Below are 57,671 nucleotides of genomic sequence, written 5' to 3' on the forward strand. Positions count from 1 at the left end.
CTCAGATGGAAGTCGACGTTCGACAGCAGCACGATCGGCCCCGCGCAATACCAGTTCCCCGTTGGCACGACGACACGCCCGCCGCCGGCCGCGCTGCACGCCGCGATGGCCGCGAGAAAGGCGGGCCGCGAATCGAAGGAGCCGGGCGCGTGCGTCTGGTCCGCGCCGGTGCTGAGCGGCGACTTCGATGGATCGGTGTACGGATTCGCCGCCGCGACGACCGCGCAGGGCTTCGCGCCGTAATCGGTGACGAGGAACTGGCGGCCCGGCACCATCGACGTCGACACCTTTTTCAACGCGTTGACGATCTGCGTCGCGGAACCGGACGGGCCCCAGATGGGATCGGCGGCGGTCGCCGGGGTGCCGGAATCGTCGTGGCCGCCGCAGCCGGCGAGGACACCCAGGCTGCCGAGTCCGCCGATCAACGGCGCGCTCGCCGATACACCGGCAAACTTCAGGATGCTGCGGCGTCGGGGCGAGGTGAGAGTGCGATTGCGGTCCTTCATGCGTGTCTCCATTCCGGTTTGGCCGGATATATCGTGAGGATTTAGCTGACGTCGTACAACCATGCGCCGCGTTTCGGCGATGAGTTAGGAAACCGTTTACCTACAAGGACGATACCGGGCGGTTCCCGCAAGCGTCAAGGCTCGGCCGACATGCTTCGGCTCAGGACTTACCCCTAAGCCACTTATACGATGTCAGCCGTCGATAGGGCGCAGGACGGCGCACGTTTGAACGACCATCGACCTAGAATGAACGGTCTCGTGTGTCTGAACGGAGCCGCCATGCTCGAATTCGACCGCCGCGCCGAAACGCCGACGCTGGACATCGCCTATGCCGACGCCGGCCCCGCCGATGGGCCGGCTGTCATCCTGCTGCACGGCTGGCCCGACGCGGCGCGGGCGTGGACGGCGGTCGCGGCGCGATTGAACGCCGAGGGCTTTCGCACCGTCGTGCCCGAGTTGCGCGGCGCGGGCGGCACGCGGTTTCTGCGCGATGCTGCCGTGCGCGACGGCTCCGGCGTGGCGCTCGCCAACGACGCCGTCGAACTGGCGGACGCGCTCGGCATCGGGCGATTCGATATCGTCGGCCACGACTGGGGGGCGCGTGCCGCGTACACGGTCGCCGCGCTGTTTCCCGAACGCGTGCGGCGCATGGCCGCGATTGCGCTCGCGTTCCAGCCGCGCGGCGAGTTCGCGCTGCCGCCGGACTTCGGGCAGGCGCGGCGCTTCTGGTATCAGTGGTTCATGTCGCTCGATGACGCACCGGCCGCCGTCGCCGCCGATCCCAAGGGCTTCGCGCGTATCCAGTGGGACACGTGGTCGCCGCCCGGCTGGTTCGACAAAGCCGAGTTCGCCGCCACCGCCCGCTCATTCGACAACCCCGACTGGGTGGCGGTCACGCTCAACGCCTATCGGCGGCGCTGGCGCAGCGATCAGCCCTCGGATGCGTCGCTCGCGCCGCTTTACGAGCGCCTGCGCGGGATCGAGCAGATCGGCGTGCCCGCGCTGATGATCCAGGGCGGCGCCGATACCTGCGACGATCCGTCGATGTCCGAGGGCAAGGAGGCGTGCTTCACGGCCGGTTACCGGCGCGTAGTCATCGCCGGCGCGGGGCATTTTCCGCCGCGCGAAGCGCCCGATGCGGTGGCAGACGCCCTCATCGCGCACCTCCGCTGACGCCGACCGGGCGAGCTACTTGCAAAGGCACAAGCGCACACTTCTGGCGCGTCTGGCGACACATACTGTATAGGTGTACAGTACTGTTCGCTGCGGCAGGCGCGCGCTGCCGAACACTTGTGCGCGCCGCCCACGGCTGTCGACCGACGCGCGAGAGCCGTCCATCACCTTGAACCGGTTGAAAAATTGGCATCGAACAACGCAATCCGCATTCGCGGCGCCCGTCAACATAACCTCAAGAATCTCGACCTCGACCTGCACACCGGCCAGATGACCGTCGTGACGGGTCCGTCCGGGTCGGGCAAATCGAGCCTCGTCTTCGATACGCTCTACGCCGAAGGCCAGCGCCGCTACGTCGAAACGTTCAGCGCGTACGCGCGCCAGTTTCTCGACCGCATGGACCGCCCGCAGGTGGATCGCGTGGACGGCGTGCCGCCCGCCATCGCCATCGACCAGACGAATCCGGTGCGTAGCTCGCGCTCGACCGTCGGCACGATGACCGAACTGAACGATCACCTGAAGCTTTTCTACGCACGCGCCGCCGAACTGTTCGACAAAAAGACCGCGCATCTCGTACGGCACGACACGCCCGAGACGATCTATGCCGAGCTGCTCGAACGCACGCGCGCCGGCGATCCGCGTCTCGCGATCACCTTTCCCGTCGAATTGCCCGACGCCACGAGCGACGACGAAATCGCGCAATGGCTCTCCGCGAGCGGCTACACGCGCGTGCAGGCGAAACGCCACGTAGAGACGGACGCGGGCGCGCGGCAGGTACTCGATGTCGTCGCGGACCGGTTCCGTTTGCAGAACACCGAGCGCTCGCGTGCGCTGGAAGCCATCGAAGGCGCGCTGTTGCGCGGCACCGGGCGCGTGAACGTCTACGTGCTGAACGAAGAGGGCGAGCCGGACATCTGGCGCTTCTCGACCGGCCTGCATAGCCCCGAAAGCGACGTGCGTTATGCCGATCCCCAACCGGCGCTGTTCTCGTTCAACTCGGCGTATGGCGCGTGCGAGACGTGCCGTGGTTTCGGGCGCGTGATCGGCGTCGATTACGGCCTTGTGATTCCGGACGAGAAGAAGACGCTGCGCGAAGGCGCGGTCAAGACGCTGCAAACGCCGGCGTGGAAAGAGAATCAGGACGACCTCGTGAAATACAGCGCGAAGGCGGGCATCCGCCTCGGCGTGCCGTGGAACGAGTTGACGCAGAAAGAACGCGACTGGGTCATCAAAGGTTCGCCCGACTGGACCGGCAAGTGGCAAAGCCAGTGGTACGGCGTGCAGCGCTTCTTCGACTATCTTGAGTCGAAGGCGTACAAGATGCATATTCGCGTGCTGCTGTCTAAGTACCGCAGCTATACGACGTGCCCCGCGTGCGCGGGTGCCCGTCTCAAGACCGAATCGCTGTTGTGGCGTCTCGGCACGAAGGAACAGGCCGATGCCGTCCTCGCCCCCGCCGATCGTTTCCTGCCGAACGGCGTCGACTGGACGCGCGATCAGCTCGAAGCACTGCCGGGCCTGACCGTGCACGATCTGATGCTGATGCCGATCGAGCGCATCCGCCGCTTCTTCGACTCACTGACGCTGCCTTCTACCTTGCTCGACGAAGCGCTGAAGCTGCTGCACGCCGAAGTGCGGACGCGCCTCAAGTATCTGTGCGACGTGGGCCTCGGCTATCTGACGCTCGATCGCCAGAGCCGCACGCTGTCGGGCGGCGAAGTGCAGCGCATCAACCTGACGACGGCGCTCGGCACGTCGCTCGTGAATACGCTGTTCGTGCTTGATGAGCCGAGCATCGGGCTGCATCCGCGCGACCTGAACCGCATCGTCGAAGCGATGCATCGTCTGCGCGATGCGGGCAATACGCTCGTCGTCGTCGAGCACGATCCTTCCGTGATGCTCGCCGCCGATCGTCTCATCGACATGGGGCCGGGGCCGGGCGAGCGCGGCGGGGAGATCGTCTACGACGGCACGCCCGACGACATTCAAGCCAGCGACACGCTCACCGGCGCGTATCTGGGCGGCCGCAAGCAGGTCGCGCACGCGGCGAACTGGACGCGCCGCGTGGTCGATGCGAACACGCCGCGCCTTGTGCTCGAAGGCGCGAGCGATCACAACTTGCAGGACGTGACGGTCGAGATTCCGTTGCAGCGTCTCGTCTGCGTGACGGGCGTATCGGGTTCGGGCAAGTCGACGCTGATTCAGGACGTGCTCGCGCCCGCGCTGATGCGCCACTTCGGCAAGGCGACGGAAACGCCCGGCGCGTTCCGTGCGCTGAAAGGCGCGGAGCAACTGGACGACGTGGTGTTCGTCGATCAATCGCCGATCGGCCGCACGGCGCGCTCGAATCCGGCGAGCTACGTCGGCGCGTTCGATGAAATCCGCAAGCTTTTCGCGAAGGCGCCGCTCGCCGCGCAGCGCGGTTACGGCGCGAGCATGTTCAGCTTCAATTCGGGCGATGGCCGTTGCCCGACCTGCGGCGGCTCGGGCTTCGAGCACGTCGAAATGCAGTTCCTGAGCGATGTCTATCTCCGCTGCCCCGATTGCGACGGCCGGCGTTATCGCGCGGAAATTCTCGATGTGAAGATCGAGCGCGGCGGCCGTGAACTGAGCATCGCGGACGTGCTGGAGCTGACCGTCAGCGAGGCGGTGTCGCTGTTTGCTTCGGATAGCGAAGTATTGCGCGTGTTGCAGCCTATCGTCGACGTGGGCCTCGAATACGTGAAGCTCGGTCAGCCGGTGCCGACGCTGTCGGGCGGCGAAGCGCAGCGCCTCAAGCTCGCAGGCTTTCTGGCGGAGACCGCATCGCCGAACCAGAAAGACCGGCTCTTCATGTTCGACGAGCCGACGACGGGCCTTCACTTCGACGACATCGCCAAGCTGATGCAGGCGCTGCGCCGCCTGCTGGAACGCGGTCATTCGCTGATCGTCATCGAGCACAATCTCGACGTGATTCGCGCGGCGGACTGGATCATCGATCTCGGTCCCGAGGGCGGCGACGGCGGCGGGCAAGTGGTGTGCGTCGGCACGCCCGACGATGTGGCCGCCTGCGAAGCGTCGCACACGGGCCGCGCGTTGCTCGACTACGAAGAAGCGATGCAGCCGGGCGCGGCGGAAAAGCGCGCGGGCGTGCCGCTGCAACTCGCGGCGGAAGTGGCGAGCGCACGGCGCGCGCTGCAGGGCGAGGGCGTCGTGCGGATCGTCAATGCGCGCGAGCACAACCTCAAATCGCTCGATGTCGATATTCCGCACAACAAGTTCAACGTGGTGACGGGCGTGTCCGGTTCGGGAAAGTCGACGCTCGCGTTCGACATCCTCTTTCACGAAGGCCAGCGCCGTTATCTGGAATCGCTGAACGCGTATGCACGTTCCATCGTGCAGCCGGCGGGGCGGCCCGAAGTCGATGCCGTCTACGGCATTCCGCCGACCGTCGCGATCGAGCAGCGCCTGTCGCGCGGCGGGCGCAAGAGCACGGTCGCGACGACATCGGAAGTCTGGCACTTCCTGCGTCTGCTGTACGTGAAGCTCGGCATCCAGCACTGCGTCAACGACGGCACGCCGGTGCAGGCGCAAAGCGCGGAGTCCATCGCGGCGCAGATTCTTCGCGATTTCAAGGGACAGCATGTCGGGCTGCTCGCGCCGCTCGTCGTGAATCGGAAGGGCGTCTATACCGATCTCGCGAAGTGGGCGAAGGCGCGCGGCAATACGCATCTGCGGGTGGATGGCGAGTTTCACCCGGTCGATCCGTGGCCGAAGCTGGATCGTTTCCGCGAACATACGATCGAACTGCCGGTGGCGGACCTCGTCGTATCGGCGGATAACGAGGCGCAACTGCGGCGCATGCTCGAAGACGCGCTCGAAGTCGGCAAGGGCGTGATGCACCTGTGCGCGCCGCTTCACGAACTGCACGGCGCGTTGTCGAATGGCAAACGGCGCGGCAGCGAAGAAACGATCGTATTCTCGACGAAGCGCGCCTGTCCCACGTGCGGCACGAGCTATCCCGAACTTGACCCGCGCATGTTCTCGTACAACAGCAAGCATGGCTGGTGCAACACGTGCGTCGGCACCGGCGTCAAGCTCACGCGCGAGCAGCGCGCCGCGTTCGACGACACCGTCTTCGCGCAGGACGATCGGGGCCGCGAGCAGAGCATCGGCTCGGTGGATCAGGAGCCGGACGATATCGTCGATCAGCCGTGCGCCGAATGCGAAGGCACGCGCCTGAACGATGTCGCGCGGGCCGTGACGTTCGGCAATTATCCGATCACCGAAGTGGGGCGCTGGACGGTCACGGACACGCGCGAATGGATTGCGGGCCTCAAGCTGACGGGCCGCGATGCGGATATCTCGCGCGACGTCGTCAGCGAAATCGAAGGGCGCTTGCAGTTTCTGGAAGAAGTCGGGCTCGGCTACCTGAGTCTCGATCGCGCGGCGCCTACGCTCTCGGGCGGCGAAGCGCAGCGCATCCGGCTGGCCGCGCAGCTGGGCAGCAATCTGCAGGGCGTGTGCTACGTGCTCGATGAACCGACCATCGGTCTGCATCCGCGCGACAACCTGATCCTGCTGTCCGCGTTGAAAAAGCTGAACGACAAGGGCAATACGCTCGTCGTCGTCGAGCATGACGAGGACACTATTCGCCGCGCGGACCACATCATCGACATCGGTCCGGGCGCGGGCAAGCGCGGCGGCACGGTCGTCGCGCAGGGCAGCGTGACGGACCTCGCGGCGCACAAGGCGTCGCTGACCGGGCAGATGCTGGCGAACCCGATCGTGCATCCGCTGCAGCCGCGCCGGGAAGTGCGCGCCGGGTCGGGCAAGCGTGCCGCCGTGCCGGAACAGTGGCTCACGGTCGAGAACGCGACGCTGCACAACCTGCGCAACGTGACGGCGAGCGTGCCGCTCAACCGGCTCGTCGCGATCACGGGCGTGTCGGGGTCGGGCAAGTCGACGCTCGCCCGCGACGTGCTGATGACCAATCTGCTGGATGCCGTCGGCCGTTCGGCGCTGTCGTCGCCGGCCGAGCGCCGCGCGCGCAAAACGGCGCAGGCGGCGCAGGGCAAGCCCGCCGCGAAGTCGCGCTCGAGCGTGCTCGCGCGGGAAGCGCCGCGTCCGAAGTTCGATGTCGTCCATACATGGCACGGCTGCTCGGGCGTCACCGGTTTCGAGGCGATCGACCGCGTGCTCGAAGTCGATCAGACGCCGATCGGCAAGACGCCGCGTTCGTGCCCGGCGACGTACATCGGCATGTGGGACACCATCCGCAAGCTGTTCGCCGATACGCTCGAAGCCCGCGCGCGGGGCTACAAGCCGTCGCGTTTCTCGTTCAACACGGGCGATGGCCGTTGCCCCGCCTGCGAAGGCCAGGGCGTGCGCACGATCGCGATGAACTTCCTGCCGGACGTCAAGGTGCCGTGCGACGTCTGTCACGGCCAGCGCTTCAATCCCGAAACGCTCGCGGTGACGTGGCGCGGCAAGAACATCGGCGAAGTGCTGACGATGGAGATCGACGAAGCCGTGAAGTTTTTCTCGTCGATGCCGAGCATCGGGCATCCGCTGCAGCTGATGAAGGACGTGGGCCTCGGCTATCTGACGCTCGGCCAGCCGTCGCCGACGCTGTCGGGCGGCGAGGCGCAGCGCATCAAGCTCGTCACCGAGTTGTCGAAGGTGCGCGACGACATCACGCGGCGCGGCCAGAAGCCGCCGCACACGCTGTACGTGCTCGACGAACCGACGGTCGGCCTGCACATGGCGGACGTCGCGAAGCTGATTCGCGTGCTGCACCGGCTGGTGGACGGCGGGCATAGCGTGATCGTCATCGAGCACGATCTCGACGTGATCGCCGAAGCCGACTGGGTGCTCGACCTCGGGCCGGAAGGCGGCGTGAACGGCGGGACGATCGTCGCGGCGGCGGACCCGGAGACGCTCGCGAGCCATCCGCGCAGTCACACGGGCACGGCGTTGCGGCCGGTGCTCGGGCGCACGCAGCGCGCGGAAGACGCGGCGTGAAGGACGGCGCCGCGTTCGTCGCGTCGATCCGCGCTGTTGGCGTTGCAGCGGCGGCATTGATATGCTGGCGCCCTTTCCACCACTCGCGATGACGACTCGATGGACACGCAGGATAAAGCCGTAGCCCTGAAACGAATGAAGTGGTTCGCCGCCGGCTTGCTGGTCGCGGCGGGCGCGCTGTTCGCGCTTGCCAAGAGCCAGCACGATGCGGGCGCGTGGGCGTGGGTATCGGCGTTCGCGGAAGCCGCGATGGTCGGCGCGCTCGCGGACTGGTTCGCCGTCGTCGCGCTGTTTCGGCATCCGCTCGGCGTGCCGGTTCCGCACACGGCCATCCTGCCCGCCAACAAGGCGCGCGTGGCGGACAACCTCGCCGTTTTCGTGCGCGACCGCTTCCTCGGCACCGATGCGCTCGTCGAGCGCGTCAACGCCTTCGATCCGGCGAGCCGTCTGTCCGCGTGGCTCGCGGAGCCGAAGAACGCCGACCTGCTCGGCAGAAAAGCAGTGACGGCGGTCGGCCAGTTGCTGTCTTTCGTCGACGACGAGCGCGTCAGGGCCACGCTTCACGAAGCCATCCGCCGCCGGGCCGAGGCCTTCGATTTGTCCGCCGCGGCGGGCAATCTACTGTCCACGCTGACCGCCGACCGCCGTCATCAATTGCTGCTGGACGAGGGTCTCAAGCAGATGGCCGCGTGGCTCGACAAGCCCGAGGTGCAGGAGATGCTGGCGGCGCGCATCGTCGCGGTCGCGGGGGAGGAGTATCCGAAGCTCGTCGGCATGCTCGGTTTCGTCGGGCTGGACGCCGCCGACCTCGGCAACAAGTTCGCGGCGGGCCTCGTGCGCGGCGCGAATCAATGGCTGCACGACGTGACGAGCGACCCGGAGCACGAGCGCCGGAAGGCCTTCGACGCCGCTGTGGAACGCTTCGTCGAACGCCTGAAGTCGGACCCGGCGTTCAAGGAGCGCATCGACCTGCACAAGCGCGAGTGGCTCGACAAGCCCGAGTTGCGCGGCTATGTCGATGGCCTGTGGGACGAATTCACCGCATGGCTCGGGGCCGACCTGCAGCGCGCCGATTCCGCGCTGCATGTGAAAGTGGTTCAGGTGGCGTCCGGCTTCGCCCAATCGCTGGGCGGCGATCCCGCGCTGCGCGAGTCGATCAACGAGCATATGCGCGATGCGTTGAAGGCGCTCGCGCCCGAGTTGCGCGAAGGCATCGCGAAGCACATCGCCGCGACCGTCAAGCAATGGGACGACGCGACGCTCGTGCGTGATGTCGAACTGAACATCGGCCGCGATCTACAGTTCATCCGCGTGAACGGCACGCTGGTGGGCGGCGCGGTCGGCTTGCTCATTCACGCGGTGACGCTTTTAAGCATCTGATCAGCATCTGATCAGCAGATCAGCGTGCGGTCACGGCCACTCGACCATTACGCTTCCCGCGCCATACGGCATGTTCTCGGCGCTGCTGCCGTGGACCGTGACGGTCATTCCCGACGTCAGCGCGGCGGTCAGCAGTTCGCCGCGCGCCGGTTCGGTGTGCGCGAGCGGCGGCACGCACCACTCGTTGCCGTCGGGCGTCTGTAGCACATAGACGGCGCCCGCGCCGAGCAGGTCGGAGTCGATCACTCTGATGATGTTCCCCATTTCGCTCGTCGCGAAGCGCGTTGCGCCGCAATGGAACGTCGGGCTGCCCGCACGCGGCAGGCCGATCGCGACGCCGGTGATCGTCGAAGCGTCGTCGGCGCAAATGCTGACCGGCAGACTTTTCGCCAGCGCGGACATCAGTATCTGGTGCCGGCTCGGGTGATCCACGGTGTTCATCTGCGCGCAGTAGTGAGCGCCATCGGGGGTACGCAGCACGTAGCGGATATTCTCGAGCGAATCGGAATCGATGATGCGCACGAGCATGCCGCTGCGTGTCTCCGTCAGCTTGGCCCCGAAGAGCACGAGCGACGGCGCGGCGGGCGCACTCAGCGCGCCGACCGCGATGCCGGTGACGTAGTGCTCCTTATCCCCGTTGACCGTAACCGGCAAGCCCGTCTTGAGTCCGAGCAACAGGAGGTTGTTCCGGTTCGCGTGCTCCTGCCGGTCGATCTGCGCGTGATAGCGCGTGCCGTCCGGCGTTTTGACGATGACGATCAGCGTGTTGGACACTTCCTTGTCCGTGATCTCGTCGATGACGCCGGAGCGCGGCGTGCTCGAGATGAAGGCGGGCGCGGCGCTCAGGTGCGGCCCGAACGCCTTCGATCCGACCGATAGCGCCGTGAGGTAATAGTCGGCGTCGCCGGCCACGGTGACAGGAAGGCTTGCCCTGAATGCCGCCATCAGCAACGCGTTGCGATAGCCGTGCTCGCGCGGACGAATCTGCGCGCAATGGTGCGAGCCGTCCGTGCTGCGCACGATGTACGCCATGCTCGCGAGCGTATCGGCATCTTCGATCTGGGCGATGCCTCCCGTCCTGACGTCCTCCAGGAGGTGCCAGGTGGCGTCAATGGAAGGAAGTCGCGGAGCGCCGGGCAGTGCAGCGGAAATGTCGGTGATACTGTGGCCCGCGTCTCCGGTCATCGTGACAGAAAACCCGAATTCGAATGCCATCAGCAGAACCGAATTACGATCGGGGTATTCCCGATAATCCAGTCGCGCGCAATATAGCGATTCATTTTCGGTTTTAAGTACGTAAATAACATTATCCGGCGATACCGACTGAATGACGCGAATAATGACGCCGGTTCGGGTGTCATTCAGGAAATAATCCGCGGACGCCTGAGATGGCGTACTCATTGTGGGCTTGATTCTCATCGCGCTCTACTTCTGTGCTGCAGCGGTTCGTGATCGGCGTCGGTGCCAGGTCGACGCGGTATGGCGGCGCGGCCGGATTCATTCATCCAGCGGTGCGGCCACCGGATTATATTTAAATGGCTATCTTTAGGATATCGGTTAGAAAACATTATGCGCCGTTGATCCCGGTTGAATTGTCATTTTTTGATTAAGAACAATCTCAGATAAAAATAAGAAACATCCTATTCGTAGAATAATGACCCTTGGCTTTTAAATGACGCACGCGGTTTTTATCTACTTCGGCATTTCGTGATTCGCATCAGGGAATCCGCGGTCATGCAGACAGGCCGCAGTCGCGCGAGAATGCGACTTCGTGCACGCCGCCGCCGCCAACACGCACAATCGATCCGCCATGCCGAATACGAACATCGAACTCATCGAGCGTTTCTACCGCGCTTTCGGAAACGTCGACGCCGACGCGATGGCCGCCTGCTACGCACCCGACGTCCGCTTCGAAGACCCTGCCTTCGGCGTGCTGTTCGGCCGTGAAGCGGGCGACATGTGGCGCATGCTGCTGCATCGCGCGCGCGACTTCGCATTGAGCGTCGACGGCATCGAGGCGCTCGGGCAAACCGCGAACGCGACTGCCGTCGTCCGCTACACGTACTCCGCGACGGGCCGGCCCGTCGTCAACGAGATACGCACGCGCTTCACGATCCGCGACGGACTCATCTTCGAACAGACGGACGCCTTCGATCTCTGGCGCTGGAGCCGTCAGGCGCTCGGTCCCGCCGGCTGGTGCTTGGGCTGGACGCCGCGCATGCAGCAGGCCATCCGCCGCAAAGCGCGCCGCGCGCTCGCCGACTATCGCAAGGAGGTGTCGGCATGACGGCGCTCGACCCGGCGCGCTTCGAAGACGAATGGCTCGAAGCGGACGCGCATGGCGGCTTTGCATCGGGGACGGTGGGGACCGCGCGCACGCGTCGCTATCACTCGCTCCTGCTTACGGCGACGCAGCCGCCCGCCGGGCGCGTCGTGCTCGTCAACGGCGTGGAGGCCTGGCTAGATGTCGACGGCGCACGCGTTCCGCTTACGATGCAGCGTTACGCGCCGGACGTGCTGTATCCGGACGCATCGGCGTATCTCGATTCCTTCGATACATCGCCGTGGCCGACGTGGCGGTATCGCATCGGCGAGAGCGCGATGGCCTTGGCGGAGGTGTTCGTCGCGAAGGAGAGCGGCGAGACCGTGTTGCGCTGGCGTCTCGAAGGACCAGCGACCCGAGCGGCGCTGCACGTGCGCCCACTGTTGTCCGGGCGCGATTATCACGCGCTGCATCGCGAGAACGCGTCCTTCAGCTTCGATGCGACCGTCGATGGCGAGCGCGTGCACTGGCGACCCTATGGCGACCTGCCTGCCATCGGCGCGACGAGCAATGGCGCATACGAACACGCGCCGGACTGGTATCGCAACTTTCTGTATGTGCGCGAACGGGAGCGCGGGCTCGACGACATCGAAGACCTTGCGACGCCCGGCGTCTTTCACTTCGATCTCGCGGGCGGCGAAGCGGTGCTGATCCTGCACGCCAGTGCCGCCGACGATCCGCCGCGCGAACGCGATGCGCTCGCGCTTGCATCGCAACTCGACGCGCGGGAGCGCGAGCGCCGCGCCGCATTTGGCTCGCGGCTCGCGCGCTCGGCCGATGCCTATGTCGTTGCGCGCAAGCACGGGCGCACGATCATCGCGGGCTTTCCGTGGTTCACCGACTGGGGCCGCGACACGTTCATCTCGATGCGCGGCCTGCTGCTCGCTTCGGGACGTCATCAGGATGCCGAATCGATTTTGCTCGAATGGACCGACACGCTCTCCGAAGGCATGCTGCCTAACCGTTTCCCCGATAGCGGCGGCCTGCCCGAATACAACTCCGTCGATGCGTCGCTGTGGTTCGTGATCGCGGTCCACGACTATCTCGCGACCGGCCATGCGCCCGCCGCGACCACGACGCGCCTGCAACGCACCGTCGATGCAATCCTGGAAGGCTATATGCGCGGCACGCGCTTCAACATCGCCGCGGACGACGACGGCCTCTTGCGCGCAGGCGTTCCCGGCGTGCAACTCACGTGGATGGACGCGAAGGCGGGCGACTGGGTCGTGACGCCGCGCATCGGCAAGCCGGTCGAAGTGCAGGCGCTGTGGATCAACGCGCTGTCGATCGCGTCGGCGTGGAACGCGCGCTGGCAGCCGATGCGCGATGGCGCGCAGCAGGCGTTCCAGGCGCGCTTCGTCGACCCGCAGACGCACGCGCTCTACGATGTCGTCGATGCCGGTCACGAGCCGGGCAAACTCGATCGCTCGATCCGTCCGAATCAGATCTTCGCGGTCGGCGGTTTGCCGTATGTCATCGTCGATGACGAGATCGCGCGTGCGGTTATCGCTCAGGTCGAAGCGCACTTGCTGACGCCGCTCGGGCTGCGCACGCTCGCGCCATCGGACCCGGCGTATCGTTCGCGTTATGCAGGCGGCTTGCTGGATCGCGATGGCGCTTATCACCAGGGCACCGCGTGGCCGTGGCTCATGGGCCCGTTCGTCGAAGCGTGGCTGCGCGTGCATGGCGCAGCCGGCGTGCGCGAGCGCTTTCTCGCGCCGCTTCACGCGCATCTCGAACATTACGGCATCGGCCATATCAGCGAAGTCGCGGACGGCGAAGCGCCGCATATGCCCGGCGGCGCGCCGTTTCAGGCGTGGTCGCTCGCGGAGCTGATGCGCGTCGAGAAGCTGATCGGTGGCGCATGATGCATCGTTTGTGCGGGCGCTCGTCGAATCGCGTTAAATTGGGCGTCTTTGACAATCACCCATAGCCGCACCGAGGAACTCCCATGCCGAAGCCGCGCACCGTCAACCAGATCCATACCGTCGAAGGCTCGCGGCTGCATGGCGGCGACTGCCCGCGCTGGCAACGCTGGGGCCCGTACTTGAGCGAGCGCCAGTGGGGCACGGTGCGCGAGGACTACAGCGAATTCGGCACCGCATGGGAGTACTTCCCGCACGATCATGCGCGGAGCCGCGCGTATCGCTGGGGCGAGGACGGCATCGCCGGCTTCGGCGACGACAAGCTCAACTGGTGCGTCTCGCTCGCGCTCTGGAACGGACGCGATCCGATCCTGAAGGAGCGGCTTTTCGGCCTCACGAATCAGGAGGGCAATCACGGCGAGGACGTGAAGGAGCTGTATTTCTACGTCGACGGCACGCCGACGCATTCCTACATGCGCATGCTGTACAAGTACCCGCACGCGGCGTTTCCGTACGCCGATCTCGTCGATGAAAACGCGCGTCGCGGCGCGGACATGCCCGAGTACGAAGTCCTCGATACCGGCGCCTTCGACGACGAACGCTACTTCGACGTGCACGTGGAATACGCGAAGCACACCGAGGACGATATCGTGATGCGTGTGAGCATCGAAAATCGCGCGAACGAGGCCGCGGTCATCGACGCATTGCCGCAAATCTGGGCGCGCAACACGTGGTCGTGGAAGCCGACGTCGACGAAGCCATCGCTCACGCTCGAATCGGTGCAGGGCACGACGTACGTGGCGGCGCGGCACCTGGGCCATGAACCGATGGTGGTCACCGCATGGTCGCCGGATGTGCAGGGCGTCGAATGGATGTTCTGCGAGAACGAGACCAACGTGAAGCGCCTGTTCCACATGGACGGCGCGGGGCCCTTCAAGGACGGCTTCAACGACTACGTGCTGCATGCCGATGAAGGCGCGATCCGCCGCGACACCGGCACACGCGCGGCGGCCCGCTTCCATCTTGAGCTTGCGGCGCATGGGAAGGCGACGGTGTACCTGCGCTGGCGTCCCGAATCCGCGCCTGATGGCGTTCCGCTCGACGCCGATGCTTTATTCGCGCGACGCATCGCGGAAGCGGACGAGTTCTACGGCGCGCTTCAGCACGAGATCGCGGACGCCGACCAGCGGCTCGTGCAGCGGCAGGCGCTCGCGGGCATGCTGTGGTCGAAGCAGTACTATCAGTTCGATGTCACCCGCTGGCTCGACGGCGATCCGTTGCAGCCGAAACCGCCGAAGCAGCGGCGCTTCGGGCGCAACTACGACTGGCGGCATCTGTGCAACGCGGACATCGTGTCGATGCCGGACAAGTGGGAGTATCCGTGGTACGCGTCGTGGGACCTCGCGTTCCATGCGGCGGCGTTTGCGCTCATCGACCCCGAGTTCGCCAAGCGGCAATTGCTGCTGCTGGTGAAGGACCGCTATCAGCATCCGAACGGCCAGTTGCCCGCCTACGAATGGGCGTTCGGCGACGCCAATCCGCCCGTCCATGCGTGGGCGACGTGGCGCGTGTATGAGATCGATCGCGCAATCACGGGTGTCGGCGACCGCGATTTTCTGGAGCTGGTGTTCCACAAGCTGCTGCTCAACTTCTCGTGGTGGGTCAACCGCAAGGACGCCGACGACCGCAATATCTTTCAGGGCGGCTTTCTCGGGCTGGATAACGTCGGCATCTTCGATCGCTCGTCGCCCCTGCCGACGGGCGGTCATATCGACCAGGCCGACGGCACCGCGTGGATGGCCGCGTATGCGCTCGACCTGATGCGTATCGCGCTGGAACTGGCGTATGCGAACAAGGTGTTCGTCGATATCGCGGTGAAGTTCTTCGAGCACTTCCTGTATATCGCGGAAGCGGTGAGTTGCGAGGACGGCTGCGATACCGGCCTCTGGGACAGCGAGGACGAATTCTTCTACGACAAGCTGCGCCTGCCCGATGGCTCGAGCGTGCCCATGCGCGTGCGCTCGATCGTCGGCCTGATACCGCTCTTCGCGGTTCACGTGCTGGAGCCGAGCGTGCATCGCGCGTTGCCGGGCTTGCGCGACCGGCTGCACTGGTTTCTGGAGCATCGGCCGGATTTGTCGCGGCTCGTGTCGCGATGGAACGTCGCCGGGCAGGGCAATAGCGTGCTGCTGTCGCTGTTGCGCGGGCATCGCATGAAAGCGCTTCTCAAGCGCATGCTCGACGAAACCGAGTTTCTCTCCGATCACGGCGTGCGCGCGCTTTCGCGTGTCCATCTCGACGAGCCGTTCGTCTTCTATCACAACAGCGAGAGCTTCAGCGTGCAGTATCAGCCGGGCGAATCGACGTCGCGCGTGTTCGGCGGCAACTCGAACTGGCGCGGGCCGGTGTGGATGCCGGTGAACTATCTGCTGATCGAATCGATTCTCGAATTTCACCGCTACTACGGCGACGATTTTCGCGTGGAGTATCCGACCGGCTCGGGACAGACGTTCTCGCTTGCCCAAATCGCCGATGAACTCGCGCGTCGCGTGACGACGCTTTTTCTGCTCGACAAGAACGGCGAGCGGCCCGTGATGGGGGCGTATCCGTTGCTGCAGGCCGATCCCCGCTCCCGCGATCTCGTGCTCTTTCACGAGTATTTCCACGGCGATAACGGCCGGGGCGTAGGGGCGTCGCACCAGACGGGGTGGACCGGGCTGGTCGCGCTGCTGCTGCAACCCCGCGCGATGGGACCGTCGGGCGTCGTGCCGCTCGCCGGCGTTGCCGACGCCGATGTGCAGGAGTTCGCGGGCGCGAAATGAGCCGCGTAAAAGCGCCGTTTCACCGAGAAGTCAAGAGCCAAACCTGTAGTCTACTGTTCGGACGAATCTGATTCCTCTGCTGTCTCCTTCTGCGTAAGTTGTGCGGACAAAAACTTGCAGCAGTTTGGAGAAGAAAATGAACGCAATCGCAGGCATGCAGGGCGTGGGACGGTACAACGCATCGCGCAGGAACGGCTTCGCCGGTTTACGCCGCCGCACCGAGAACGAGGAATCGCCCCCGTTCGGGCTCGTCATGCTGGTGTTCCTCGTGGCGATGGCGGGCGGCGTCTACGTAAGTTGCACGCTCGACAACCTCGCGTTTGGATGGATCGCGTGCGTCGGCATTCTGGCGGCGCTCGGCGCGGTCGTCGACCGCTTCTTCTGCGGCGCCGCCGCGCTCGAACGCCGCCTCAGCGCGCGGTCACGGGCGCGTCAACAAGCGGTCTGCAAAGCCACGCTCAAGTGCAACCTCAGGCGGCAAAGGCTCGACTGGCAGAACGCAACAACACGGGAATGGACTTCGATGTCGGCGTACCGGCGCCATCCGCAACGGACGCAAGCGGCACGAGCGGATTCGTCTCGGGATAGTACGCGCCAAGACAGCCACGCGGAATGTCATACTCGACCAGCGTAAAGCCCTCGACGCGGCGCTCCACGCCGTCATCCCATACGCTCGTGATATCGACGAGCTCGCCCGGCTCGAAGCCGAGCATGTCGATATCCTCACGATTGGCGAACAGCACGCGGCGCTGGCCATAGACGCCACGGTAACGGTCGTCGAGGCCGTAGATCGTCGTGTTGTACTGATCGTGCGAGCGCGTCGTCATCAGCGTCAGGAGGCGCTCGCCGTGCAGCGCGCGGGCGCGGTGAATCGGCGTATCCACCGCGATTGCATGCACGATGAACTGCGCCTTGCCACTCGGCGTCTTCCATACGCGATCGCGCGACGCCACGCCGAGATGAAAGCCGCCCGGCTGCTTCAGGCGCTCGTTGTAATTCTCGAAACCGTCGATCACTTTCTCGATGCCGTCGCGAATCATCGCGTAGTCGTCTGCATGCGCGAGCCAGTCGACCTTGGCGCTGCCGAGCGTCGCGTGCGCCATGCGCGCGACGATCGCCACTTCGCTCAGCAGGTTCGGTGACGCCGGCTTGTTCATGCCGTAGGAGATGTGCACCATGCTCATCGAATCCTCGACGCTCACGCCTTGCGCCACGCCGTTCTGCATGTCGATTTCGGTGCGGCCGAGCGTCGGCAGAATGAGCGCGTCGCGGCCATGCACCAGATGGCTGCGGTTGAGCTTCGTCGCGATGTGCACGGTGAGGTCGCAAGCGCGCATCGCTTGCCAGGTGCGCGGCGTGTCGGGCGTCGCAATCGAAAAATTCCCGCCCAGGCCGATGAACACCTTCACGCGGCCGTCGAGCATCGCGTGAATGGTTTCCACGACGTCGTAGCCGTGCTCGCGCGGCGGCTCGAAATCGTACGCTGCGCCGAGCCGGTCGAGAAACGCCTGCGTCGGCTTTTCCTCGATACCGACCGTGCGATCGCCCTGCACGTTCGAATGCCCGCGCACCGGGCACAGGCCCGCGCCGCGCCGGCCGATGTTCCCGCGCATCATCATCAGGTTCGAGAGCAACTGAACCGTCGGCACCGAGTTCTTGTGCTGCGTGAGACCCATGCCCCACGTCGCGATCACCGCGCGGCCGTTCGCGTAGATATCGGCGAGGCGGAGAATCTCGTCCATCGGCACGCCGGATTCCGCGACGATCATGTCCCAGCTTTCCGCGCGCAGATCGGCGGCGAAGGCGTCGAAGCCAACGGTATGTTGCGCGATGAATTCGACGTCGAGCACCCGCGCGCCGCCCGCGATGCACGCTGCGTCGTCGAGTTCGATCACGCGCTTGGCGACGCCCTTGATCAGTGCGAAATCGCCGCCGACTTTCGGGCGGATGAACACCGAGCTGATTTTCACGCCCTTGGGCTTCAGCATGTCGAGCGTGTGCTGCGGGCTGGCGAAGCGCTCGAGGCCGCGCTCCTTGAGCGGGTTGATCGATACGATCGTCGCGCCGCGCTTCGCACATTCGCGCAACTCGCCGAGCATGCGCGGATGGTTCGTCGCCGGATTCTGGCCGAAGAGCAAGAGCGTGTCGGCGTGCTCGAAGTCGTCGAGCGTGACGGTGCCCTTGCCGATGCCGACCGTATGCGGCAGGCCGCGACTGGTTGCTTCGTGGCACATGTTGGAGCAGTCGGGAAAGTTGTTCGTCCCGTACATGCGCACGAACAACTGATACAGGAACGCGGCTTCGTTGCTGGCGCGGCCCGACGTATAGAACGCGGCGCGATCCGGGTCGTCCAGCTTCTTCAGGTGTGATGCGATCAGTTCGAACGCCGCATTCCACTCGATCGGCACGTAGCGGTCGCGTTTCGCATCGTAGACGAGCGGATCGGTCAGGCGGCCGTGTTGCTCCAGCTCATAGTCCGACTGCGCCATCAGCGACGACACCGTGTGCTCCTCGAAGAAAGCGGGCGTGACGCGCTTGGCCGTGGCTTCGGCGGCGACCGCTTTCACCCCGTTTTCGCAGAACTCGAACGTCGATGCATGCTGGCGATCAGGCCACGCGCAACCAGGGCAATCGAAACCATCGGGCTGATTCTGCTTGAACAGCGTGCGGTAGTTGCCGCCCGACACCTTTTCCTTCACGAGGTTGATGGCGACCTGCTTGAGCGCGCCCCAGCCGGCGGCGGGGTGATGGTACGGTTCGATGCGCGGTTCGGGGTTCTTCATGGCGAGGGGCGACGGCTTAATGAGACGATGGGTCACAGCGTACTGTGTCCCGAATAGAAGGCGGCGCACAGAAAACCAGAAATGAGAGGAGCACAGTTGCGGCGATTTGCCCTAGACTTGCGCTTGATCCAGCCGAGAAACGCGCTCCGTGAACCTCTACGAACGACTCGCCGATGAAATCGAAGCCGCCGTGCGGCGCGGCGTGTTCACGCCGGGAGAGCGCATCGCGTCGGTGAGACAGGCGAGCCAGCAGCACGGCGTGAGCATCAAGACCGTGCTGCATGCATACGCGCTGCTGGAAAGCCGCGGCATTCTGGAGACGCGGCCGCAGTCGGGCTATTTCGTGCGCGCGAAGCCGGGCGCACGCGTGACGGGCCGCAACGGAGCCGCCAAACCCGGCGCGATCGCGGTCGCGTCGGAAGTCGACGTGAGCCGCCTCGTGCTGTCGACGTTGCGCAGCATCCGCGCACACGACGCCGTGCCGTTCGGCTCGCCGTATCCCGATACCGAGCCGTTCCCGTGGCGGCGGATCAACCAGTACGCGAACGCCATTGCGCGGCGGCATGCAAGCTGGAACCTGATCGACGATCTTCCGCCGGGCAATCCGGAGCTGATCCGCCAGATTGCGCGGCGCTATGCGGAGACCGGCGTTCCCGTCGATCCCGGCGAGATCGTCATCACGGTCGGCGCGACGGAAGCGATCAACCTGAGCCTGCAGGCCGTGGCGAAGCCGGGCGATACGGTTGCCGTCGAATCGCCGACGTTCTACGCGATGCTTCACGCAATCGAGCGCCTCGGCATGCGCGCGATCGAAGTGCCGACGCATCCCGCCGATGGCATCGACATCGACGCGCTCGCGCAGATCATCGGCGAGGGAAGAATCGCGGCGTGCATGGTGATGCCGAACTTCCAGAACCCGCTCGGCTTCCAGATGCCGGACGCGCGCAAGCGCCGGCTCGTGGAATTGCTGTCGATGCACGACATTCCGGTGATCGAAAACGACGTCTATCAGGAGCTGCATTTCGGCGATGCGCGGCCTTCGACGCTCAAGAACTACGATACGAAAGGCATCGTGCTGCACTGCGCGTCGTTCTCGAAGAGTCTGACGGCGTCGTATCGCATCGGCTGGGCGATGCCGGGGCGTTTCCGCGCGCAGGTCGAGAAGCTGAAGTTTCTCAACACGCTGACGACGCCTTCCGTGCCGCAAGTGGCCGTCGCGGACTATCTGCGTCAGGATGGCTTCGACCGGCATTTGCGGCGCGTGCGCAAGCTGTATCGGCAGCAGGCGCGCATCATGATCGCGATGGTGGAGCGGTTCTTTCCGGCGGGCACGCGCACGTCCGCGCCGCAGGGCGGTTACGTGCTGTGGGTGGAACTGCCGGAGCGCGTCGATTCGATGCTGCTGTATCGCGCGTCGCTCGCGGAGGGCATCACGGTCGGGCCGGGCTATATGTTTTCGACGCGCAACGCCTTCAGCCATTACATCCGGCTCAACTACAGCTATCCGTGGACGCCGCAGCGCGAGGCGGCGCTGCAACGGCTCGGGCAACTCGTCGGGGAACTGGACGCCCGCGCGAACGGAGCAAGAACATGAACGATGAAATCGATCCGGCGCTCGTCGCCGTTCTCGCGCAACTGTGGCGCGCGAAGCAGGAGACGCCGGGGCGCGCGTGGTCGCTCGCGAGGCTGGCGAAGCAGTCCGCTTTGCCGATGAGCGCGCTGCGCCGTCAACTGACCGCGCTCGCCGATGCGCGGCTTGTCGAAGTGCAAACGGGCGAAGATGGCGCGGGTTCGGCCTGGCTGACGGCCGATGGCGAGGCGCTTTGCAGTGAGATTTTCGGAGACGACGAGTGACTCGCGATCCAAACGCTCAGCCGCAGCCGGTCTCCGTGGCTGTCCGTCCATACTCCTTCGGCGCATCGCGCGGCCGAAGCAAGAAAACGCTGCGCGCCGACTGGCCGCCGCTTCGCTAACGACATCGCTACCCCGTTGGACATCCACATCACCCTGCACGGCCGGCGCGACCTGACCGGCCAGATCTACGGTCAGTTGCGCGCCGGCATCATCGAAGGACGGCTCGCCGCGAACGCGCGCCTGCCGTCCACGCGCGATCTCGCCGCGCAACTCGGCGTTTCCCGAAAAACGACGCTCGAAGTCTTTGATCGCCTGATCGCGGAAGGCTTCCTGCGCACGCGCGCCGGCGACGGCACGTTCGTCGCCGATGGCCTCGCGCGGCTGCCCGGCGCACGCCCCGATCCGGCGTCGGCGCGCGCCCGGGCCGCCGGCATCTGGCGCGCGATGCCCGAGCGCATGGCCATGCCGATGCCGCCCGCGGGCGTCACGCTCGATTGCGACTTCAAGGGCGGCGTGACCGACAAGACGCTGTTCCCCTTCGATGCCTGGCGCCGCTGCCTGAATCAGGCGCTGCGCACGCAGGCGCGGACGGGCGGCGGCGTGGCGTCGTATCGCGATCCGGCGGGCGAGCAGGAACTGCGGCTCGGCATCGCGCGGTATCTCGGCTTCAGCCGCGCGGTGGCGTGCAACTGGCAGGACGTCATCGTGACGCAGGGCGCGCAGCAGGCGCTCGACCTGCTGGCGCGCGTGGTCATTCAGCCGGGCGATGTCGTCGCGGTCGAAGAACCGGGCTATCCGCCCGCGCGGGCGCTGTTCGCCGCGCTGGGCGCACGGATCGCGCATGTGCCGGTGGATGGCGAGGGCATCGTCGTCGGCAGGCTGCCGTGCAATGCGCGGCTCGTCTACGTGACGCCGTCGCATCAGTTTCCGCTCGGCATGCCCATGAGCCTCGACCGGCGCGTCGAATTGCTCGAATGGGCGAACACGCGCGGCGCGGTGATCGTCGAGGACGATTACGACGGCGAGTTCCGCTTCGAAGGACGGCCGGTGGAATCGCTGAAGAGTCTGGATCGCGCGGGCCTCGTCGCCTACGTCGGCACCTTTTCGAAGACGCTGTTCCCGGATTTGCGGATCGGCTATGCCGTGCCGCCGGCGACGCTTCGCGAGCCGCTCTGGAACGCGAAGCAGATCGCCGATTGCCATAGCTGCATGCTGACGCAGACCGCGCTCGGCGCTTTCATGCTCGACGGCGAGTACGCGAAGCATCTGCGCCGCATGCACAAGGCGTATGCGCAGCGGCGCACGGCCTTGCTCGACCACTTGACGGGCGATCTCGCGCCCTTGTTCGAACCGTTACCCGCGATGGCCGGCATTCACCTGGTCGCGCGGCTTCGGGATCAGTGGCAAGAGGAGCGTGTCGTCGCGGCGGCGCGGGAGGCGTCGGTCGGGCTGTACGGCATCCGCCCGTTCTATGCGGGGCAGGCGCGCGAGCAGGGCATGCTGTTCGGATACGGCGGGACGAGCGTGGAGACGATCGAGCGCGGCATGGCGCGTCTTGCCGCGCTCATGCCGTCGCTTCGCGGATGACCGCGCGTCACTGGTCGTCGCACAGCAGCAGCAGCTTTTCCTGGCCGGTGCACGTCGATTTCTTCTTGCCCGCGGCGGCGTCCGTGCCGCGCGTGGACACCGTCTGCGCCGATCCTGGCGACTTGCCCGCCGCCGTGCGCCGCGCGATGCACTGGCGCAAGTGCTTTTCCATCGGCGGATAGTACTTCCAGCCGCGCGTGAGCGGCGGGAGTTCGAGACGCACCTGTTTCCACTTCGGATGACCGCTCGCCTGCAGGGTGTCGAAGTTCGTGCAGAGCGAATCGGCGAACTTCGACAGCGCGCCGACCGTGCCGCGCAAGCCGTAGTCGTAGGTGACGAGAAACGCCTTCACGGTGAGCGTCGGCGTGTCTTCCTGAATCCAGTTCGGATAGCTCGTCGTGCGGATGGTCGCGGGAAAGTACGTCTGCTTCGCTTTCGCCGTCTCGGGCGCGGCGGGATCGAGGCGCAGCAGCTTGATCTGCTGCAGCAACTCCGGATTCATGTCCTGGAAGAGCTTGGCAGGCTGGCCCGCGACGATCACCGCGACGTCGATCTTGCGCACGATCAGCTTCGCGAGCGCGTCCTCGTTGTTGTAGTGCTGCTCGTTCGCTTCGGGGACCGGCTCGCCAAACATCAGCCGGTAGAGCGTTTCCGCCGATTGCGCCGTCCCGCTGCCGATCGGCCCGACGCTGATGTTCTTGCCCTTGATCTCGTTGATGGTCTTGAGCGGCGAATCCGAGCGCACGACGAAGTAAATCTCTTCGTCGTACAGCGGCATGATGAGGCGCAGCGGCTGAATGATCCTGCCGGCGTCGGCGTTGCCCGAAGCGGCCATGTCGAGATACGCCTGATACACGTCCGACTGCACCAGGGCGAACTTGACGCCCGGCTCGTAACGCATGCGCTGCACGTTTTCCGCCGATCCCTTCGACGGCAGCACTTCCAGATCGATGCCCGCCGGCTCCGCGACGTACTTCGACAGATCCTGGCCGATCTGGATATACGTGCCGCGTTCCTGGCCCGTCGTGATCTTGTACGGCACGGGATCGGCGTAACTCAGGCTCGCCGCGCCGGCGAGCCCGATGACGGCACAGAGAGCGAGCGCACCCCGCGCGGCATTGCGCATGAAACTGGTCGAGACCATGGTTGACCCTTGAGTCGAGTTGGACGGGTTCTTCGAAACACGCGCGATGCAGCTGCATCGCGCGAAAGGCGGTCATGCGCTGATTGCGCGGGCGGTCTAGCGCGCGGGTTTGGGCGCGGCGTCGGTGCTGCTCCAGCCGTATTGCTTGATCGCGCGTTCTACGTCGTCGCTCTTGTCGGCGTCGAAGCGCGCCGTCACGGTCGATGCGGCCGACGTGCCCGCCGCGCGCACGCCGGTGCTGGCGACGGGCTTGGTCGGTGCGAGCGTGGCGGCGACGGCCGTCTGCACGGTCGCGACGGGCCTGACGGCAGGCGCGGCGCTCGTCGTCGCGGACAGCGGCGCGTGCGATACGGCGGGTTGTGCGAGGGCTTGCACCGCTGCCTGCGTCGTAGCCAGCGTCGCTGCTTGCGTGGCAACGGGCGGCGCGGATGACTGCGCGCCGGCGGGCGTCGAGTGCTGTGCCGGCGCAGGCGCGGGCGATGGAGCCGGAGCCGGAGCCGGAGCCGGGCGCGGCGTCGGCGCGACATACATGCCGTTCGGCGCGGCGGGCGCGACGTACATGTCGGTGGGCGCGCTCGGCGCCACATACATGCCGTTCTGCGCGCTCGGCGCGACATACAGGCCGTTGCCCGGCGCGGCTTGCGCGGGTGCGGGCCTGGCGCTTTCGACGGCCGTCACGGTCGATGTCGCCGCCGGTTTCGACGGCGCGGCAGCCGTCGCAGCGGGCGCGGAGGCGAACGCGGGCGTCGGCGGGACGATGGTCGCGGCCACGACCGCATTGGTCGCCGCTTGCGCACGCGCGATCTTTTCCGCTCGCGACAAATACCCGGTCTCGGCGCGGGCTTCGTCCAAGGCGGCCTGGCGCGCGGCTGCCGCGGCGGCGGTTGCGTTCGTTGCGCGTTGCGTCGTGTGCCGTTCCGGCGCCGGTTTCGCTGCCGCGACGGCAGCGGACGGTGCCGGCGTTGCCGCAGCCGGCGTTGCCGGAGCCGCAGCCACCGCCGCCGATGCAACGTTTGCCGGAGCGGGCGCAGGAGCGGGAGCGGGCGCGGGTGCCGGCGCAACCGCCACCGCGCCCGTCGCGGCAGCGGGGTTCGCCGTGTTGTCAACCATGTTGGCAGCGCGTGCCTTGCCGCCCTGAGGCGATCCGGCGAGCCAGCCCGCATGGGTGATGACGCGTTCGAGCATCGCCTGCGATTCGGCGTTGCTGCCGTCGAGCGCGAGCGCCTCCGCCGCATTCTGCTGCACGCACGCCCACGCGGACGTCCGCTCGCAGGCGCGAGCCAGTTGCAGCGCGGCGTCGCGTTGCAGTTCGCGGTTGGCCAGTTCCTCCTTCAGCGCATCGAACTCGGGGCGCGCCTGCTGCTGCGCGGGGAGTGCCTTCAGACGGGCGCGCGCCGCCGTGAGGTCGCGCCGGTCCAGCGCCATGCGCGCGGCGTATAGCGGATCGTCGGGAGCGATGACGCGCGCGCTGTCCTGCGCCGTCTGGACTTGAGGCTTCGGCGTGGCGGGAAGGGCGGACTCGGCGGGCGCATCGGTTGCGCCGCGGCCGAATGCGCCGAATTTCGGATCGATGGTGCCGGACGCGCTCAGTTCAGTCGTAGGCGCGGGCTGCTCGTCCGATGCCTGCCGCACGAGGGCGATCGCGCCTGCCGCCACCGCCAGCGCGCACGCGCCCGCGATGACCGTCTTCCTGCGGTCCCAGTTGCCGGAGCCGGGCAGCCCGTCGGGGTCGTTGCTCGGGTCCGCGTAGGCGTTGCGCGCGGATTCCTCGGCCCGTTTCGCCCTGTGGTCGGCCGCCCGCTGGGCGATGCGCTCGCTCGCGCGCTTCGGGTCCCAGCGCCCGGCCCAGGCGGAATACGGTGCATCGTCGTCGCCGGTTTCGATCGGACCGGAAGCCGCCGCCGATGCCAGCGGCGTCGACGCCTGCTGCTCGAACATGTTCGCACGCGGCCGTGCTTCCGCCGGGCCCCGTTTGTGGCCGAAAGCCGCGCTGCGGTCGGCGCCGCAGTTGGGGCAACTGTCGGCGCTTTTGCGCATCGTGCTGCCGCAGCGCTGGCAGACGACGGAAAACATGGATGCGGGAAACGTCAAACGCGTGGTCATGCTAAAAGCCCTCGAAGGACATATGCGATAACGTGGCCTCGGCGCGGCCCCGCGCGTGAGACGCGGGAGACGCCGCAGCAATCCTTCGTATTGTTTCCCCGTGCGAAAACTCGCTAACGGGAAGCGACATCTGAATATGGTTCAACCGTTTGCGGACGTCAATTGCATTTCGCACCTACATTCGGGCGTCTCGATGCGAGCGCCGGCGCATGGCGCGCCGGATCCGGATCGCGGCGCGTGGCTCCTTGTCCCGGTGCGAAAACGCCGGATCGCTGCGGGGCGCGGCCCGTCGGTACGCTTGGTACGCGCCGGGCGATACGCGCAGCGCCACGCTTCAGTCTCACTGTTTGCGACATTTTGCGCGGGGCGGCGGTTTTGAGACGCCATTCTTTAGCCGATAACCGACAAGGCCGACGGGCCGCTCGATAACCCACTGATGCAAAAGCGCTTACCGCGTGGACCGCCTTTGGCTTGCCCGTCCGGCGGCGCGCCGGCGGGCATTTCGTTAGGGTGACGAAATAATGGCCCGCGAGGCGAAAACAAAAAACGCCCCCGAAGGGGCGTCCTGTGAGACCGTGCTTCGGTCAGCTCGCGAGTTGCAGCTTGCCGTCGATACGGCGATTCAGCCCCAGCGGATTGTCGATCTTGAGCGCGTCGGGCAGCAGCGCTTCCGGCAGGTCCTGATAGCTCACCGGGCGCAGGAAGCGGTCGATCGCCAGGCTGCCGACCGACGTCGAACGGCCATCGGCCGTCGACGGGTACGGGCCGCCGTGGACCATCGCGTGACCGACTTCCACGCCGGTGCCGAAGCCGTTCACCAGAATGCGGCCGGTGCGGCGTTCCAGCGCCGGCAGGAAGGTGCGGGCATCGGCGTAATCGGCTTCATCGATATGCAGCGCGGACGTCAACTGGCCTTCCAGCGATTCGATCAGCTCGCGCATCGACGCGAGATCCGGGCAACGCACGACTAGCGACGACGCGCCGAAAATCTCTTCCTGCAGCTCGTGGTTCTTGCGGAACGCATCCGCCGTCGTCACGAACAGCGCCGACTGGCCCTGATGGCCGCTCTTGGCTTCGAGGCCGCGTGCGGCGATCGTCACGTCGGCGTGGGAAGCGGCCTTGTCGATCGAGCTTTCGTAGGTCTTGTGGATGCCCGGGGTGAGCATCGTCTGCGCGCTGGTTTCCTTCAGCGCCGCCGATGCCGCTGCGATGAACGCGTCGAGGTCGGGACCGTCGACGGCCAGCACGAGGCCGGGATTCGTGCAGAACTGGCCCGCGCCCAGCACGAGCGACTGAACGAACGCCTTGCCGATGGCTTCGCCACGGTTTTTCAGCGCGTTCGGGAACAGCACGACCGGGTTGATGCTGCTCATTTCCGCGTAGACCGGGATCGGTTCGGTGCGGGCTGCGGCGAGCTTCATCAGCGCCGTGCCGCCGCCGCGCGAACCGGTGAAGCCGGCCGCCTTGATGCGGTTGTCCTTGACCAGGCCCTGGCCGATATCGCGGCCGCTGTCGAACAGCAGCGAGAACGTGCCTTCCGGCAGGCCGCAATCCTTGACGGCCTTCTGTACCGCGCGGCCGACGAGTTCCGCCGTGCCCGGATGCGCCGAGTGCGCCTTCACGATGACCGGACAACCCGCGGCCAGCGCCGATGCGGTATCGCCGCCGGCAACCGAGAACGCCAGCGGGAAGTTGCTTGCGCCGAACACGGCGACCGGGCCGAGGCCGATGTAGCGCAGGCGCAGATCGACGCGCGGCAGCGGCTTGCGCTCGGGCTGCGGCGGGTCGATGCGCACGCCGAGGTAATCGCCGTTGCGGACGACTTCAGCGAACATGCGCAACTGGCCGACCGTGCGGCCACGCTCGCCTTCGAGACGCGGACGCGGCAGGCCGCTTTCGATCATGCAGCGCTCGATCAGGTCGTCGCCGATATCGAGGATGTTCTGCGCGATCGTTTCCAGAAACTTCGCGCGTGCTTCCGGCGCGGTTTCGCGATACACGTCGAATGCGGACCAGGCGAGCGCGCACGCGCGGTCGAGGTCTTCGAGGGTCGCGCCGCCGAAAGCCGGTTCGATGGCCGCGCCCGTCGATGCGTTGACGGCCTTGATGGAGCCGTTCGTGCCAAAGACGGATTGCTGGCCGATGAGCAGATTGCCTGTGAGTTGCATGTTGTCTCGTCTCTCTCGTGAAATGGTTCGCCCACTCGTATGATGTGCGACGAGCAGGGCGCTGTTCCGACTATACGGCGCGAGGACGCCGCCTGTATAGTGAAACCTTTCCATCGCATGATCGCTTTTCGGAATCACCCGCAGCGCCGCATGATGAAAAGTTCGCTCGATATTCTGATGTCCCGGCTGCGCATGAAGCAGCTTCAGTTGCTGATCGCGCTCGACGAGCACAAGTCGCTGCACAAGGCGTCCAGCGCAATGGCGATGACGCAATCCGCCGCAAGCAAGGCGCTCGCGGAACTCGAGTCGATGCTCGAAGCGCCGCTTTTCGAGCGCGCGAAGACCGGGCTGATTCCGAATCCGTTCGGCCGCTGCGTGATCCGCTATGCGCGCGTGCTCGCCGCCGACCTCAACGCGCTGTGCCAGGAAGTCGCGCAGATTCGCGCGGGCACGGGCGGGCGGCTGTCGGTCGGCACGATCATGGGCGCGGTGCCGGGCATCGTCGCGCCGATCGTCAACAAGATGCACGCGAAGCATCCTGACCTCGCGATCGAGATCATCGAGGACACCAGCGCCAACATGCTCGTGATGCTGGACGATGGCCGTGTCGACCTCGTGATCGGGCGGGCGAGCGTGTCGGATCAGCCGTCGAAGTATCACTATCAGCCGCTTACCGACGAGCCGCTCAGCATCGTCGTCGGGCGAAGTCATGCGGAGCCGGGCGTGAACGAGATCGGTTTCGCGGAACTGGCGAATCATCGGTGGGTGACGTATCCCAGCTATCTGCCGATGAGCGCGCTGCTCGAGCGCGAACTCGACCTGGCCGGCCTGCCGATGCCCGCCAATCCCATCTCGACGGCGTCGCCGCTCGTCACCGTGACGTTGCTGCAGGAGAGTCCCGAACTGGTGTCGATCCTGCCGGCGAGCGTCGCGCGCGTGTTCGAGCGGCACGGCATGCTGCGCGTCCTGCCCGTGCGCATGAAATCGAAATCGCAGACATACGGCGTCGTTACGCGAAAGGGCGGCGAGCTGTCGCCGGCGGCGCGGCAGTTCGTGCAGATGTTGCGCGAAACCGGCCGGCCGCAATGAGACTTGTCACCGCGTCGCGACGATGAAGCGACGCGGAAACGGCAGCAGCACGGAACCGTCGTCCAGCACGGTGTAAGCGGAGGCCAGGGCGGAGCGGTATTGACTTAGAAATTCCGCCTGTTCGCCCGCGTCGAGCTTCGCCAGGAAGGGCCGCAATGCGCTGCCCTTGAACCATTCGACGACCGCGTCGATACCGCCGTCGAGCGCGTGGTGATAAGTGGTTCGCCACACATCGACGCGCATGCAATGCGGCTTCAACAGCCCGTAATACCACTCAGCCGAAAAGCGCGCGGTGCGTTCGACACCCTGCAGCCGAACACGCCACCGCGCGTCCGACGCGACTTCGCGCATCAGAACGTGAGCGGGCTCGTCGAGGTTGTCGGGCATCTGGATGGCGAGCCGTCCGGCGGGCGCGAGTTTATCGACGAGGCGTGGCAGCAGCACGTCGTGACCCGGCACCCACTGCAGCGACGCATTCGCGAGGATCAGATCGCACGGTCCGGCGTCGTCCCACGCAGCGATATCCGCAAGCTCGAATGTGACCCGCGGCAGGCGTTTGCGTGCGGCGTCGATCATGTCCTGCGAATTGTCGATGCCGATGACGCTCGCCTCGGGCGCATACGCAACGAGCGCTTCGGTCGAATTGCCGGGACCGCAGCCGAGGTCGACCGCCGTACGAATGGGCGCGCCTTGCGCACCGTTGAGAAGATCGCGCACGGGCCGCGTGCGTTCGGCTGCGAAGAGGCTGTACTGCTTCGCTTGCCAGCCGGATCCTGTCGTCATGGGCTGCTCCTGCCATCGTGTCCGCGTAAAGAGTACCGCTACCGCCGCGATCAAGAAAAACAATGCCCGAACTGCACGGTCGGACATACGCTGCGGGCGATGTGTCGGCCTATACTGCCGTGGTGTTCGAAGCGGCATGCGGTCGAATCGACCTTTGTTGCCGCATAACAGATCAGCGTCATGGCGCGCCGTCTCCGGCGCACAGCAATCGGAGCATCGCACATGAGCGACACCCCAGCCGGCGGCATGAGCGGTCTCGTGGCCGCGCTGCGCCACCGGCAAACCGAACTCACCGAACGATGGATGAATCTCGTATTCGGCGATTCCGAAGTCGAACACGCGGACCAGCTCACGTACCGCCAGCTCGCGGATCATTTGCCGAGCATCTTCAATGAAATCTGCTCGGTGCTCGAGTCGCCCGGCGCGGTCGATAGCGCACGCTCGCTCGAAGCCGACGCGCGGCTGCATGGACAATGGCGCTTGCAGCAGGGCTATCGCATCGACGAGCTGGTGCGCGAGCTCGACGCTTTTCGGCAGGTATTGCTGTCGGCCATCGGCGAATATGCGGCGACTCACGACGACTTGATCCGCACCGACGAGGAGCACGCGCGCCTCACGACCGACGAAGTCGTGAGCTTCGTCACGCTGACGTCGATCCGCGAAGCCGTGAGCGAGCGCGATCGCAAGATCGACGAATACACCGGCATGCTCGAGCACGCGAACCACGAACTGACGCTGCGCCAGAAGCTGATCAGCGAGCTATACGAAACCCGCATGCAGATTACACGGCGCGTCGCACACGACCTCCGCAATTTCCTGAATGTTTTCTCGACGGCGCTGCAACTGGCTGCGCGCTCGCCGACCCGGCGCGATACGGCGCTCGCGCTTGCGAATCGCCAGATCGGCGACATGGCGACGCTCGTCGACGAAATGGTCGAATACTCGAAGGTGCTCAACGACGATTCCATCCTGACGGTCGAATCAGTCGATCTCATCGCCCTTTATGATGAGTTGATTCAGTCGTCGCGCGTGGCGGCCGAGGCGAAAGGGCTCACGCTTGTCGGGCATCTGGACGCGGGCTTGAGCGCGGTCGTGTCGAACCGGCTGAAGGTCAAGCAGGTCGCGCTAAACTTGCTGTCGAATGCGATCAAGTACACGACGTCGGGCGAAATCGCACTGTCGATCAGCGTCGCGCCGGGCGATCGCTGGCGTCTGCGCGTCGCGGATACGGGCGTGGGGATCGGCGAGGCGGACCAGGAGCGCGTGTTCGAGGAATTCGAGCGCGCCGCCGCCGACGATATCCCCGGCGCGGGTCTCGGCCTCGCGATCGTCAAGGAACTGTCACGCGCGCTCGATGGCGAACTGCGCTTCCAGTCGTCGAAAGGGTATGGCAGCGTGTTCGAAGTGACGTTCCCGCTCGTGCTGGAGCCGAAGTCTTCCAGCACGCCGTGACTTGCACCGGCAAAGAAAAAGGCGAACGGATCGCTCCGTTCGCCTTTTTTATGACTGCGCTTCCGATGCCGCTTACGCCGCCACGGCTTCTTCCTCTTCGACCGATGCGCGGATCAGGTGATCGAACGCGCCCAGCGATGCCTTCGCGCCTTCGCCGACCGCGATCACGATCTGCTTGAACGGCACGGTGGTCACGTCGCCCGCGGCGAACACGCCCGGCACGGACGTCGCGCCCTTCGCATCGACGATGATCTCGCCGTGCTTCGACAACTCCACCGTACCCTTGAGCCATTCGGTGTTCGGCACGAGGCCGATCTGCACGAACACGCCTTCCAGTTCCACGCGATGGCTTTCGCCGTTCACGCGGTCGGTGTAGGTGAGACCGTTGACCTTCTTGCCGTCGCCGGTGATTTCCGTCGTCTGCGCGCTGGTGACGATGGTCACGTTCGCCAGGCTGCGCAGCTTCTTCTGCAGGACCGCGTCGGCACGCAGTTCCGCGCCGAATTCGATCAGCGTCACCGCCGACACCACGCCCGCCAGATCGATCGCCGCTTCGACGCCCGAATTGCCGCCGCCGATCACCGCGACGCGCTTGCCCTTGAACAGCGGGCCGTCGCAGTGCGGGCAGTACGCCACGCCGCGGCCGCGATATTCGCGCTCGCCCGGCACGTTGATTTCACGCCAGCGCGCGCCCGTCGCGAGGATGATGGCCTTCGCCTTCAGCACCGCGCCGCTCGCGAGATGCACTTCGTTGATGCGGCCCGGCACCAGCTTTTCGGCGCGCTGCACGTCCATCACGTCGACGTCGTAGCTCTTCACGTGCTGCTCGAGCGCGGTTGCGAACTTCGGTCCTTCGGTTTCCTGCACGGAGATGAAGTTCTCGATCGCCATCGTGTCGAGCACCTGCCCGCCGAAGCGTTCCGCGACGACGCCCGTCGCGATGCCCTTGCGTGCCGAGTAGATCGCCGCAGCCGCGCCAGCGGGACCGCCGCCGACGATCAGCACGTCGAACACCGGCTTCTTTTCCAGTTCCTTCGCCGCGCGGGCCGCCGAACCGCTATCGAGCTTCGCGAGGATTTCCTTCACGCCGCTGCGGCCCTGGCCGAAGCTCTCGCCGTTTAGGAACATCGTCGGCACGGCCATGACCTGGCGTTCTTCGACTTCGTTCTGGAACAGCGCGCCGTCGATTGCGACGTGCTTGATGCGCGGATTGATGATCGCCATCACGTTCAGCGCCTGCACGACTTCCGGGCAGTTCTGGCAGGACAGCGAGAAATACGTTTCGAACTGATAGTCGCCATCGAGATTGCGAATCTGCTCGATGGTCGCGTCGTCGAGCTTGATCGGGTGGCCGCCGGTTTGCAGCAGCGCCAGCACGAGCGACGTGAATTCGTGACCCATCGGGATGCCCGCGAACTGGATGCTCGCGGCCTTGCCCGGCTCGCCGATCGTGAACGACGGACGGCGCGCGGCGGCATCCCCTTTCTCGACGACGCTGATCCGCGGGGACAGCGAAGCGATTTCGTCGAGCAGGCTCTTCAGCTCGTGCGACTTGTCGCTGTCGTCGAGGAAGGCGACGAGCTCGATCGGCCGGCTGACCTTTTCCAGATAGGCTTTCAACTGATTCTTGAGGTTGGCGTCCAGCATGGCGTTGTCCGTTCCGTGACGTTGTTCTTGGCGTTCTTGCGACGCGCTCCGGCGCGGCGCAAGGCGCTGTACCGAAGGCGTAGGAGGCGAACCCGCCGCGAGTGATGCGGCGGATTCGTGATGCGCTCGTTGTGAGAACCGAGACTTAGATCTTGCCGATGAGGTCGAGCGACGGCGTCAGCGTTTCAGCGCCCGGCGTCCACTTGGCGGGGCAGACTTCGCCCGGATGCGATGCGACGTATTGCGCAGCCTGCACCTTGCGCAGCAGTTCGCCAGCGTCACGGCCGATGCCGTTGTCGTGCACTTCGCACAGCTTGATCTCGCCTTCCGGGTTGATCACGAACGTGCCGCGCAGCGCCAGGCCTTCTTCTTCGATCAGCACGTCGAAGTTGCGCGAGATCGCGAGCGTCGGGTCGCCGATCATCGGATACTTGATCTTGGCGATGGTTTCCGACGTGTCATGCCATGCCTTGTGCGTGAAGTGCGTATCCGTCGACACGCCGTAGATTTCGACGCCGAGCTTCTTGAATTCTTCGTAACGATCCGCCAGATCGCCCAGTTCGGTCGGGCAAACGAACGTGAAGTCAGCCGGGTAAAACACGAACACGGACCACTTGCCCTTCAGGCTTTCGTCGGTGACGGTCACGAAGTCGCCGTTGTGGTAGGCGGTTGCTTTGAACGGCTTGACTTGACTGTTGATGATCGGCATTACCAGATTCCTCTTGGAGTGGTGTTGAAGAAGTGAGTGAAGTATGAACTAAAACTATCAATCCTTGAAAATGGATTGATTTTATCATTGTAATTGATCCAGGCTATGGCGTCGATTCGTCGCGTTTTCCCTGAGGCGGCACTACGCTTGCGTAGTCAGGTAGGCATTTAATTCACGGAGGGTTTCATGAAGATCGGCATTATTGGAGCAGGCAACATTGGACAGGTTCTCGCTGAACGCTTCACGCAGTCCGGGCACGACGTCAGCATCGCGAACTCACGCGGGCCGGACTCGCTGCGCGACGTCGAGCGGACGACCGGCGCGGTCGCCGTCGAGGCGCGCGACGCGGTGAAGGGCGCGGAAGTCGTCGTCGTGACCATTCCGGAAGCCAAAGTGCCCGGCTTGCCAAAGGACCTGTTCGCGGGCGTGCCGGCGAACGTCGTGGTGATCGACACCGGCAACTACTATCCGCAGCAGCGCGACGGACGGATCGAGCCGATCGAGAAGGGCATGCCGGAAAGCCGCTGGGTCGAGCAGCAGATCGGGCGTCCTGTCGTGAAGGCGTTCAACAATATCTACGCGGCGCATCTGCGCGAGAACGGCAAGCCGGCGGGCGCGGCGGGGCGCATCGCGCTGCCGGTCGCGGGCGACGATCCTCGCGCGAAGAGCGTCGTGATGAAACTGATCGACGAAATCGGCTTCGATGCGGTCGATGCCGGCGAGATCGACGACTCCTGGCGTCAGCAGCCGGCCACGCCCGTCTATACCGCCGATCTCGACGCCGCCGCACTGCGCGCGGCGCTGCAGAAGGCCGATCCGGTGCGCAAGCCCGAATGGCGCGCGACGGACAACAGTCCCGGCACCTTCGAGAACCCGGCGTGAATCGCGGCCATCAGCGGGGCAACGGGTAAAGCGGACGCGCGCCGTGCGACAATCTGCAAACTTTCCCGATGGGCTTTACCATGACGTGCCGGGTCGCACCCGGCGTCATGGACTCGCTGATTCACTATGAAAACCGTTTCTCCAACGCTTGCCGTGCAGGACACTGATCACCGCTTCGGCGAATGCGCCGAATGCGCGGACGTCGAACTGGTCGCCACCGCGACTATTCCGACGCGTTATGGCACCTTCGGCTCGTATGTCTATCGCGTGAAGGAAACGGATGTCGAGCACATCGCGTTCGTGATGGGCGACGTGAGCAACGGCGACTCGGTGCTCACGCGGCTGCATTCCGAATGCGTGACCGGCGATGTGTTTGGCTCATATCGCTGCGATTGCGGCGAGCAACTCGATCTGGCGCTGCGCTATATCGCCGCCGAAAACCGCGGCATTCTGCTCTATCTGCGCGGGCATGAAGGGCGCGGCATCGGCCTCGCAAACAAGATTCGCGCTTATGCGCTGCAGGAGCAGGGCCTCGATACCGTCGACGCGAACCTGCACCTCGGCCTGCCCGACGACGCCCGCGAATACGACTCAGCGGCCGCCATCCTGCGCGCGATGAACGTCCGGTCCGTGCGGCTGATGAGCAATAACCCGTCGAAGTTCGATACGCTGCTGCGCCATGACATTCCGGTGAGCGAGCGAGTGGCGCTCGCCATCCCGATGCGCGAGGAAAACGAACGCTACATCAAGACGAAGCAGACGCGCTTCGGGCATTACTTCGAAGAAAACGAGTAAGCGTCAGCGCGCGTCGTGGAAGATCACGCCGAGCATGTGCCGCCGGCCAGCGCGCAGGCGGCTGACGCCATGCCGCATGTTCACGCGATACACCCCGCGCGTGCCGTTCACGGGCCGCTGATGCACCGCGAAGAACACCGCGTCGCCTTGCGCCAGGGGCACCACTTCCACGCGGGACTGCATGCGCGGGCGCTGTTCCGTCATCACGAATTCGCCGCCGGTGAACTCGCGTCCGGGCGCGGAAAGCAGAATCGCCATCTGAATCGGAAAAACGTGCTCGCCGTATAAGTCCTGATGCAGGCAGTTGAAGTCGCCGGGGACGTAGCGAAGAAGAAGCGGCGTCGGGCGCGTTTGTCCCGCGCGGTGGCATCGCTCGATGAAGGCCGCATGATCCTGCGGAAAGCGCACGTCGATGTGCATCGCTTCGTTCCAGCGATTCGCAATCGGCGCGAGATGCGCGTACGCCGCGCCGCGCACGTCGTCGATCAGCGCGGGTAGCGGGTAAGAGAAGTACTTGTATTCACCGCCCCCGAAGCTATGCCGCTCCATCACGATGCGGCTGCGGAACAGGGCGTCGTCGTCATACGAGGACGCGAGCGCCGCGCATTCCTCGCTGGACAACAAGCCCGGCGCAACGGCCGAGCCTTGCAAGCCGAGTTGCGTTTCCATATCCGTCCAGTCGAGCGCATCGACGCGTTCGACGATATCCGCGCCTGCATCGTATGCGAGCGCGTTTCCAGTCGCTTTCATGGATGCTCCGGCCGATGTGTGAGTCTCGCCGTCACTGTGCGGCAAAAGCGCGGCTCACACGCTCCGGATCTTGCGGTGTGATTCAGTGCGTCGTCGCGGTCGCGACTTCGGTGATGCGGTTCTGCAACTCGGTCTTGCGCGCTTCGATCTTCTCGCCCAGCTTGACGAGGTCGACCCCGGCCTTGCGAATTTCCTTGAAGAGTTCGGTTTCCTCTTCTTCGACGTGATGCGTGACGTTTTCCTTCAGCACGCGGAAAGTCGCATCGAAGCCTTCGTCGCCGGCGCGCAACTGCGTGAACTTCTCGATCAGCGTCTTCACGAGAAAGTGCTCGACGTACGCTTCTTCGACATCGATCTTCTCGTCGTCCTTGCCGAACGCCTCGCGGGCGGCGGGGTAGAGCAGTTCCTCTTCGACGATCGCGTGAATCGTCAGCAGTTCGCACGCGCGCTGCACGAGCGTCGACTTGCGCTCGAGATCGTCTTTCGGCGCACGGTCGAACGCGTCGAAAAGCTGTTCGACAGCGCGATGATCGGCGGTGAGGATTTCGAGCGCGTCGCCCGCTTCCGGTTGCCGCAGCGGTTGATCGGTGGTGGACATGGCTTCTCCTTATGTGTGGCCTGGGCTTCTCGCGCGGCAGGCTTTTGGGGTGCCGTTATTCAGCAAGGAGAGTGCCCGCCGTCTCGCGCTCGCGAACGATGTTCACGTTCCACCAGGCGGGCAGGAGCCGCCGCACTTCGGCGCGGGCGAAACGATCGTCGATCAGGAACAGGACGCCGCGATCTTGCGGTCCGCGAATGACGCGCCCCGCCGCCTGCACCACCTTCTGCAAGCCCGGAAACAGATACGTGTACGCGTAGCCTTCACCGAAGGCATCGTGCATGCGCGCTTTCATGTGTTCGTTGACGGGGTTCAGTTGCGGCAGCCCGAGCGTCGCGACGAACGCGCCGATCAGCCGCGTGCCCGGCAGATCGATCGCCTCGCCGAACGCACCGCCCAGCACCGCGAAGCCAATGCCGCGCCCATCGGGCTCGAAGCGCGCTAGAAACGCCTGTTGTGCGGCCTCGCTCATCGCGCGGGACTGCTGCCAGCAGGGTATCGACGGATGCCGCTCCGCCACTGCCGATGCGACTTGCGTCAGATAGTCGAAGCTGCTGAAAAAGCTCAGATAGTTGCCCGGCGCGCGCGCGTATTGCCCGGCGATCAGATCGGCGATGCGGTCCACGGAGCGCTCGCGATCCCGAAAACGCGTCGATACGTTCGCGATCGCGCGCACGTCGAGCTGGTCCACTGTGAAAGGCGAATCGACGTCGATGCGCACGGTCGTCGCGGGCAGGCCGAGCATGTCGGCGTAAAAGTGCGCGGGCGTGAGCGTCGCGGAAAACAGCGCGACGCTGTGGGCGCGCGCAAAGCGTGGCGCGAGATGCGGCGCGGGAATCACGTTGCGCAGGCAGAACACGGCGTTGCGCTTGCCAGAAAGCGCGATGTCGAACAGCGAATGCGAGCCGAACCGCTCCGCGATGCGCGTGAACTGCACGGCGTCGAAATAGAAGCGCAGGACATCCGGTGTGAAAACGTCGGGCTGCTCGGCAAGCGTTTCAGTCATCGCCGATACCGCTTGGCCCAGCACGTTCAGAAGTTTGGCGGGCGGATCGTCGTGCGCCGCGTATTCGATGCCCGCCGCGCTCTGCTCGCGGCTCGTGTCGCTGAAAGCACGCGCCACGCGAGCCAGCGTGCGCTTGAACGCCGGCGGCGCGGTGCGGCGCATGGCGTTGAACGTGGCTTGATCGAGCGTCGCGGAATACATGCCGCGCGCACGATCGACAAGGTTATGCGCTTCGTCGACGAGCACGGCCACGCGCCAGCGATTCGCTTCCGCCAGCGCAAACAGCATCGCGCTGGTATCGAAGTAATAGTTGTAGTCGCCGACGATCACGTCGCCCCAGCGCGACAATTCCTGGCTCAGATAGTACGGACAGACGGCGTGCTCCCGCGCCACTTCCGCAATCGACGCGCGATGCAGCTGCGCACGTTCCAGCGCAGCGGTGCGCGCGGCCGGCAGGCGATCGTAGAAGCCGCGTGCGAGCGGGCACGAATCGCCGTGACACGAGCGGTCCGGATACTCGCACGCCTTGTCGCGCGCCACCAGTTCGATGACCCGCAGCGGCCGTTGCGTGGACGCGCCGAGTGTCGTCAGCGCATCGAGTGCGAGCTGGCGGCCTGCGCTTTTGGCGGTCAGAAAGAAGATTTTGTCGAGCTGCTGCGCGGGCCACGCCTTCAGCAGAGGAAAGAGCGTGCCGACCGTCTTGCCGATGCCCGTCGGCGCTTCGGCGACGAGGCATCGCCCCGACATGGCCGCGCGATACACGCCTTCGGCGAGCGCACGCTGTCCGGGGCGAAACGTGGCGTGCGGGAAAGCAAGCGCCGTGAGCGAGGCATCGCGCGCCGTCCGGTGCTGCACCTCCTGCTCCGCCCACGCGATGAACCGCTCGCATTGCGCATCGAAATGTTCCTTCAGGGCGAGCGCCGATTGCGTCCCGACGAGCACGGTTTCCGTCTGCGCGACGATGTCGAAATAAACGAGCGCGATGTCGATTGATTCCAGCGCGAGCTTGCGGCACATCAGATGCCCGTAGACGCGCGCCTGCGCCCAATGCAGATGCCGATGGTTCTGCGGCATCGACTCCAGCTTCCCGCGATGCGTCTTGATCTCTTCGAGCCGGTTCGATGCGGGATCGTAGCCGTCAGCCCGCCCGCGCACGCGCAGCGGGCCGTAGTCTTCCGACAGCGTGATTTCCTTCTGATATCCGTCGGGCCTGCGCCCAGTCACGGTCAGGTGACCGGCGACGCCTTCCTGTGCGGTTGGCGTGGGCGTGAAGCGAAGGTCGAGATCGCCTTGCTTCGCGGTGAATTCGCACAGCGCGCGCACGGCGACAGTGTAGGCGGGCTCTGGAACTGTACGCATGTACAGTAGTCTAGCATGCGGAATATTGCGCTCCGACGACGCGTTTATTGAACGTCGCTAACTTTCGGAGACGGACATGAAGCTCGCAATCATCGTCGCGGCAGTCGTCGCGCTGCTTGGTGGAACGCTCGCGGGGTGTCAGACGGAGGGCGCAGGCGCGTCGTCGAGCCGGTCGTCGTCCGGTAGCGGCGGCGGGGCGTATTAGCGGCGTTTCGCTAGAATGATCGCTGTCTCGATCACGCGCGAACGGATGAAACGATGGAAACGCCCACGATAAGCAGTTGGCACGCGCACGTCTATTTCGACGCCGCCAGCCGCGACGCCGCGTGGCAACTCAGGGGACTCATCTCGGAGCGGTTCGCGAGCGACGTGCAAAGCGGCGTGTTGCGGCTCGGGCGCTTTCACGAACGGCCGGTCGGACCTCATCCGCAATGGTCGTTTCAGTTGGCGTTCGGAAGCGAGCGGCTCGCTTCGATGCTCGAATGGCTGGCCGTCAATCACGGCGCGCTGGATATTTTCATGCATCCGAATACCGGCGATGACTTGCGCGATCATCGCGACTCGGCCGTGTGGATAGGCCGCTCGCACGAACTCGTGCTGACGGCCTTTCAACGGTAACGGGTTCTTACTTCTTTGCGCTCGCAGCCTTCGTCGATACCACGCGCACGGCGGGCGGCGTCGCTGCACTGGCGGTGCTGGCGGCATTCGCTGCGTTCGCGGCATTGTCCTGTGCGGCTTCGACGACCTGGCGCGCAGCGGCGCGTGCGGCTTCATACGCCGAATTCGCGGACTGCGTGGCCGTATCGATAACCTGCTTCCACGCCGACACGACCGCGTTACTGCCCGGCGCACCGTTCGCGATGCTGTCGACAAACGCCTGAACGTTGCGTTGCGATTTCCCGATCTGATCCTGCGCGGCCTCCAGATAGACACCGCGCACGCCCGTCGCAACGTCGGCGACCTGCTGCCAGTACGCTTGCGTGCGCTCGGCGTTTGCCTGGAACCGCGCGTTCTGAAGTGCGAAGAATTCTTTCGGATCGCGGACGGAGAAAGCCTTCGTCACGTATTCCTGATGCTCCGCGAGTGCTGTCCTGAAGGTGCGCACATTCAAATCGATGAGCTTTTCAAAGCCTTCGACCGCGCGCGATGCAAGACCAAAACTGACGTCCAATCCTGCCTTCTGCGATGCAAGTAGATTCTCCGGCGCAAGACTGCTCGTGCTCGATTCCATTGAAATGCCTCTTTAAGAAAATCGGTGATTTTGCGGTGCAGCGAAGAATCGATTTTTAGAGAAAGTCACACGCGTGTCAATCGCCATTTCTAATGCATTATTTTGGCGGCGGCATTGCTCTGTCTAATCTCGGTTCGGCGGCAGTAAATGGGATGCGACGCAACCGTGCGTCCTGCTTGAGATTCCGCCGAGCGAGGCGCGGCGCGTACGAACGTTCGATAAACCATTGACAATAAAGCGTTTTACGTTTGCAGCGGGTAAACACTTAGGGCGGCGGGCACGAGATCCGGTCTATCCCCACTTGACGCTGTCCTCTCTATCTTGAAAAATCTCGCACTGCAATAAGTGCATGATTCAACGAAAGTACAGGGCTGTCATTCGTTCGTCACTGTTATTTCGTACGATTCGTGGACCAAATCGAGCCGGCGCTGAACGGCCAAATATATAAATCGAGAGAGTTGAAACAGATGGGCCGACATACCCTGACCATTGGGCACCTTGAACGCAGTCACGACGATAATTCCCTGCGGCGCGCAATGGCTGCGCGCCTAGACCGGGCGATGCAGCGCGCGAACGTCAGTTCCGCCAAAGCCGCGAAATGGGTCGAAGTAAGCGAAGACGACGTGCAATTCTGGCGACGCGGCATTACCGTCCCGCCGCTCCACGCTTTTAATCGCATCGCCAGGGCGCTCGATGTCGACGTGCACTGGCTCTGCACCGGCCAGGCTCAGGCGGCGCAAGCATCGCGCTGATGTGCTGCTCGCGTGCGTTGTGCCGTGCGCAGCGCGCGGCAGCCCTCAGACCGCGACCGCCTTGCGGCCGTGCATCAGCACCGTCCCGATACCGCTCGCCGCGATCACGCACATGCCGATCGCCATCCACAGATCGGGCGCCTGTCCGAAGAGCAGCCAGCTAAAGCACGATGCAAAGGCGAGTTGCGCGTAGGAGAAGGGCGTCAGCACCGATAGCGGCGCGCGGCGCAACGCCTGCAGCATCAGCAACTGGCCGACGGTCGCCATCGTCGCCATGAACGCGACGAGCATCCAGCTTGTGGCAGTCACGTGCGCTATTTCCGGCAGCAGTTGCGCCTGATCCGCCCACACGGCCACGCACAGCACGACCGTCGCGACGAGCGCGGTCAGGAAGTTCGTCGTGGCGGCGTCGTCGACACGCGACAGATGGCTCGACACTACCTGGAAGCACGCGAACGAGGTCGCCGAGGCGACCGGAAAAATCACGGTCCACGTGAATCCGCTTCCGCCCGGCCGCACCACCATCAACATGCCGATGAAGCCGATCACGACCATCGCCCACTTGCTGCGCGGCACGTGGTCTTTCAGCACGAGCGCGGCGAGCAGCGTGGAGATGAGCGGCGCGAGCATCGCAAGCGATGTCGTCACGGGAAGCGGCAAATAACGGAGCGCGGCGAAGGTGCAGGCAGAGTTCGTGAGCAGCAGAAGCGCGCGGACGATTTGCAATTTCGCATTGTCGGTGCGAAAGAAGCTGAACGAGCCGCGCCGCGCTTGCCAGACGCCGAGCACGATCATCTGGAAGAGGTAGCGCACCCACAGCAGTGCGATGAGCGGGACAGCGGCGCCGATCAGCTTGACGGTCGAATCGCTGGCGGCGAAGGCGGCGGTCGTCAGGACCATGATCGCGATGCCGGCGCCGGTGTTGTCAGTATCGATCCGAAATCGCGCTTTGCCTTCCAGGGTTGCCATCGACTGTCCGCCCGTCCGCTGCCATGAATGAAGAACGGCTTTAATTAAGCCGTTGCTTCCATTCTGCGGACATCGAACGCAGCTGGCAAGGCGGCAGTAAAGTAGTTTTCGCGCTGTTGTGCGAGCGTCACGATGGTGAAATTAACTAGACGGTTCGTTTGCGCGGGTGCATGGGGAGGTCGAAGAAAAGGCGCGATCAGCGAAAAAAAACGTGAATGCTGCATCCGATCATGCGCGATTCGGGCTTTGTCTTCCGCCCTTTGCCGCCTACACTTAAAGTAGTTTCTCAACGCTTCATCAGGAGACGGCGATGCGAACGAGACCACGCGAAGTCGTCCGTATGCTGGCAATGTTTCGGAGATCGGCGCAATGTCGGGCCTTGCGGGCTGCGTCGGCGCAAGAGGCGATGCGCCTTGCGAGAGAAGAGGCCGACGAAGCGTCCGCAGCGGCGGATACCGCAGCCGATTCCTCCGCAGACACGGACACCGCCTGCAACGAACGAGCGCAGCGGCGCATGCATTGAAGCCAAGCGCCGCGCTGCGGCTTACGCGCGCGCCGCGCTCCTGTACGGCGAGAATCGCCAATGGCCCGCTGCATCTTTCACGGCAACCGCGCCATGTTCATGCAGCATGTCGCCGATCGGCCCCGGCTTGATCTGCTCGGTGATCCTGATGACCAGCAGCGTGCGCTGTCGAACGGCATCGTCGTTTTCCGTCGGACCCGGCGGCCGTGGCGGCTGTGGGTCGCGGGAAACGAAACGGTTGTGCGCCCCGATTACCCCTTGATGTTCGCCATGTGCGATGTATTCCGCCTCGTCCTCTTCGTGCGAGGGTAGCGGAAAGGCGTTGAAATCGACGTCGTTCGGCCCGGCGCGGTACAGATGCGCGTCGTCGCGTGAAAGTCCGGCATGTTGCAACGCGCGCAGCGCCTCGTGTCCGTCGCGATAGGACGCAAATACGCCCACGATCACCTGATTGGTCGCCTGATTCATCGTCGTCTCCGTCCGCGTGTATGCGCGTATCGTCGATGCGAGCGTCGCTTCCTTGATCGAACGACGCGACGCTCGCATGAGTACGCGGTGTAGGAATCATCAGAAGAGACAGCAACGTGCGTTCCCGCACGCACGCCCGACGCGGCACGTTTTCGAAGTCTGTCCGGGTTGCGACCCTATCGGCAATCGCCTAAAGTGGGTGGGCGTCTTTTCAGGCCACAGCGCGTCGACTCGAATGCGCTTTCTACGAGGCTCGCATGACAGCGAAAGCGTGTGCGTGGGTGTGTCTGCTCATTATGGCAGCGGCGAGTTCCGCATGGGCGGCGCCCTGCTTCAGCGACGGTGACATCGTGATGCTCGAAGGCAAGGTCACGCGCCAGGCTGCGCGTCAGGCCGACGCCGCCACGAACCGCGCATGGGTTCTGGCGCTTTCGAGCCCGCTCTGCGTCGCGAACGCGGGGACGCAATCGAATGTATCGACGGTGCAGATCGTCGATGCCGAGCTGCCCGAAGACGCACGCGTGCAACTCACCGGCAAGCTCGTGACCGGCAACGTAAGTGCGTACTACGCCGTGCCCACGGCGATCTGGGTGCTCAAGCAGCGGATCCTGTCGGAGCGCTGATTCGACGTCATGCTCAGTGGTACTCAGTCTGCAATCAGGCCGCCTTCGCTTGGGAACGGCAATATTGCGCGACGACCCATTGCAGCGGCTGTTCGTCGAACTTGCGCTCTTCGGCGAATCGCATGATGGCGTCGAGTTGCTGGCCGCTGCAGCGGAACGCCTGACGGCGCGGCATCGAAAGTTTGGTCTTGTGCTTGGTCATGGCAATCCCTTTTGCTTGGTTCTCTATGGACCTTGGGACCTTCCCCGGAGGGCAGGCCGGTCGAACGGTGACCCGCTCGTGCGCCTGCTGCTCCTTTATTAAGCCGGATAGTCGCTGTTTCGACCGGCTGTTAGCGCACATAGTCACCAGACAATCGTCTTAGCGCAAACCGTGGGCCTGACAGGTTCGCGCTGGCCTGAGTGCTTCGTGATGCCGACGAAAAACGTCAGCCGGTCTGTTCGACCGGCGTCACTTCGATGTCCTGTTTCTGCGACCCGCGCAGCACCGTGATCTTCACGGCACGATCGATCCGCGATGCATCCAGCGTGCGCTGCAAACCGTCGACGCTATCGATGACGACGTCATCCACCGCGACGATGCGATCGCCGGCGCGCAGGCCGCCCGACGCAGCCGGGCTTCCCTTGACGACTTCCATCACGTGCACCGCGCTCGCGGCCGGCAGCCCGAAAAAGCGCTGCACGCGCCGCGAAACGGGCGCAGTCGTGCCCGCGACGCCGATGTACGCGCGCCGCACCCGCCCGTGCGCGAAGATCTGCATGATCACCCACTTCGCGGTATCGATTGCCGTGGCGAAGGAAATGGCCTGCGCGCCCGAGATGATCGCGGTGTTCACGCCGATGACCTGTCCCGCCGAGTTGATGAGCGGCCCGCCCGAGTTGCCGGGGTTGAGCGCGGCATCGGTCTGGATCACGTCGTAGATCATGCGGCCGGAGTTCGATCGCAGCGAGCGCCCGAGCGCCGACACGACGCCCGTCGTCACCGTTTGCGCAAGCCCGAGCGGATTGCCGACGGCAATCGCGATCTGCCCGACGCGCAGGCTGTGCGAATCGCCCAGTGCGACGTGCGGCAGCGGCTCGGGCGAACCGATGCGCAGCACCGCGAGATCGCTGTCGGGATCGTCGCCGACGAGATCGGCATCAAAGCGCGCGCCGTCCGCCAGTGTCACGGTGATGCGCGTCGCGCCGTGGACGACGTGGCTATTGGTCAGCAAATAGCCGTCGGGTGTGAAGATGAAGCCCGAACCGGTGCCGCCGGCCGCGCGGCGGGCACCGCGCGCATCGGCATATTCGCGTTCCACTGAAATGAAGACGACGGCTTGCTGCACGCGCTCGAGCGCGCCGATCACGGTGCGCGAATAGGCATCGAGCAGCGCGGCGTCGTCGAGCGGCTGGAGCGGCTGCGAGGGCGCGGCGTCTTGCGAGCCGCGCGCAAGATCATCGATGAATCGAGGACGGCTTCCCATGTCGGACTCCGAATGTATGAGAGCCGACATGCGGGCCGCCGCACGGCTTTTCAAGACGGGCTCGCCGCTCTCAGGCCGGGCGCGATGCCCGCGCGAGCAGGCTCATCGGCCCGAGCGTTTCGACGATGCGGCGCTGTGCATCGTCACGCACGAAAAGCGATCCTGCGAAGCCGAGCGCGTTCACCGCGATGCCATCGACATCGGCGGCGGTGCGCGCAACGGCGAGCATCCACCGGCGTGTGACGAGCAGGTTGTAGGGCGCCGATTGATGCGCCGCCCCGAGCACATCGAACGGTTCGATACCGATCGCGTCCAGTAGCCGGCGATACGTCGCGAATGCGTCGGCCGCTTCGATCGACGTGGCATCGCCGAGCCACGCGGCCGCATGCGCAAACGGAAACTGCGGCACGCGATACGGCGCGGTATCGCGAGCGGCTTCGACGAGCGGTTCGATCGGCACCGGATGACCGTCGAGCGGCAGCGGCACGATCTGCAGATGCTTGTGTGGCTGGCTCGATCCGGCGACGGCGCCGCCGTTGTAAAAGCCGAGGCCGTCGAACTCGCGCAGGCACGCGAGGAGCGCCGCGAAGTCGCCGGCGTCGAGCAGCGCGGCTTGCGGCTCGAACTCCGTCGTCACGATCAGCAGGTGATGCGCGAGCACGTTGAACTTGTTGAGCAGGAGAAAGTGCCGCTCGCCGATATCGCCGACGCGCAGCGCCTCCTCGCACGGAGAGAATGGATCGCGCCATTCGCTGGCCGCATCGGCCGCCGTTTTGGCCGCCAGTTTCGCGGCTTCGTCCTTGCGGGCGAGATTGGCCGCCTGACGCACGAGAAAGCGCACGCCTTCATTGTCGATGACATGCGGGACGGTATCGAACGGACGCAGTGCGCCGCAGGCGAGCGCGCGTTCCGTCTGCTGAAGGACATCGCGCCACGATGGTGCGCGGAGCGGGTCGCGTTCGGTCATTGGCGTTTGCGGGAGTGACGGGAGCGTCTATTCTGCGCGATTCAATCGTCCGCCGCGCGGTGCGCCGCACAGCGCTTCACGTCCAGTCGTCTTCATCGTGCTTGGGCTCCGGCAGCGTCAGCCCTGACGCGGGCAGCGGCAAGGCGGTCTTGTATCGCACCTGCTTGAGCGCAAAACTAGAGCGGATGTTCGACACACCCGGCATCTTCGTCAGCCGTTCGAGAATGAAGCGTTCGAGCGCCGCCACGTCCGGCAGAACGACGCGCAGCAGATAATCGGCGTCGCCCGTCATCAGATAGCACTCCATGACCTCGGGACGCTCGCTGATCGCCTGTTCGAAGCGGGCGAGCGCGTCCTTGACCTGCTTTTCCAGACTGACCTGAATGAACACGTTGATGCTCAAGCCGAGCGCCTCGGGACTCAGCAGCGTCACGTGCTGCCTGAACAGCCCCGCTTTTTCGAGCGCACGCACGCGATTGAAGCACGGCGTCGGCGACAGGTTGACGGCGCGCGCCAGCTCCGAGTTGGTGATGCGCGCGTTCTGCTGCAACTGGTTCAGGATGCCGATATCGATACGATCGAGGCGTTGCTTCGGTTGCACGCTCATAGTGTGATGATTCCGGATTTTCAGGGTTTCGAAGAATGAACACTCTATCGTAAAGCGGTGCCGCAGCCAAATGAGACGCAAATTCTGCCGGGAACTGGATATGCTTGAAGCATTCAGCCTTTACCCGGAGTCGCGCCATGACGGACTTGTCGAGCGGAACCAGCCAGCTTCTTTCTCTTGCGCGAGGCCGTGAAGACACGGACCCCGCCGAAACCGCCGAATGGCTGGAGGCGCTCGATGCGGTCGTCGCGCACGTCGGCAAGGAGCGCGCGCAATATCTCTTCGACAGGCTCGCGGAGCATGCGCTGTCGGTCGGCGTCGAATCGGCGCGGGCGCGTGCGACTCCGTACACGAACACCATCGGCGTCAGCGAGCAGCCGCCGTACCCCGGCCATCTTGATACCGAAGAGAAACTCGCGGCTGTCCTGCGCTGGAACGCACTGGCGATGGTCGTGCGCGCCAACCGGGCGTATGGCGAGCTTGGCGGCCATATCGCGAGCTACGCGTCGGCGGCCGATCTCTTCGAAGTCGGCTTCAATCATTTCTTCCGCGCCGCCGGCGATGAACGCGGCGGCGATCTTGTCTATTTCCAGCCGCACTCGTCGCCGGGCGTCTATGCCCGCGCGTTCCTCGAAGGCTTTCTCGACGAAGACCACCTGCGCCACTATCGCCGTGAGATCGCGGGACCGGGATTGTGCTCGTATCCGCATCCGTGGCTGATGCCCGACTTCTGGCAGTTCCCGACCGGCTCGATGGGCATCGGTCCGATCAACTCCATTTATCAAGCGCGCTTCATGCGCTATCTGCAGAATCGCGGCTTGAAGCAGACGGAAGGACGCAAGGTGTGGGGCTTCTTCGGCGACGGCGAGATGGACGAGCCGGAATCGATTGGCGCGCTGTCTCTGGCGTCGCGGGAGCAGCTCGATAATCTGGTGTTCGTGATCAACTGCAACTTGCAGCGGCTCGATGGCCCGGTGCGCAGCAATGGCCGTATCGTCGATGAGCTGGAAGCGCAGTTCACCGGCGCAGGCTGGAACGTCATCAAGGTGCTGTGGGGATCGGACTGGGACGCGCTCTTTGCGCGCGACCGCACCGGCGCATTGCTGCGCGCATTCGCGCACACGGTCGACGGCCAGTTCCAGACATTTTCCGCGAACGATGGCCGCTACAACCGCGAGCGTTTCTTCGGCCAGAATCCGGAACTGGCGGCGCTCGTCGCGCATATGTCGGATGAGGATATCGACCGTTTGCGGCGCGGCGGTCACGACGTGCGCAAGCTGCACGCGGCATACGCGAGGGCGCTGGCGCATCGGGGCCAGCCGACCGTGATCCTCGCCAAGACGATGAAGGGCTTCGGCATGGGCGCGGTCGGGCAGGGCCGCATGACGACGCATCAGCAAAAGAAGCTCGATCTCGATGACCTCAAGGCGTTCCGCGACCGCTTTCGCCTGCCGCTGTCCGATAGCGATGTGGAGCAACTCAGGTTCTACAAGCCTGCCGACGATGCTCCCGAAATGCGCTATCTCCACGAGCGGCGTGCGGCACTGGGCGGCTATTTGCCGCGCCGCCGTGCGCGGGCCTCGCAACCGGTCGTGCCGCCCGCGCTCGATACATGGGCTCAGTTCGCGATGGATACCGCCGGCAAGGAGATGTCGACGACGATGGCGTTCGTCCGCATGCTCGGCAGCCTGATGAAGGATGCGACGCTCGGATCGCGCGTCGTGCCGGTCGTCGCGGACGAGGCGCGTACGTTTGGCATGGCCAACCTTTTCCGGCAGGTCGGCATCTATTCGCCGCTCGGCCAGTTGTACGAGCCGGAGGACATGGGCTCGATGCTCTACTATCGCGAGGACACGCGCGGCCAGATTCTGGAGGAGGGCATCTCGGAAGCGGGCGCGATTTCATCGTGGATCGCGGCGGCGACGTCCTACAGCGTTCACGATCTGCCGATGCTGCCGTTCTACATCTACTACTCGATGTTCGGCTTCCAGCGCATCGGCGACCTGATTTTCGCGGCGGCGGATCAGCGTTCGCGCGGCTTCCTCATCGGCGCGACGGCGGGACGCACGACGCTCGGCGGCGAGGGCTTGCAGCATCAGGACGGCACGAGCCATCTGTCGGCATCGACGATACCGAACTGCCGCGCTTACGATCCCGCGTTCGCGTACGAGGTCGCGGCCATCGTCGATGAAGGCATGCAGGAGATGATGCAGCGGCAGCAGGACGTGTTCTATTACATCACCGTGGGCAACGAGAATTACGCGCAGCCGTCGGCGCCCGGCAAGACGCTCGACGCGGCCACGCGCGAAGGCATTCTGCGTGGCATCTATCGGATTGGCGACGCTGCTTCAGCGAACGACGCGCAAGTGCAATTGCTCGGTTCCGGCGCGATTCTGAACGAGGCTATCGCCGCCCGCGAGATGCTGCAAGCGGACTGGAACATCGACGCCGCCGTGTGGAGCGTAACGAGCTACACGGAGTTGCATCGCGATGGCGCGGCATGCGAGCGGCTTGCGCGTCTTTTTTCGGATGCGGAAGAGAAGCCTTACGTCGCGCGTGCGCTGGAAGCCTCGCGCGGACCGGTGATCGCCGCGACGGATTATGTGCGCGCGGTGCCCGAGTTGATTCGCGCTTACGTGCCGCGCCGTTATGTGACGCTCGGCACCGATGGCTTCGGCCGCAGCGATACGCGGCAATCGTTGCGCGCGTTCTTCGAAGTGGACCGCGTGTCTATCGTGCTGGCGGCGCTGAAGGCGCTGGTCGATGAGGGCGTGGTCGCGCGGTCGGTGCTTGGGGAGGCGCGGAGGAAGTATGCGCGGGAGGAAGCGGACGGCGACGCTCCCTGGACGCGGTAGCGTGCAGGGCGGGCAATGGGCGGGCTTACGCGGCGCTGTTGTGCCTCACGTCGATGAGGCCCGTAATCGTGCCCGCGTTTCCGCCTGACTTGCTTTGCAACACATACTCCTGCTTCATGCGCGCGAAAGAGAGAGATACCGTTTCGATCGAACTGGTTGCATCGACAGAGGGCCATACCTTCGTGACGAGCACGTCGTATAACGTGATTCGGTAGTACTCCAACGGTCGTCCGCCGGATTTCCGCATGATCAGCTTCGCGTCGGGTATGTGCTTGCCCTGAGCGGCATAGACCGCAAGATTGGGTGACGCACGGTCCAATTCGTGACGGAACGTGAGATCGGACACGGACGCCTTGCCTGCCCCGCCGCCTGAGCCGGAATGCATCGAAGATTGCTGCTCGATACACATCTCCCAATGAATCACCTCGATCGCACCTTCAAGCGATACGTCCAGCGATTCTCCGGTAATGCCTTTGATCTGCAACAGAATGTCTGACGACATGAGTCAAACCTTCATGAGTGGCCGACGTCGCGGCACGAGCTTGCGCGATATCTGCACATCGCGGCACGAACAGCCAGCACGGCGAGAAGCACGCCTAGCCAGCAGGTAATGAACAAGATCAGCAGATATACCGTCTGAAGCGAATTTGATTCACCGCCGAATGGAGTCGTCAGGCGATCATGCAGCCAGCGCGGACCACCGGGTGCGGTCACCGCTTCGTGGAGTTGATACGCGACAGAGTAAGCAGCAGCGAACATCGCAACGGCGCACGCAAGAAGCGATAACCGGCGTCGAAGAAACTGGCCAGTGAGAAGCAGGCTCGTGCACAGCATGACGGCGGCGAAGAACCAGCACGCGCTGAATGTTGCCAGAAGGCTTCCGTCGATGATGCTTTCGACGCCTACTGCCTGATAGCCCAGCGCATCGAGCGCCGACCGTACGGAGTCGGCTAGCCAGTCGGGAATCGCTTCAGCCCGGAGGTTGATGAAACGGGTCATGGCGGCGCCTGTCACGAATGACACGACTGTCCATAACGCGACATGCGCAAACTTCGACAACGGCTTCGAGATCATTCGACCGTGACCATTCCGTACGCTTTGAGCACGGAACCCGGCACCGGAACTGATGGGGGTGACCGCCTGATAAAACGCTGTAACAATTCGAACTCCGCAGGATTGACGAGCGTGATGCAGCCTTCACTCAGCCCGCGCTGACCTTCCGGATGCAGGCGAAAGTTTCCGCGCGTCACGCCGTCGATGTTCGTGGTGTCTCCGCTTCTCGGGTTCCAGAGCATGAACCACTTTCTTCGATCAGTCGAACCGACGAGCGGCGAGAAGTTGTCGCGTAAGCTGCCAAGCAGGCCGCCCGACTGACGATCGACGATGTAATACGTGCCGCGCGGGATTGGGCCGATTTGCCTGGTCGCGACTTCGGCCGGATTGTCGCGTCCGAGCTTTTGCCCGGAGAAGGCCTCGACCGTTCCGTAACCCAAGCAGACAAGCGTGGACGTGACTCGATTATTGAGTTTGAAGGTGCATTGCACGGACATGTCACGAGAGTCTTTGTTTAACTTTGGCCTAAGCGGCGGAATCTATTTTTTCAACTACGAGCAGACTTTCAAGGTATCGCGTTTGTATTTCTCGGTGTATGGCATTTCGTAAAAGTACTAAGGTATCCTTGGCATTTGGCTGGGATCGGTGCGTTTTCTCGATCAAACGCTGATGACAGGCCGCGATGCCCCCGTACGCACTAACCCCGCAAACCCAGCAACGTGCGGACTTCCTCATCGCTCGTCTGATCGAAGTCGAAATAGAACTGCCCGACCCCCAGGTACTGCTGCGGCCTCAGCACGCACACGAACTCATCGACAACATGCGCGACGCGCGCCTCCGAATCCAGCGGGGCGACCGGCACGGCGGCAACGATCAAAGCAGGCGGCGCGTCGCCGTTGCGCAACGACATGGCGGCGGCCTTCATGCTTGCGCCCGTCGCCATGCCGTCATCGACGATGATCGCGATCTTGCCCGACAGATTCAGCGGCGGCCGCGATCCCCGATAAAGCCGCTCGCGCCTTTCCAGTTCCGCGCGCTCGCCGGCAATGACGTCCCCGAGTGCGGAAGCGGACACGCCCGCATATTCGACGATGCGCTCATCCAGATAGAACGCGTCGCCGGAAGCGATCGCGCCCATCGCGAGTTCAGGCTGCCACGGTACGCCCAGCTTGCGCACGACGAGGACATCGAGCATGGCATCGAGCGCGCTCGCCACTTCGAACGCCACCGGCACGCCGCCGCGCGGCAGGCCGAGCACGATGACGTCGTCGCGGGCCGCATACGTCGAAAGAAGCGTGGCGAGTTCGCGGCCGGCGTGGCGTCTGTCGGTGAAAGTCGAGGTCATGTGATGTGTCCTCGGATGTGCTGAAACATGCGCCTGCATGTCCCCTTAGCCCGCAAGCTACGCGCGTTCCCGCGAAAGCGCCATAGCCGGCATCAGGCTTTTCAGCGAGGCAACGTCGCAAGACAAACGACCGCCCGCGCATCGCCAGAAACAACGCCCGCTCAGTTCGCGAGCGACAGATACGGCGAACTGAACGCCTGCGGCGGAAATAGCGGCTGCACGTTGCCTTGCCGGTTGAAGCTGTATCGCACGTACACCGCCGCCAGCCATTCCCGATACTGATACGCGTTTCCGAAGGAAGCCGTCGCGCCGAACGCCAGTTGCGGCGCGAGCTGATACTCGCCGGTCGCGCTCAACGAGTACGACACGCCCGTCTTGCTCTGGCCGGGATACACCGCGCCGGCATCCGGCACCGTCGACGAACCCGCCGCGTTCTGCTGCCGCTGGCTATCGGTCGGGAAGTAGCTCGACGCATCCTGCCGGTAATGCTGCACGCCGACCGATCCCTTTACATCGTAGGTGAAAAGGCCCGTGCGTCCCATGTATTCGACGGGAAAGTTGAGGATCACGTACTGCTGCGGGCTGAAATAGCCGCCCTGACCGTACGTGAAATACGACAGGTTCTTGTCGTAGTGCATGAGCGTCGTGTTCGCGCCGACGGTCAGCGTCTGGTCCGGGTCCTTCAAAAGCCGCGTGTAGATGCCGCCGCCGCCTTTCTCCGCCGTGTTCGACGCGACGTTTCGGCCATCCAGATACTGGAACGCCGCATTGACATAGACGCCGCTCGTGCCGTCGTCCCAGCCGAGGTCCGCGCGCGCGCCGCTCGATGTCACGCCGCCCCATTCGAGGCCCTGGCCGGCATCGCGTGCGCCGGCGTAGGAGAGCAGGCTGTCGGTGACGGCGCGGCGGGCGACGGCGAGCGAATACGACACCTTGTCGCTTATCGCGTTCTGATACTGCACCCCGCCGACGATGTTCGTCTCGCGGAAGCCGAGCGGCGTCGTGCCGATATCGCCCTTGAAATGGCGATTCTCGTAGCCGACCGACAGGCCGACGCCCGTCGCCGTCTGCGAGCCGTATCGATTGGCGACCGGCGTCGTCGTCGCGCCTTGTCCCGAGCCGAAGCGCGCGAGCGTCTGCTGCGTGCTCTCGGCGGTGCCAGCATCGAGCGTGACGGGCGTCGCGCGCACGATCACGTGCCCGTTGCCCGCCTTGATGCGGCCTTCGACGGGCGCTTCAATATCGGTCAGATTCGACAGGCCGTTTTCGCCATCGCGATTGCGGAAGATGATGCCGCCCGAGATCGTGCTCGCCTGCTCGCGGTTGATCGCGGCCAGTTCTTCGGCGACGCCGGCCGTCTGCGAACTGGCGATGCTTGCCGCGCCGCCCGCGCTCACCGCTGCGGCGGACGCGGCGCGCTGCGATTGCGCCGGATAGTAGGGCTGCGCGTAGCCTGCAGGCGGCTGCGGAATGTAGGGCTGCTGCGCGTACTGCTGCGGATAGGGCTGTTGAGCGTAAGGCCGCGCATACGGCTGTTGCTGCGCGTATTTATACGGCGCGTATTGCTGCTGTCCATACGGCGCCTGCGCGGGATAAGCGGACGCCGCCGCCGTCTTGCGCGATGCCGCCCGCTTCGAAGCCGGTGCAGCGGCGGTTGCATATCCGCCCGTTTGCGCCTGACGCGCCGCAGGCGACATCGGCCACGGCGACGTGGCGTACGGATCCGCCGCGCCGTAGGCCGCTTGCTGCTGCGGATACGGCGGATACGCGTCCGGCTGCGGGTATGTCAGCGCCGGATAAGCGCCCGGCTCCTGCCCGGGATACGGTTGCAGCGGCGCGGCCGGCTGCGCGTAGCCGGCGTTGTCCGGCGCATAGCCGCTGTTTGCCGCCGAGCGCGGGCCGCCCGACTGCGCGGAGCCATAGGCATCCGGGCCATATCCGCCGCTTGCCGCTGAGCGCGGCGCGCCATAGGGTTGAGGCGCCACGTAAGGCACGGAATAGGGCGCGGGCTGCGCAGGCGGCGGCAGATAAGTCGGCACGGGTGGCGAATAGGACGAGTTGAACGAGTTGGACGAGTTGGACGGACCGAAATCGGCTTGTGCATTTCCCGAGCCCGCCGTTCCGACGGCCGCCTTCCCCTCGAACGGATTGGTCCCCGGAAGCGGCGTCGTGCCGATGCGATTCATCGCGGCCTGCCAGTCGCGCGGAACGTTGCCGCGCCTTTCCGCGCCGCCAGCGACGGACGGACTGGCCGCAACCAGCGACCGCTGCAAGAACTGTGCGGCGAGATCCAGCTTGCCTTCTGCTCGATACATCCGCCCGATCGCGGCGAGCAGCGCGGGATCGTTCGGCGCGGCGGCGATGGCCTGCTTCGCGATCGATTCCGCCAGCCGGAAATCGCGCACGCCGGATGCCGCCGATATCGCGGCGCTCTGCAAACCGATATCGTCCGGACGGCGGGCGAGCGCCGCGCGATAGCACGCGAGCGCGTTGCGGTCATCGCCGGCGGACGTGTACATGCGGCCCAGCGCCGCCTGCAGGTCCGCGTTGTCGGGCATCGCGGCGAGCCACGGCGCGATCACGTCGTAAGCGCCCGCCAGATTGCCGCGCGTGCGCACCGCGTCCGCCTGCGCGATCACGATGCCCACGTTCAGGTCGTTGAAATCGGCGCGCTGCTGCGTGGTCAGCGGCATCGACTGGAGACGCCGCATCACGGAGCCAAGCTCGGCGCTTTGCTGCGTCGATGAAAGGATGCCCGCGTATTGCAGCAGCAGCCCCGGATCGTTCGGCGCACTGGCAATCGCCCCGCGCATGAGCGCGAGTCCACGCGAAGCATCGCCCGCCTTCAGATACGCCGACGCGAGCGCGCCCGTCAGTTCCGCGCTGCCCGCGGCGAGCGGCTCCGCGCGCTGCAAGATGGCGATCGACTGGGCGCGCTGGCCCGCGTTGGCGACGCGCGTCGCGAGTTCGGCCTGCTGATGCACCCACAGTCGATGCTGCAACGCCGTCATCGCCGGCGTGCGCTGCGCGGCGGGGACGCGTTCCAGTCGCGCGAGTCCTGTCGACCAGTCCTGCGTTTCGGCGGCGAGCAGGGCGCTGGCGTACAGCGCATCGGTCATCTCGGGGTGCGCTGCGACGAGGCCGTCCATCATGCTGCGCGCATTGCCGACCGCGCCCTGCCGCACATAGATGCGCGCCAGGTCGAGGCGCAGCCACGGATCGTCGGGCAGGTTGAGCAGCGCGTCTTCGAAGAGGCTGCGGGCCGCGCCGAGATCGCCGCGCGCTTCGGCGGTGCGCGCCTGGGCCGCCTGCGCTTCGCCGCGCAGCGTGTTGATGCCACCCGCTTTCGCCTGCTGTTCCGCGTTCAGCCGATTCGCGAATTCGAGCGCTTCGTCGCCGCGTCCTTGTGCGGCCAGTGCGCCGACGAGCCCGCGAATCGCGTCGGGATTGTCGGCCTGACGGCGCAGCGCCATGCGAAACGCCGCTTCCGCGCCGCGCGGATCGCCGTTGTTGAGCAGCATGTCGCCGAGCAGGGTTTGCGCGGTGACATCGGACGGATTCACGGCGATGGCGCGCTCGAACAACGCCTTCGCCTTCGCGATTTCACCGTTGCTGCGCGCGCCGATGCCATCGCTCGTATAGGTCCAGTAGGTCGCGCTGGTGAGCGCGTCTTTCCAGCGGGCGGCGTTGCCGGCACGCGATGCCCGTTCGAGATACGTGCGCGCCTCCGCGAAGCGCTCCTGCTTCAGCGCGACGACGCCGAGGCCGCCGAGCGCGTCGGCATCGTTCGGGTCGCCCGCGAGCACCGACGAAAAGCGCGCCTGCGCCGCGACGAGATCGCCGCGATCGAGCGCCGCGAAGCCATCGGCGACGGCGCGGCCGCGCGCATCGACGGCGGCGTCCGCCTGCGCGCGGTCGCGGGCGGCCTTGTCCTGCTGCACCATCGCATCGAAGCGGGCCTTCACGGCGGCGTCATCGGGCGCGGTCTGGAGATACGCCTGAAACAGCGGCGCATCCGATGCCCGCGCGCCCAGCCACAACAACGCCTGCCGCCAGCTCGTTTTCGCCTGCGCGCCGACGGCGCCGTCGCCCGCCAGCTTCGCGAGCCGCGCGATGCCGTCGCGGCGCGTCGTATCGCGATAGGTCAGATGCTGCGCGTAGGCGAGGGCGTAGCGCGGATCGTCGGCGTTCTGACGCGCGAGCTGTTCCAGCCCGCGGCGCGCCTCGTCCCAGCCCTGCGGCGTCGCGGCGAGCGCCTGGTAATACTCGAGCTGAAGCGCGGGCGTCGCGGGCTTGCCGTCGATCGCGCGCCGGTATTCCTGCACCGCCGACGCGCTTTGTCCGTTTTGCGCGAGACGGCGGGCGTCGTTCACGCTCTGATCGCGCGGGCTGGATTCGCCGAGCCTCGCGCCGAGTTCGTCGATGCTCGGATAGTTCGGCGCGACCTGCCGCAACTGCGCGAGATATTGCTGCGCGCCGCTGCCGTCCTTGCGATCCGCGAGCACCATGCCCATGCCGAAGAGCGCATCCGGCTGCTTCGGATTGATGCGCAGCACTTTCTGCCACGCCTGCTCGGCGAGATCGCCCCGCTTGTGCGCCTGCCAGTACTTGCCCTGATCGACGAGCACGGTCAGCGGATCGGCGCTGGTCTGCGCGAATGCCCATGCGGGCGCGGCGCAGAGCATCGCCGCGATGGCGCGTTTTCTCGTGCGGATCAGCATGCGCTTTTCCAGTTCGGCACGAGGCGGCCGTTGGGGTCGAAGCGGTATCGCCCGTCGATGAAACCGCCGCCGAACAGCCCGAGCACGCGGTCGTAATAGACCGGCTCCTGTCCGCCGTTCAGCGCATCGAGATGGGCGCGAGCGAGGCCGAGACTTCGCTCGTCGTTCAGCGCCCTGAAATACGGCGCCAGCGCGCCCCAATACGATAGCGGGCCTTCGCCGCTCGCCGCGCCGGTTGTCGACGAAACCTTCTCGGGCGGAAAGCCCGCCTTCGCCACGCTTTGACGCATGCCCGAAAGCGCGTCGAGCCAGGGCCGCGCGAGCGGATCACTGCTCGCGGCGAGGCCGGCCCACAAATAGACGCGGATGGCGTCGTAGCTGCCGATATCCCCGCTCTTCGGATCGACGACGAACTGGCCATTGCGATACGCCGCCCAATCCGGCGCGTAGCCGCGCGGCGACGTGATTTTGACGAGGCGGGCGGCATTCTGCGCGAGCTTCGTCCACGGGCCGTCGGGCATCTCGTGGGCGAGGCCGCGCAACAGCGGCAGGGGCAGATAGCTCGGATTCAGGCGCGTCACGCCGTCCGCGCTGAAGCCTTGCGGCCCGGGCAAGAGCATCGGCCCGAGGCCGGGCAGATCGGCGACTTCCTGCTTCACCACCTGCGCCGCGAGGGCGCGGCCGAGCCGCGTGTAGGCCGGCTCGTTCCACAAGCGGCCCGCTTGCAGCAGGTCATAGGCGATCCACAGGTCGGCGTCGGAGGCCGCGTTCGGGTCCATCACGCCGAACGAGCCATCGGCCTTGCGGCCCCATTGCCACGCGGGCAATCGAATGTCGTTCGCATCGAAGCGACCGGCGGCGAGGTTTGCGCGCGTCCAGCCGAGCAGGCGGTCGAAACTCGCGCGGTCGTTCGCCACGAGCGCGAAGAACATGCCGTACGACTGGCCTTCGGACGTCGTCTGCTGCGCGTCGGTGGAGCGGTCGACGACGCGGCCATCGGCCTGCACGACGCGCTCGACGAAGTGCCGATACGCGGGCCAGTCGCAGGACTGCGCAGCGTTGGCAGGCGACGCCGCGCCCATTACGACGACCGCGCCCGCCGCGAGCCGAACGAGAACCTCACGCATATCAATCCCTCAGACGCCGCGCCGCGAGCGAACGCAGCGCGCGGTAGAACAGCGCAGCGATGATCAACGCGGCGATCACCGCGGAAAACACGAGCAACAGCGGATGCGCGGACAGCGCCCAGCGCATGTAATGCATCGGCGAGAGATGGCCGACGTAATACGCCTCGCCGTTCGACGTCACCG

At 65.1% G+C, this 57,671-nt stretch carries 44 protein-coding genes (2 of these 44 only partly in view); 18 read left to right on the forward strand and 26 right to left on the reverse strand.

Features of this window, described 5'->3' with window-relative positions:
• Positions 1-506, reverse strand: partial view of a glycoside hydrolase family 28 protein gene (locus tag AB6804_RS10580; RefSeq protein WP_370886416.1) — the 5' end (the start) only. 1,483 nt of this gene lie to the left of the window's left edge; only the first 506 of its 1,989 coding nucleotides appear in the window; its start codon is at positions 504-506; its stop codon lies off the left edge, out of view.
• 279 nt (positions 507-785) lie between these two features.
• On the opposite strand from AB6804_RS10580, the gene AB6804_RS10585 reads away from it, so the two are divergent.
• The 3 genes from AB6804_RS10585 (at position 786) to AB6804_RS10595 (ending at position 9,062) form a co-directional block, all read left to right on the forward strand.
• Positions 786-1,679 (forward strand): alpha/beta fold hydrolase, encoded by an 894-nt coding sequence (locus AB6804_RS10585; protein ID WP_370886417.1) that lies wholly within the window; start codon positions 786-788, stop codon positions 1,677-1,679.
• 186 nt (positions 1,680-1,865) lie between these two features.
• Complete coding sequence (gene uvrA, locus AB6804_RS10590; protein WP_370886418.1) at positions 1,866-7,682, forward strand: excinuclease ABC subunit UvrA; 5,817 nt, start codon at positions 1,866-1,868, stop codon at positions 7,680-7,682.
• A gap of 99 nt (positions 7,683-7,781) precedes the next feature.
• A complete protein-coding gene (locus tag AB6804_RS10595; RefSeq protein ID WP_370886419.1) occupies positions 7,782-9,062 on the forward strand; it encodes a DUF445 domain-containing protein in 1,281 nt (426 codons plus the stop codon).
• Positions 9,063-9,092: 30 nt separating this feature from the next.
• Here AB6804_RS10595 and AB6804_RS10600 read toward each other — a convergent pair whose 3' ends face one another.
• Entirely contained in the window at positions 9,093-10,277 is a 1,185-nt protein-coding gene (locus AB6804_RS10600; protein WP_370886420.1) for a hypothetical protein, read from the reverse strand.
• A 595-nt stretch (positions 10,278-10,872) separates the two neighbouring features.
• On the opposite strand from AB6804_RS10600, the gene AB6804_RS10605 reads away from it, so the two are divergent.
• The 3 genes from AB6804_RS10605 to AB6804_RS10615 all read left to right on the forward strand — a co-directional run bounded on the left by AB6804_RS10605 (position 10,873) and on the right by AB6804_RS10615 (position 16,072).
• A complete protein-coding gene (locus AB6804_RS10605; RefSeq protein WP_370886421.1) occupies positions 10,873-11,349 on the forward strand; it encodes a nuclear transport factor 2 family protein in 477 nt (158 codons plus the stop codon).
• Positions 11,346-13,253: an amylo-alpha-1,6-glucosidase gene (locus AB6804_RS10610; RefSeq protein WP_370886422.1), complete on the forward strand. Its 1,908-nt coding sequence runs from the start codon at positions 11,346-11,348 to the stop codon at positions 13,251-13,253. The genes AB6804_RS10605 and AB6804_RS10610 overlap by 4 nt, the downstream gene beginning before the upstream one ends.
• An 83-nt stretch (positions 13,254-13,336) precedes the next feature.
• Positions 13,337-16,072, forward strand: coding sequence for a glucosidase (locus AB6804_RS10615; protein WP_370886423.1), 2,736 nt, complete (start codon positions 13,337-13,339; stop codon positions 16,070-16,072).
• Between the two features lie 470 nt (positions 16,073-16,542).
• Here AB6804_RS10615 and AB6804_RS10620 read toward each other — a convergent pair whose 3' ends face one another.
• Positions 16,543-18,855, reverse strand: a complete 2,313-nt coding sequence (locus AB6804_RS10620; protein WP_370886424.1) for an FdhF/YdeP family oxidoreductase — start codon at positions 18,853-18,855, stop codon at positions 16,543-16,545.
• A gap of 148 nt (positions 18,856-19,003) precedes the next feature.
• Between AB6804_RS10620 and AB6804_RS10625 the strand changes: the two genes are divergently transcribed.
• From AB6804_RS10625 to AB6804_RS10635, 3 genes are all read left to right on the forward strand, one after another.
• A complete protein-coding gene (locus AB6804_RS10625) occupies positions 19,004-20,449 on the forward strand; it encodes a PLP-dependent aminotransferase family protein (RefSeq protein ID WP_370886425.1) in 1,446 nt (481 codons plus the stop codon).
• Positions 20,446-20,709: an ArsR family transcriptional regulator gene (locus AB6804_RS10630; RefSeq protein WP_370886426.1), complete on the forward strand. Its 264-nt coding sequence runs from the start codon at positions 20,446-20,448 to the stop codon at positions 20,707-20,709. The genes AB6804_RS10625 and AB6804_RS10630 overlap by 4 nt, the downstream gene beginning before the upstream one ends.
• A gap of 135 nt (positions 20,710-20,844) precedes the next feature.
• A complete protein-coding gene (locus AB6804_RS10635; protein ID WP_370886427.1) occupies positions 20,845-22,296 on the forward strand; it encodes a PLP-dependent aminotransferase family protein in 1,452 nt (483 codons plus the stop codon).
• Between the two features lie 7 nt (positions 22,297-22,303).
• Here AB6804_RS10635 and AB6804_RS10640 read toward each other — a convergent pair whose 3' ends face one another.
• The 3 genes from AB6804_RS10640 to AB6804_RS10650 form a co-directional block, all read right to left on the reverse strand.
• The gene (locus AB6804_RS10640; RefSeq protein WP_370886576.1) at positions 22,304-23,422 is read right to left on the reverse strand and encodes a TAXI family TRAP transporter solute-binding subunit; all 1,119 of its coding nucleotides are present in this window, start codon (positions 23,420-23,422) and stop codon (positions 22,304-22,306) included.
• 114 nt (positions 23,423-23,536) lie between these two features.
• Complete coding sequence (locus tag AB6804_RS10645; RefSeq protein WP_370886428.1) at positions 23,537-25,543, reverse strand: zinc ribbon domain-containing protein; 2,007 nt, start codon at positions 25,541-25,543, stop codon at positions 23,537-23,539.
• Between the two features lie 584 nt (positions 25,544-26,127).
• Positions 26,128-27,711 (reverse strand): aldehyde dehydrogenase (NADP(+)), encoded by a 1,584-nt coding sequence (locus tag AB6804_RS10650; protein ID WP_370886429.1) that lies wholly within the window; start codon positions 27,709-27,711, stop codon positions 26,128-26,130.
• Between the two features lie 153 nt (positions 27,712-27,864).
• On the opposite strand from AB6804_RS10650, the gene AB6804_RS10655 reads away from it, so the two are divergent.
• Positions 27,865-28,800 (forward strand): LysR family transcriptional regulator, encoded by a 936-nt coding sequence (locus AB6804_RS10655; protein WP_370886577.1) that lies wholly within the window; start codon positions 27,865-27,867, stop codon positions 28,798-28,800.
• A 6-nt stretch (positions 28,801-28,806) separates the two neighbouring features.
• Here the strand turns inward: AB6804_RS10655 and tam are convergent, their stop codons facing one another.
• Positions 28,807-29,583 carry a trans-aconitate 2-methyltransferase gene (gene tam / locus AB6804_RS10660; protein WP_370886430.1) on the reverse strand — a complete coding sequence of 259 codons (777 nt, stop codon included), beginning with the start codon at positions 29,581-29,583 and terminating at the stop codon, positions 28,807-28,809.
• A 222-nt stretch (positions 29,584-29,805) separates the two neighbouring features.
• Here tam and AB6804_RS10665 point away from each other — a divergent pair, with 222 nt between their 5' ends.
• Positions 29,806-31,035: a sensor histidine kinase gene (locus AB6804_RS10665; protein WP_370886431.1), complete on the forward strand. Its 1,230-nt coding sequence runs from the start codon at positions 29,806-29,808 to the stop codon at positions 31,033-31,035.
• A gap of 72 nt (positions 31,036-31,107) precedes the next feature.
• Here AB6804_RS10665 and ahpF read toward each other — a convergent pair whose 3' ends face one another.
• Both ahpF and ahpC read right to left on the reverse strand, forming a co-directional pair.
• Positions 31,108-32,682, reverse strand: a complete 1,575-nt coding sequence (gene ahpF, locus AB6804_RS10670) for an alkyl hydroperoxide reductase subunit F (protein WP_244795726.1) — start codon at positions 32,680-32,682, stop codon at positions 31,108-31,110.
• Between the two features lie 145 nt (positions 32,683-32,827).
• A complete protein-coding gene (ahpC, locus tag AB6804_RS10675; protein WP_035964812.1) occupies positions 32,828-33,391 on the reverse strand; it encodes an alkyl hydroperoxide reductase subunit C in 564 nt (187 codons plus the stop codon).
• A 186-nt stretch (positions 33,392-33,577) separates the two neighbouring features.
• On the opposite strand from ahpC, the gene AB6804_RS10680 reads away from it, so the two are divergent.
• Together AB6804_RS10680 and ribA are read left to right on the forward strand one after the other, a co-directional pair.
• Complete coding sequence (locus AB6804_RS10680) at positions 33,578-34,273, forward strand: NADPH-dependent F420 reductase (RefSeq protein WP_370886432.1); 696 nt, start codon at positions 33,578-33,580, stop codon at positions 34,271-34,273.
• Between the two features lie 126 nt (positions 34,274-34,399).
• Complete coding sequence (ribA, locus tag AB6804_RS10685; protein WP_035964806.1) at positions 34,400-35,068, forward strand: GTP cyclohydrolase II; 669 nt, start codon at positions 34,400-34,402, stop codon at positions 35,066-35,068.
• Between the two features lie 3 nt (positions 35,069-35,071).
• Here the strand turns inward: ribA and AB6804_RS10690 are convergent, their stop codons facing one another.
• The 3 genes from AB6804_RS10690 to AB6804_RS10700 form a co-directional block, all read right to left on the reverse strand.
• Entirely contained in the window at positions 35,072-35,818 is a 747-nt protein-coding gene (locus AB6804_RS10690; protein WP_370886433.1) for a 2OG-Fe(II) oxygenase, read from the reverse strand.
• Between the two features lie 82 nt (positions 35,819-35,900).
• The gene (locus AB6804_RS10695; protein WP_370886434.1) at positions 35,901-36,416 is read right to left on the reverse strand and encodes a hemerythrin domain-containing protein; all 516 of its coding nucleotides are present in this window, start codon (positions 36,414-36,416) and stop codon (positions 35,901-35,903) included.
• Positions 36,417-36,471: 55 nt separating this feature from the next.
• Positions 36,472-38,781 (reverse strand): ATP-dependent DNA helicase, encoded by a 2,310-nt coding sequence (locus AB6804_RS10700; RefSeq protein WP_370886435.1) that lies wholly within the window; start codon positions 38,779-38,781, stop codon positions 36,472-36,474.
• A gap of 76 nt (positions 38,782-38,857) precedes the next feature.
• Here AB6804_RS10700 and AB6804_RS10705 point away from each other — a divergent pair, with 76 nt between their 5' ends.
• Positions 38,858-38,986: a hypothetical protein gene (locus AB6804_RS10705; RefSeq protein WP_370886436.1), complete on the forward strand. Its 129-nt coding sequence runs from the start codon at positions 38,858-38,860 to the stop codon at positions 38,984-38,986.
• Between the two features lie 53 nt (positions 38,987-39,039).
• Complete coding sequence (locus AB6804_RS10710; RefSeq protein WP_370886437.1) at positions 39,040-39,399, forward strand: DOPA 4,5-dioxygenase family protein; 360 nt, start codon at positions 39,040-39,042, stop codon at positions 39,397-39,399.
• A 7-nt stretch (positions 39,400-39,406) separates the two neighbouring features.
• On the opposite strand, the gene AB6804_RS10715 is transcribed toward AB6804_RS10710, so the two are convergent.
• Positions 39,407-40,012, reverse strand: coding sequence for a phasin family protein (locus AB6804_RS10715; protein ID WP_370886438.1), 606 nt, complete (start codon positions 40,010-40,012; stop codon positions 39,407-39,409).
• A gap of 407 nt (positions 40,013-40,419) precedes the next feature.
• On the opposite strand from AB6804_RS10715, the gene AB6804_RS10720 reads away from it, so the two are divergent.
• Positions 40,420-40,764 carry a helix-turn-helix domain-containing protein gene (locus AB6804_RS10720; RefSeq protein ID WP_370886439.1) on the forward strand — a complete coding sequence of 115 codons (345 nt, stop codon included), beginning with the start codon at positions 40,420-40,422 and terminating at the stop codon, positions 40,762-40,764.
• Positions 40,765-40,809: 45 nt separating this feature from the next.
• Here AB6804_RS10720 and AB6804_RS10725 read toward each other — a convergent pair whose 3' ends face one another.
• Positions 40,810-41,733: a DMT family transporter gene (locus tag AB6804_RS10725; RefSeq protein ID WP_370886440.1), complete on the reverse strand. Its 924-nt coding sequence runs from the start codon at positions 41,731-41,733 to the stop codon at positions 40,810-40,812.
• A gap of 544 nt (positions 41,734-42,277) precedes the next feature.
• Positions 42,278-42,802 (reverse strand): hypothetical protein, encoded by a 525-nt coding sequence (locus AB6804_RS10730; protein ID WP_370886441.1) that lies wholly within the window; start codon positions 42,800-42,802, stop codon positions 42,278-42,280.
• A 179-nt stretch (positions 42,803-42,981) separates the two neighbouring features.
• Between AB6804_RS10730 and AB6804_RS10735 the strand changes: the two genes are divergently transcribed.
• Positions 42,982-43,347, forward strand: a complete 366-nt coding sequence (locus AB6804_RS10735) for a hypothetical protein (RefSeq protein WP_370886442.1) — start codon at positions 42,982-42,984, stop codon at positions 43,345-43,347.
• Between the two features lie 34 nt (positions 43,348-43,381).
• Here the strand turns inward: AB6804_RS10735 and AB6804_RS10740 are convergent, their stop codons facing one another.
• From AB6804_RS10740 to AB6804_RS10755, 4 genes are all read right to left on the reverse strand, one after another.
• Positions 43,382-43,549, reverse strand: a complete 168-nt coding sequence (locus AB6804_RS10740; protein WP_160174734.1) for a hypothetical protein — start codon at positions 43,547-43,549, stop codon at positions 43,382-43,384.
• A gap of 226 nt (positions 43,550-43,775) precedes the next feature.
• Complete coding sequence (locus AB6804_RS10745) at positions 43,776-44,813, reverse strand: S1C family serine protease (protein ID WP_370886443.1); 1,038 nt, start codon at positions 44,811-44,813, stop codon at positions 43,776-43,778.
• Between the two features lie 70 nt (positions 44,814-44,883).
• Positions 44,884-45,780, reverse strand: coding sequence for a DUF4922 domain-containing protein (locus AB6804_RS10750; RefSeq protein ID WP_370886444.1), 897 nt, complete (start codon positions 45,778-45,780; stop codon positions 44,884-44,886).
• Between the two features lie 76 nt (positions 45,781-45,856).
• Entirely contained in the window at positions 45,857-46,387 is a 531-nt protein-coding gene (locus tag AB6804_RS10755) for an Lrp/AsnC family transcriptional regulator (RefSeq protein ID WP_035964730.1), read from the reverse strand.
• A gap of 137 nt (positions 46,388-46,524) precedes the next feature.
• Between AB6804_RS10755 and mdeB the strand changes: the two genes are divergently transcribed.
• The gene (gene mdeB, locus AB6804_RS10760; protein WP_370886445.1) at positions 46,525-49,242 is read left to right on the forward strand and encodes an alpha-ketoglutarate dehydrogenase; all 2,718 of its coding nucleotides are present in this window, start codon (positions 46,525-46,527) and stop codon (positions 49,240-49,242) included.
• Between the two features lie 25 nt (positions 49,243-49,267).
• Here mdeB and AB6804_RS10765 read toward each other — a convergent pair whose 3' ends face one another.
• The 7 genes from AB6804_RS10765 to bcsB form a co-directional block, all read right to left on the reverse strand.
• Complete coding sequence (locus AB6804_RS10765; RefSeq protein WP_370886446.1) at positions 49,268-49,744, reverse strand: Hcp family type VI secretion system effector; 477 nt, start codon at positions 49,742-49,744, stop codon at positions 49,268-49,270.
• Between the two features lie 11 nt (positions 49,745-49,755).
• The gene (locus AB6804_RS10770) at positions 49,756-50,241 is read right to left on the reverse strand and encodes a hypothetical protein (protein WP_370886447.1); all 486 of its coding nucleotides are present in this window, start codon (positions 50,239-50,241) and stop codon (positions 49,756-49,758) included.
• Between the two features lie 71 nt (positions 50,242-50,312).
• Positions 50,313-50,792, reverse strand: coding sequence for a DUF2778 domain-containing protein (locus AB6804_RS10775; protein WP_370886448.1), 480 nt, complete (start codon positions 50,790-50,792; stop codon positions 50,313-50,315).
• 200 nt (positions 50,793-50,992) lie between these two features.
• Complete coding sequence (locus tag AB6804_RS10780) at positions 50,993-51,640, reverse strand: phosphoribosyltransferase (protein ID WP_370886449.1); 648 nt, start codon at positions 51,638-51,640, stop codon at positions 50,993-50,995.
• A gap of 161 nt (positions 51,641-51,801) precedes the next feature.
• The gene (locus AB6804_RS10785; RefSeq protein ID WP_370886450.1) at positions 51,802-56,361 is read right to left on the reverse strand and encodes a cellulose synthase subunit BcsC-related outer membrane protein; all 4,560 of its coding nucleotides are present in this window, start codon (positions 56,359-56,361) and stop codon (positions 51,802-51,804) included.
• Positions 56,355-57,488, reverse strand: coding sequence for a cellulose synthase complex periplasmic endoglucanase BcsZ (gene bcsZ, locus AB6804_RS10790; RefSeq protein WP_370886451.1), 1,134 nt, complete (start codon positions 57,486-57,488; stop codon positions 56,355-56,357). Before bcsZ ends, AB6804_RS10785 begins: the two co-directional genes overlap by 7 nt.
• A 1-nt stretch (position 57,489) precedes the next feature.
• Positions 57,490-57,671, reverse strand: partial view of a cellulose biosynthesis cyclic di-GMP-binding regulatory protein BcsB gene (gene bcsB, locus AB6804_RS10795; RefSeq protein ID WP_370886452.1) — the 3' portion only. 2,200 nt of this gene lie beyond the right edge of the window; the window shows 182 of its 2,382 coding nt (coding positions 2,201-2,382); the start codon falls outside the window, past its right edge — the gene reads right to left on this strand; the stop codon is at positions 57,490-57,492.

Source organism: Caballeronia sp. RCC_10 (assembly GCF_041360715.1).
In the GTDB taxonomy this organism is placed as follows: domain Bacteria; phylum Pseudomonadota; class Gammaproteobacteria; order Burkholderiales; family Burkholderiaceae; genus Caballeronia; species Caballeronia grimmiae.

Bases quoted from the DNA above. Each gene is read 5' to 3' on its own strand.
- tam (WP_370886430.1), bottom strand. From the start codon at position 29,583: ATGACGACAGGATCCGGCTGGCAAGCGAAGCAGTACAGCCTCTTCGCA.
- bcsZ (WP_370886451.1), bottom strand. From the start codon at position 57,488: ATGCGTGAGGTTCTCGTTCGGCTCGCGGCGGGCGCGGTCGTCGTAATG.
- AB6804_RS10705 (WP_370886436.1), top strand. From the start codon at position 38,858: ATGAAGCTCGCAATCATCGTCGCGGCAGTCGTCGCGCTGCTTGGTGGA.
- AB6804_RS10715 (WP_370886438.1), bottom strand. From the start codon at position 40,012: ATGGAATCGAGCACGAGCAGTCTTGCGCCGGAGAATCTACTTGCATCG.
- AB6804_RS10680 (WP_370886432.1), top strand. From the start codon at position 33,578: ATGAAGATCGGCATTATTGGAGCAGGCAACATTGGACAGGTTCTCGCT.
- AB6804_RS10655 (WP_370886577.1), top strand. From the start codon at position 27,865: ATGAAAAGTTCGCTCGATATTCTGATGTCCCGGCTGCGCATGAAGCAG.
- AB6804_RS10770 (WP_370886447.1), bottom strand. From the start codon at position 50,241: ATGACCCGTTTCATCAACCTCCGGGCTGAAGCGATTCCCGACTGGCTA.
- ribA (WP_035964806.1), top strand. From the start codon at position 34,400: ATGAAAACCGTTTCTCCAACGCTTGCCGTGCAGGACACTGATCACCGC.
- AB6804_RS10735 (WP_370886442.1), top strand. From the start codon at position 42,982: ATGACAGCGAAAGCGTGTGCGTGGGTGTGTCTGCTCATTATGGCAGCG.
- AB6804_RS10615 (WP_370886423.1), top strand. From the start codon at position 13,337: ATGCCGAAGCCGCGCACCGTCAACCAGATCCATACCGTCGAAGGCTCG.
- AB6804_RS10785 (WP_370886450.1), bottom strand. From the start codon at position 56,361: ATGCTGATCCGCACGAGAAAACGCGCCATCGCGGCGATGCTCTGCGCC.
- ahpC (WP_035964812.1), bottom strand. From the start codon at position 33,391: ATGCCGATCATCAACAGTCAAGTCAAGCCGTTCAAAGCAACCGCCTAC.
- AB6804_RS10690 (WP_370886433.1), bottom strand. From the start codon at position 35,818: ATGAAAGCGACTGGAAACGCGCTCGCATACGATGCAGGCGCGGATATC.
- AB6804_RS10595 (WP_370886419.1), top strand. From the start codon at position 7,782: ATGGACACGCAGGATAAAGCCGTAGCCCTGAAACGAATGAAGTGGTTC.
- AB6804_RS10750 (WP_370886444.1), bottom strand. From the start codon at position 45,780: ATGACCGAACGCGACCCGCTCCGCGCACCATCGTGGCGCGATGTCCTT.
- AB6804_RS10725 (WP_370886440.1), bottom strand. From the start codon at position 41,733: ATGGCAACCCTGGAAGGCAAAGCGCGATTTCGGATCGATACTGACAAC.
- AB6804_RS10600 (WP_370886420.1), bottom strand. From the start codon at position 10,277: ATGGCATTCGAATTCGGGTTTTCTGTCACGATGACCGGAGACGCGGGC.
- AB6804_RS10650 (WP_370886429.1), bottom strand. From the start codon at position 27,711: ATGCAACTCACAGGCAATCTGCTCATCGGCCAGCAATCCGTCTTTGGC.
- AB6804_RS10710 (WP_370886437.1), top strand. From the start codon at position 39,040: ATGGAAACGCCCACGATAAGCAGTTGGCACGCGCACGTCTATTTCGAC.
- AB6804_RS10740 (WP_160174734.1), bottom strand. From the start codon at position 43,549: ATGACCAAGCACAAGACCAAACTTTCGATGCCGCGCCGTCAGGCGTTC.
- ahpF (WP_244795726.1), bottom strand. From the start codon at position 32,682: ATGCTGGACGCCAACCTCAAGAATCAGTTGAAAGCCTATCTGGAAAAG.
- AB6804_RS10620 (WP_370886424.1), bottom strand. From the start codon at position 18,855: ATGAAGAACCCCGAACCGCGCATCGAACCGTACCATCACCCCGCCGCC.
- AB6804_RS10755 (WP_035964730.1), bottom strand. From the start codon at position 46,387: ATGAGCGTGCAACCGAAGCAACGCCTCGATCGTATCGATATCGGCATC.
- AB6804_RS10605 (WP_370886421.1), top strand. From the start codon at position 10,873: ATGCCGAATACGAACATCGAACTCATCGAGCGTTTCTACCGCGCTTTC.
- AB6804_RS10665 (WP_370886431.1), top strand. From the start codon at position 29,806: ATGAGCGACACCCCAGCCGGCGGCATGAGCGGTCTCGTGGCCGCGCTG.
- AB6804_RS10730 (WP_370886441.1), bottom strand. From the start codon at position 42,802: ATGCGAGCGTCGCGTCGTTCGATCAAGGAAGCGACGCTCGCATCGACG.
- AB6804_RS10630 (WP_370886426.1), top strand. From the start codon at position 20,446: ATGAACGATGAAATCGATCCGGCGCTCGTCGCCGTTCTCGCGCAACTG.
- AB6804_RS10745 (WP_370886443.1), bottom strand. From the start codon at position 44,813: ATGGGAAGCCGTCCTCGATTCATCGATGATCTTGCGCGCGGCTCGCAA.
- AB6804_RS10700 (WP_370886435.1), bottom strand. From the start codon at position 38,781: ATGCGTACAGTTCCAGAGCCCGCCTACACTGTCGCCGTGCGCGCGCTG.
- AB6804_RS10765 (WP_370886446.1), bottom strand. From the start codon at position 49,744: ATGTCGTCAGACATTCTGTTGCAGATCAAAGGCATTACCGGAGAATCG.
- AB6804_RS10610 (WP_370886422.1), top strand. From the start codon at position 11,346: ATGACGGCGCTCGACCCGGCGCGCTTCGAAGACGAATGGCTCGAAGCG.
- AB6804_RS10585 (WP_370886417.1), top strand. From the start codon at position 786: ATGCTCGAATTCGACCGCCGCGCCGAAACGCCGACGCTGGACATCGCC.
- AB6804_RS10645 (WP_370886428.1), bottom strand. From the start codon at position 25,543: ATGACCACGCGTTTGACGTTTCCCGCATCCATGTTTTCCGTCGTCTGC.
- AB6804_RS10775 (WP_370886448.1), bottom strand. From the start codon at position 50,792: ATGTCCGTGCAATGCACCTTCAAACTCAATAATCGAGTCACGTCCACG.
- AB6804_RS10695 (WP_370886434.1), bottom strand. From the start codon at position 36,416: ATGTCCACCACCGATCAACCGCTGCGGCAACCGGAAGCGGGCGACGCG.
- AB6804_RS10640 (WP_370886576.1), bottom strand. From the start codon at position 23,422: ATGCGCAATGCCGCGCGGGGTGCGCTCGCTCTCTGTGCCGTCATCGGG.
- AB6804_RS10780 (WP_370886449.1), bottom strand. From the start codon at position 51,640: ATGACCTCGACTTTCACCGACAGACGCCACGCCGGCCGCGAACTCGCC.
- mdeB (WP_370886445.1), top strand. From the start codon at position 46,525: ATGACGGACTTGTCGAGCGGAACCAGCCAGCTTCTTTCTCTTGCGCGA.